The sequence below is a fragment of the Rhodococcus sp. 14-2483-1-1 genome (assembly GCF_002259335.1).
Taxonomy (GTDB): Bacteria; Actinomycetota; Actinomycetes; order Mycobacteriales; family Mycobacteriaceae; genus Rhodococcoides.
This window is the reverse complement of sequence record NZ_NPFX01000011.1, coordinates 114,817-172,487: the sequence shown is the minus strand read 5'-3', so window position 1 is coordinate 172,487 and position 57,671 is coordinate 114,817. Positions and strand designations below refer to the sequence as shown.

50 protein-coding genes (2 of these 50 only partly in view) are annotated in these 57,671 nt (G+C 64.1%); 23 read left to right on the top strand and 27 right to left on the bottom strand.

Annotated elements, in window-relative coordinates; all coding sequences use genetic code 11:
* The 4 genes from rsmG to CH294_RS09555 all read left to right on the top strand — a co-directional run.
* Positions 1 to 553 carry the 3' portion of a 16S rRNA (guanine(527)-N(7))-methyltransferase RsmG gene (gene rsmG / locus CH294_RS09570; protein WP_037152125.1) on the top strand. 125 nt of this gene lie to the left of the window's left edge, so the window shows 553 of its 678 coding nt (coding positions 126-678); its start codon lies off the left edge, out of view; it ends in the stop codon at positions 551 to 553.
* Between the two features lie 82 nt (positions 554 to 635).
* Positions 636 to 1,646: a ParA family protein gene (locus CH294_RS09565; RefSeq protein WP_032378750.1), complete on the top strand. Its 1,011-nt coding sequence runs from the start codon at positions 636 to 638 to the stop codon at positions 1,644 to 1,646.
* Between the two features lie 4 nt (positions 1,647 to 1,650).
* Positions 1,651 to 2,727: a ParB/RepB/Spo0J family partition protein gene (locus CH294_RS09560; protein ID WP_032378749.1), complete on the top strand. Its 1,077-nt coding sequence runs from the start codon at positions 1,651 to 1,653 to the stop codon at positions 2,725 to 2,727.
* A gap of 235 nt (positions 2,728 to 2,962) precedes the next feature.
* On the top strand, positions 2,963 to 3,643 hold the full coding sequence (locus CH294_RS09555; RefSeq protein ID WP_032401674.1) for a hypothetical protein: 681 nt from the start codon (positions 2,963 to 2,965) through the stop codon (positions 3,641 to 3,643).
* Positions 3,644 to 3,692: 49 nt separating this feature from the next.
* On the opposite strand, the gene CH294_RS09550 is transcribed toward CH294_RS09555, so the two are convergent.
* The 8 genes from CH294_RS09550 to CH294_RS09515 all read right to left on the bottom strand — a co-directional run bounded on the left by CH294_RS09550 (position 3,693) and on the right by CH294_RS09515 (position 15,196).
* The gene (locus tag CH294_RS09550) at positions 3,693 to 4,886 is read right to left on the bottom strand and encodes an N-acetylmuramoyl-L-alanine amidase (RefSeq protein WP_094737765.1); all 1,194 of its coding nucleotides are present in this window, start codon (positions 4,884 to 4,886) and stop codon (positions 3,693 to 3,695) included.
* Positions 4,887 to 5,022: 136 nt separating this feature from the next.
* Positions 5,023 to 5,355 carry a thioredoxin gene (gene trxA / locus CH294_RS09545; protein ID WP_037152116.1) on the bottom strand — a complete coding sequence of 111 codons (333 nt, stop codon included), beginning with the start codon at positions 5,353 to 5,355 and terminating at the stop codon, positions 5,023 to 5,025.
* Between the two features lie 43 nt (positions 5,356 to 5,398).
* Complete coding sequence (trxB, locus tag CH294_RS09540) at positions 5,399 to 6,388, bottom strand: thioredoxin-disulfide reductase (protein WP_032402042.1); 990 nt, start codon at positions 6,386 to 6,388, stop codon at positions 5,399 to 5,401.
* 126 nt (positions 6,389 to 6,514) lie between these two features.
* Positions 6,515 to 7,252, bottom strand: a complete 738-nt coding sequence (locus CH294_RS09535; RefSeq protein WP_037152591.1) for a hypothetical protein — start codon at positions 7,250 to 7,252, stop codon at positions 6,515 to 6,517.
* Positions 7,253 to 7,311: 59 nt separating this feature from the next.
* Positions 7,312 to 7,893 carry an RNA polymerase sigma factor SigM gene (gene sigM, locus CH294_RS09530; RefSeq protein ID WP_052058538.1) on the bottom strand — a complete coding sequence of 194 codons (582 nt, stop codon included), beginning with the start codon at positions 7,891 to 7,893 and terminating at the stop codon, positions 7,312 to 7,314.
* A gap of 99 nt (positions 7,894 to 7,992) precedes the next feature.
* Positions 7,993 to 12,207: a lipid II flippase MurJ gene (locus CH294_RS09525; RefSeq protein ID WP_170944660.1), complete on the bottom strand. Its 4,215-nt coding sequence runs from the start codon at positions 12,205 to 12,207 to the stop codon at positions 7,993 to 7,995.
* Positions 12,204 to 14,627, bottom strand: coding sequence for a DUF6049 family protein (locus tag CH294_RS09520; RefSeq protein WP_094737764.1), 2,424 nt, complete (start codon positions 14,625 to 14,627; stop codon positions 12,204 to 12,206). The genes CH294_RS09525 and CH294_RS09520 overlap by 4 nt, the downstream gene beginning before the upstream one ends.
* Entirely contained in the window at positions 14,624 to 15,196 is a 573-nt protein-coding gene (locus CH294_RS09515) for an NUDIX hydrolase (protein ID WP_032379451.1), read from the bottom strand. The genes CH294_RS09520 and CH294_RS09515 overlap by 4 nt, the downstream gene beginning before the upstream one ends.
* 101 nt (positions 15,197 to 15,297) lie before the next feature.
* On the opposite strand from CH294_RS09515, the gene CH294_RS09510 reads away from it, so the two are divergent.
* The 3 genes from CH294_RS09510 (at position 15,298) to CH294_RS09500 (ending at position 18,042) form a co-directional block, all read left to right on the top strand.
* On the top strand, positions 15,298 to 16,767 hold the full coding sequence (locus tag CH294_RS09510; RefSeq protein ID WP_094737763.1) for a CCA tRNA nucleotidyltransferase: 1,470 nt from the start codon (positions 15,298 to 15,300) through the stop codon (positions 16,765 to 16,767).
* Between the two features lie 79 nt (positions 16,768 to 16,846).
* The gene (locus tag CH294_RS09505; RefSeq protein WP_094737873.1) at positions 16,847 to 17,353 is read left to right on the top strand and encodes a sigma-70 family RNA polymerase sigma factor; all 507 of its coding nucleotides are present in this window, start codon (positions 16,847 to 16,849) and stop codon (positions 17,351 to 17,353) included.
* Complete coding sequence (locus tag CH294_RS09500) at positions 17,350 to 18,042, top strand: zf-HC2 domain-containing protein (RefSeq protein WP_249305192.1); 693 nt, start codon at positions 17,350 to 17,352, stop codon at positions 18,040 to 18,042. Before CH294_RS09505 ends, CH294_RS09500 begins: the two co-directional genes overlap by 4 nt.
* A gap of 23 nt (positions 18,043 to 18,065) precedes the next feature.
* Here the strand turns inward: CH294_RS09500 and CH294_RS09495 are convergent, their stop codons facing one another.
* A complete protein-coding gene (locus CH294_RS09495; RefSeq protein WP_094737762.1) occupies positions 18,066 to 18,467 on the bottom strand; it encodes a cupredoxin domain-containing protein in 402 nt (133 codons plus the stop codon).
* A 151-nt stretch (positions 18,468 to 18,618) separates the two neighbouring features.
* Here CH294_RS09495 and CH294_RS09490 point away from each other — a divergent pair, with 151 nt between their 5' ends.
* From CH294_RS09490 to CH294_RS09475, 4 genes are read left to right on the top strand one after another with little or no spacing between them, the layout of a single operon-like run.
* Complete coding sequence (locus tag CH294_RS09490) at positions 18,619 to 20,280, top strand: thiamine pyrophosphate-binding protein (RefSeq protein ID WP_249305191.1); 1,662 nt, start codon at positions 18,619 to 18,621, stop codon at positions 20,278 to 20,280.
* Positions 20,252 to 20,908, top strand: a complete 657-nt coding sequence (locus CH294_RS09485) for an SRPBCC family protein (RefSeq protein WP_094737760.1) — start codon at positions 20,252 to 20,254, stop codon at positions 20,906 to 20,908. The genes CH294_RS09490 and CH294_RS09485 overlap by 29 nt, the downstream gene beginning before the upstream one ends.
* A gap of 1 nt (position 20,909) precedes the next feature.
* A complete protein-coding gene (locus CH294_RS09480; RefSeq protein ID WP_094737759.1) occupies positions 20,910 to 21,923 on the top strand; it encodes a 3-oxoacyl-[acyl-carrier-protein] synthase III C-terminal domain-containing protein in 1,014 nt (337 codons plus the stop codon).
* The gene (locus CH294_RS09475) at positions 21,920 to 22,975 is read left to right on the top strand and encodes an aminotransferase class I/II-fold pyridoxal phosphate-dependent enzyme (RefSeq protein WP_094737758.1); all 1,056 of its coding nucleotides are present in this window, start codon (positions 21,920 to 21,922) and stop codon (positions 22,973 to 22,975) included. Before CH294_RS09480 ends, CH294_RS09475 begins: the two co-directional genes overlap by 4 nt.
* On the opposite strand, the gene CH294_RS09470 is transcribed toward CH294_RS09475, so the two are convergent.
* From CH294_RS09470 to CH294_RS09460, 3 genes are read right to left on the bottom strand one after another with little or no spacing between them, the layout of a single operon-like run.
* Entirely contained in the window at positions 22,948 to 24,456 is a 1,509-nt protein-coding gene (locus tag CH294_RS09470; protein ID WP_249305189.1) for a DUF4185 domain-containing protein, read from the bottom strand. The genes CH294_RS09475 and CH294_RS09470 overlap by 28 nt on opposite strands.
* A gap of 45 nt (positions 24,457 to 24,501) precedes the next feature.
* Entirely contained in the window at positions 24,502 to 25,788 is a 1,287-nt protein-coding gene (locus CH294_RS09465) for an MFS transporter (protein WP_094737756.1), read from the bottom strand.
* A gap of 10 nt (positions 25,789 to 25,798) precedes the next feature.
* Positions 25,799 to 26,737 carry an NAD-dependent epimerase/dehydratase family protein gene (locus CH294_RS09460; RefSeq protein ID WP_094737755.1) on the bottom strand — a complete coding sequence of 313 codons (939 nt, stop codon included), beginning with the start codon at positions 26,735 to 26,737 and terminating at the stop codon, positions 25,799 to 25,801.
* A 118-nt stretch (positions 26,738 to 26,855) separates the two neighbouring features.
* Between CH294_RS09460 and CH294_RS09455 the strand changes: the two genes are divergently transcribed.
* Positions 26,856 to 27,545: a TetR-like C-terminal domain-containing protein gene (locus tag CH294_RS09455; protein WP_037152590.1), complete on the top strand. Its 690-nt coding sequence runs from the start codon at positions 26,856 to 26,858 to the stop codon at positions 27,543 to 27,545.
* A gap of 86 nt (positions 27,546 to 27,631) precedes the next feature.
* Positions 27,632 to 28,249, top strand: coding sequence for a YqgE/AlgH family protein (locus CH294_RS09450; protein ID WP_170944659.1), 618 nt, complete (start codon positions 27,632 to 27,634; stop codon positions 28,247 to 28,249).
* Between the two features lie 104 nt (positions 28,250 to 28,353).
* Here CH294_RS09450 and CH294_RS09445 read toward each other — a convergent pair whose 3' ends face one another.
* Genes CH294_RS09445 through CH294_RS09430 form a run of 4 tightly spaced genes read right to left on the bottom strand, consistent with a single transcriptional unit; the run spans position 28,354 to position 32,150 of the window.
* Entirely contained in the window at positions 28,354 to 29,715 is a 1,362-nt protein-coding gene (locus tag CH294_RS09445) for a glutamate decarboxylase (RefSeq protein WP_094737871.1), read from the bottom strand.
* A gap of 34 nt (positions 29,716 to 29,749) precedes the next feature.
* The gene (locus CH294_RS09440) at positions 29,750 to 30,751 is read right to left on the bottom strand and encodes a bile acid:sodium symporter family protein (RefSeq protein WP_094737754.1); all 1,002 of its coding nucleotides are present in this window, start codon (positions 30,749 to 30,751) and stop codon (positions 29,750 to 29,752) included.
* Between the two features lie 9 nt (positions 30,752 to 30,760).
* A complete protein-coding gene (locus CH294_RS09435) occupies positions 30,761 to 31,741 on the bottom strand; it encodes a DUF1648 domain-containing protein (RefSeq protein WP_094737753.1) in 981 nt (326 codons plus the stop codon).
* A gap of 4 nt (positions 31,742 to 31,745) precedes the next feature.
* Positions 31,746 to 32,150: an SdpI family protein gene (locus CH294_RS09430; protein WP_032402045.1), complete on the bottom strand. Its 405-nt coding sequence runs from the start codon at positions 32,148 to 32,150 to the stop codon at positions 31,746 to 31,748.
* 68 nt (positions 32,151 to 32,218) lie between these two features.
* On the opposite strand from CH294_RS09430, the gene leuS reads away from it, so the two are divergent.
* Both leuS and CH294_RS09420 read left to right on the top strand, forming a co-directional pair.
* The gene (gene leuS, locus CH294_RS09425; RefSeq protein ID WP_094737752.1) at positions 32,219 to 35,041 is read left to right on the top strand and encodes a leucine--tRNA ligase; all 2,823 of its coding nucleotides are present in this window, start codon (positions 32,219 to 32,221) and stop codon (positions 35,039 to 35,041) included.
* 89 nt (positions 35,042 to 35,130) lie between these two features.
* Entirely contained in the window at positions 35,131 to 36,405 is a 1,275-nt protein-coding gene (locus CH294_RS09420) for a lipase family protein (protein WP_094737751.1), read from the top strand.
* 24 nt (positions 36,406 to 36,429) lie between these two features.
* On the opposite strand, the gene CH294_RS09415 is transcribed toward CH294_RS09420, so the two are convergent.
* Complete coding sequence (locus tag CH294_RS09415; RefSeq protein WP_032401688.1) at positions 36,430 to 36,855, bottom strand: pyridoxamine 5'-phosphate oxidase family protein; 426 nt, start codon at positions 36,853 to 36,855, stop codon at positions 36,430 to 36,432.
* 88 nt (positions 36,856 to 36,943) lie between these two features.
* Here CH294_RS09415 and CH294_RS09410 point away from each other — a divergent pair, with 88 nt between their 5' ends.
* Together CH294_RS09410 and CH294_RS09405 are read left to right on the top strand one after the other, a co-directional pair.
* Positions 36,944 to 37,669 carry a molybdopterin-dependent oxidoreductase gene (locus CH294_RS09410; protein WP_052058537.1) on the top strand — a complete coding sequence of 242 codons (726 nt, stop codon included), beginning with the start codon at positions 36,944 to 36,946 and terminating at the stop codon, positions 37,667 to 37,669.
* Positions 37,653 to 38,261: a cytochrome b/b6 domain-containing protein gene (locus tag CH294_RS09405; protein ID WP_094737750.1), complete on the top strand. Its 609-nt coding sequence runs from the start codon at positions 37,653 to 37,655 to the stop codon at positions 38,259 to 38,261. Before CH294_RS09410 ends, CH294_RS09405 begins: the two co-directional genes overlap by 17 nt.
* Before the next feature lie 6 nt (positions 38,262 to 38,267).
* Here CH294_RS09405 and CH294_RS09400 read toward each other — a convergent pair whose 3' ends face one another.
* The 3 genes from CH294_RS09400 to CH294_RS09390 all read right to left on the bottom strand — a co-directional run bounded on the left by CH294_RS09400 (position 38,268) and on the right by CH294_RS09390 (position 42,929).
* Positions 38,268 to 39,692, bottom strand: coding sequence for a hypothetical protein (locus CH294_RS09400; protein WP_094737749.1), 1,425 nt, complete (start codon positions 39,690 to 39,692; stop codon positions 38,268 to 38,270).
* A gap of 128 nt (positions 39,693 to 39,820) precedes the next feature.
* Positions 39,821 to 41,695: a hypothetical protein gene (locus CH294_RS09395; protein WP_141216477.1), complete on the bottom strand. Its 1,875-nt coding sequence runs from the start codon at positions 41,693 to 41,695 to the stop codon at positions 39,821 to 39,823.
* A gap of 46 nt (positions 41,696 to 41,741) precedes the next feature.
* Positions 41,742 to 42,929: a TetR family transcriptional regulator gene (locus CH294_RS09390; protein ID WP_094737747.1), complete on the bottom strand. Its 1,188-nt coding sequence runs from the start codon at positions 42,927 to 42,929 to the stop codon at positions 41,742 to 41,744.
* A gap of 284 nt (positions 42,930 to 43,213) precedes the next feature.
* Between CH294_RS09390 and CH294_RS09385 the strand changes: the two genes are divergently transcribed.
* Positions 43,214 to 43,588 carry a LuxR C-terminal-related transcriptional regulator gene (locus tag CH294_RS09385; RefSeq protein ID WP_141216476.1) on the top strand — a complete coding sequence of 125 codons (375 nt, stop codon included), beginning with the start codon at positions 43,214 to 43,216 and terminating at the stop codon, positions 43,586 to 43,588.
* Positions 43,589 to 43,910: 322 nt separating this feature from the next.
* Entirely contained in the window at positions 43,911 to 46,739 is a 2,829-nt protein-coding gene (locus CH294_RS09380) for a TrlF family AAA-like ATPase (protein ID WP_349290431.1), read from the top strand.
* 245 nt (positions 46,740 to 46,984) lie between these two features.
* Here CH294_RS09380 and CH294_RS09375 read toward each other — a convergent pair whose 3' ends face one another.
* Complete coding sequence (locus tag CH294_RS09375; protein WP_094737745.1) at positions 46,985 to 47,656, bottom strand: SDR family oxidoreductase; 672 nt, start codon at positions 47,654 to 47,656, stop codon at positions 46,985 to 46,987.
* A 13-nt stretch (positions 47,657 to 47,669) separates the two neighbouring features.
* Positions 47,670 to 48,185, bottom strand: coding sequence for a DinB family protein (locus CH294_RS09370; protein ID WP_032402798.1), 516 nt, complete (start codon positions 48,183 to 48,185; stop codon positions 47,670 to 47,672).
* Positions 48,186 to 48,291: 106 nt separating this feature from the next.
* Here CH294_RS09370 and CH294_RS09365 point away from each other — a divergent pair, with 106 nt between their 5' ends.
* Entirely contained in the window at positions 48,292 to 49,629 is a 1,338-nt protein-coding gene (locus CH294_RS09365; protein ID WP_032402738.1) for a glycogen debranching protein, read from the top strand.
* A gap of 9 nt (positions 49,630 to 49,638) precedes the next feature.
* Here the strand turns inward: CH294_RS09365 and CH294_RS09360 are convergent, their stop codons facing one another.
* A complete protein-coding gene (locus CH294_RS09360; protein WP_094737869.1) occupies positions 49,639 to 50,325 on the bottom strand; it encodes a thioesterase domain-containing protein in 687 nt (228 codons plus the stop codon).
* Between the two features lie 231 nt (positions 50,326 to 50,556).
* Between CH294_RS09360 and CH294_RS09355 the strand changes: the two genes are divergently transcribed.
* Complete coding sequence (locus CH294_RS09355; protein WP_052058586.1) at positions 50,557 to 51,231, top strand: glycoside hydrolase family 25 protein; 675 nt, start codon at positions 50,557 to 50,559, stop codon at positions 51,229 to 51,231.
* On the opposite strand, the gene CH294_RS09350 is transcribed toward CH294_RS09355, so the two are convergent.
* On the bottom strand, positions 51,186 to 52,361 hold the full coding sequence (locus tag CH294_RS09350) for an MFS transporter (RefSeq protein WP_094737744.1): 1,176 nt from the start codon (positions 52,359 to 52,361) through the stop codon (positions 51,186 to 51,188). The genes CH294_RS09355 and CH294_RS09350 overlap by 46 nt on opposite strands.
* A 138-nt stretch (positions 52,362 to 52,499) precedes the next feature.
* On the opposite strand from CH294_RS09350, the gene CH294_RS09345 reads away from it, so the two are divergent.
* A complete protein-coding gene (locus tag CH294_RS09345; RefSeq protein WP_094737743.1) occupies positions 52,500 to 53,378 on the top strand; it encodes a LysR family transcriptional regulator in 879 nt (292 codons plus the stop codon).
* Positions 53,379 to 53,508: 130 nt separating this feature from the next.
* Here the strand turns inward: CH294_RS09345 and CH294_RS09340 are convergent, their stop codons facing one another.
* Positions 53,509 to 54,267: an SDR family NAD(P)-dependent oxidoreductase gene (locus tag CH294_RS09340; RefSeq protein ID WP_094737742.1), complete on the bottom strand. Its 759-nt coding sequence runs from the start codon at positions 54,265 to 54,267 to the stop codon at positions 53,509 to 53,511.
* 87 nt (positions 54,268 to 54,354) lie between these two features.
* Here CH294_RS09340 and CH294_RS09335 point away from each other — a divergent pair, with 87 nt between their 5' ends.
* Positions 54,355 to 54,951, top strand: coding sequence for a TetR family transcriptional regulator (locus CH294_RS09335; protein WP_094737741.1), 597 nt, complete (start codon positions 54,355 to 54,357; stop codon positions 54,949 to 54,951).
* A 39-nt stretch (positions 54,952 to 54,990) separates the two neighbouring features.
* Here CH294_RS09335 and CH294_RS09330 read toward each other — a convergent pair whose 3' ends face one another.
* Positions 54,991 to 56,025: an alpha/beta hydrolase family protein gene (locus CH294_RS09330; RefSeq protein ID WP_094737740.1), complete on the bottom strand. Its 1,035-nt coding sequence runs from the start codon at positions 56,023 to 56,025 to the stop codon at positions 54,991 to 54,993.
* Positions 56,022 to 57,671 carry the end of a non-ribosomal peptide synthetase gene (locus CH294_RS09325; RefSeq protein ID WP_283164498.1) on the bottom strand. It continues 13,041 nt past the right edge of the window, so the window shows 1,650 of its 14,691 coding nt (coding positions 13,042-14,691); its start codon lies off the right edge, out of view; the stop codon is at positions 56,022 to 56,024. The genes CH294_RS09330 and CH294_RS09325 overlap by 4 nt, the downstream gene beginning before the upstream one ends.

The window sequence follows — 57,671 nt, the reverse complement described above, 5'->3', positions numbered from 1 at the left end:
GCGCGGGCTCATCGGACCTCGAGAGGTTCCACGACTCTGGGAACGTCACATCCTCAACTGCGCGGCGATCGGCGAACTCATAGACGAAGGCGAGACCGTCGTGGACATCGGCAGCGGCGCGGGACTCCCCGGAATCCCGTTGGCAATCGCGAGGCCGGACCTACGGGTCACTCTTGTGGAGCCGCTTCTTCGCCGCACCGTGTACCTCGCAGAGTTCATCGAGGAGCACGATCTGAACGTCCTGGTTGTACGCGGTCGCGCTGAACAGCCCGGCGTGAAGAAGGAGGCGGGCGGCGCCGATGTGGTGACGTCACGGGCAGTGGCCCCGTTGGAGAAGCTGGCCAAATGGTCGCTTCCTCTTGTTCACGATCACGGTCGGATGCTTGCTCTGAAGGGATCGAGCGCCGGTGAAGAGATCGAGCGAGACCGGGCTTCCCTCACACGGATGGGTGCTGGCAAGCTGGAGGTAGTGGAGTGCGGAGTTGGCCTACTGCCTACTCCAACCATCGTCGTCAGAGCGGTCCGTCAGCCTCGGAGACCGGGTCGTCACTGACCTTCGGTTGCGGACTCGTCAGTCCCGCGCTAGTCGTTATCGATCGTATTGAACACAGTCAGTTCCGCACTAAGGAGCACATATGTCGGGTGGGTCCGATTCCGCTGTTTCACGTGAAACAGCATCCAAGAAGAACGCGTCCAACTCGTCCGAGTCGGCACCGGCGGTGAAGAAGAGCTCGGACTTCGAGTACACCAACGCGATCTCGCCCGACGACACTCCGATCGGTGCCGCGGCACATCGAGCCAGTCAGGTTCTGCACCCGGGATCGGTGTCGCTCCCGAAGCCGGCGAAGCGGCGCATGCTGACGATCGCCAATCAGAAGGGCGGCGTTGGCAAGACCACCACCGCAGTGAACCTGGCTGCCGCGCTCGCCCTTCAGGGCCTGACGGTCCTGGTGGTCGATCTCGACCCCCAGGGCAACGCCAGCACCGCTCTGGGCGTCGAGCACCACTCCGGTGTGCCGTCGAGTTACGAGGTGCTCATCGGTGAAGTCAGCGCCAAGGATGCGGTGCAGCAGAGCCCGCACAGCGAGCGACTGTTCTGCATTCCGGCCACGATCGATCTTGCTGGAGCAGAGATCGAGTTGGTGTCGATGGTTGCCCGTGAAGGCCGACTGAAGACAGCCTTGTCGGTCGAAGAGCTCGGCGGAATCGATGCGGACTTCATCCTGATCGACTGCCCTCCGTCACTCGGCCTGCTGACGGTCAACGCGCTCGTTGCAGCGACCGAGGTACTCATTCCGATCCAATGCGAGTACTACGCACTCGAAGGAGTGGGACAACTCCTGCGCAATATCGAGCTGGTGCAGTCGCATCTGAACCCCGAACTCCACGTTTCCACGGTGATCCTGACGATGTACGACGGCCGTACGAAGTTGGCGGACCAGGTCGCGGAAGAGGTCCGCAAGCACTTCGGGGACGCCGTCCTGAGGGCCGTCATTCCTCGGAGCGTGAAGGTATCCGAGGCACCCGGTTACGGCATGACGGTGCTCGATTACGACCCCGGTTCACGAGGTGCGATGAGTTACCTGGACGCCGGACGAGAACTCGCCGCGCGGTCGGCCGGCATCGACGAAGCACGAAAGAAGTAAGTAGATGAGCCAAACGCGTAAAGGTGGCCTCGGCCGAGGCCTGGCCTCGCTCATTCCCACGGGTCCGGATGCCGGGCCGCGCCTCGGCAGCGCAGCCGCAGACGTGATCATCGGCGCGGATCGCAATGCCAAGGACAAGCCGGATACGTCCACGAAGCCGAAGCGCACGCCGTCGGCCGACGACGCAACGGAAACCGCTACGGCTCCCACCCCGACGCCGCCTGTGCTCAACGGGGACGACCTCTCCCCCGTTGGCGCCGTGTATCGCGAGATCGCACCGGATCGAATCGAAGCCAATCCGAAGCAGCCGAGACACGTCTTCGACGATGAATCTCTCGGCGAACTGGTGCACTCGATCCGCGAATTCGGGCTCATGCAGCCCATCGTGGTTCGACTGGTTTCGGGTACCGCCGCCGCCGGAGACGCAAAATATCAGCTCGTCATGGGCGAGCGTCGGTGGCGTGCGAGCCAGGAAGCCGGCCTCGAGACGATCCCCGCGATCGTGCGCGAGACGGCAGACGACGCAATGCTGCGCGACGCGTTGCTCGAAAACATCCATCGGGTACAGCTCAATCCGCTCGAAGAGGCGGCGGCGTATCAGCAACTGCTCGAAGAATTCGATGTGACCCACGAGGAATTGGCCGCAAAAATCGGGCGTTCACGTCCGGTCGTGACCAACATGATTCGACTGTTGAAGCTACCGATTCCGGTCCAACGTCGAGTGGCGGCTGGGGTTCTGTCGGCCGGGCACGCTCGTGCGCTGCTGTCGTTGGACGCAGGTTCCGATGCACAGGAGTCGTTGGCTGCGCGGATCGTTGCCGAAGGACTGTCCGTCCGCGCGACCGAGGAAGCCGTCACCCTGGCCAATCGGGAAGATGGAACGAGCCCGGAACCGGCACCTCGACGTAAGCCGATTCAGATGCCCGGGCTTCAGGACGTCGCCGACAGGCTCTCCGATTCCTTCGATACGCGGGTGACAGTCAGTTTGGGCAAGCGAAAAGGCAAGATTGTGGTCGAGTTCGGGTCGGTGGACGACCTCGAAAGGATCGTCGAGATGATGGAAGCGCAGAAGAAAAAGTAGCGGCGTTTTTTCAGGACCAGACGTACGCGGGCGAAACGTCACTGTGACGTAGCTCCATAATCTACGGTCTCGAAAGTCACGATTGATGTTGAAAAACATTGTCATGCAACATATTTCAGGGAAACGGTCCGCGCGAGAGGGTCGACGATCGGATCGCCTATTCTTGTCGAGGTACGGATCGGCTCCGAGACAGAATTTTCCCGTTGGAACGAATGCACGAAGGCTGAGGTAAGCGGTGTCGGCGATGGTGACCGGAGTGACTCTCGGTTCGTTCGAGCATCTGCCGTCGCATTCGCGGCGCTGTAGCTTCTGGGTGCTCGATCCGGCATCGGAGGATTCGTCGGTCGACCTCGAGTTCGAGAACGAAGTGTGGTTGTCGACCATCATGCTCGAGTGGGGATCATGTGGGCAGCTGTTGTCCGTCGACGGCAAGACGATCGGCTGCGCACTCTATTGCCCACCCCGGGCCGTTCCGCGGGCGAGTACGTTTCCGACATCACCCGTCAGTCACGACGCGGTTCTGCTGACGCAACTACGAATCGATTCTCCGGATGATGCCGATCTGCACTCGGCCACGCTGATTCAGGCGGTGGTGGGAGATCTCGTCAATCGAGGTGTTCGCGCCCTGGAGGCATTCGGCATTCGGCACAACGCCGACGACGCAGCGCCGGTGGTTCCGAATGCGACGGCACATCTGACATGTTCGGCGTCGACGTGCATGATCGAAGCCGACTTTCTCGAGAAGGTCGGCTTCGAAGTGATTGCACCTCACCACAGATTCCCCAGACTACGACTCGAGCTGGACCGGGATCACGGATGGAAGCAGGACGTCGAATCTGCGCTGGAACAGTTGCTCATTGCAGCGAGCATCTCCGTCGTCGACATCGAACAGAAGTCGACCGTCGGAGCCCGCTGATTCTCGGCCTGGAGATCAGGGCGACTGGGAGATCAGGGCGACTGGGAGATCAGGGACGATCGGCGGCGGCGAGTTCCTCGGCGAGCAATTCGGCGAACGTGAAGGTTCCGGTCGGCTGATCGTCCTGACCCAGTAGGTACAGCCGTTTCACGGCGATCAGAATTGCCTCGGCGATGATGTCGCGGAACCGCGGGTCGCTCAGCACCTCGACGTCGGATTCGTTGGTGAGGTATCCGACGTCGATCTGAATGGTCGGCATGTTGGTCAGGCGCAACAGATCCCACGTTCGGCCGTGGCTGCGGCAATCGAGAAGCGGTGTACGAGCGACAATTTCGCGCTGCACGTAGCTGGTGAGCACCTGACCGATCATGGACGTCGAACCGTGCGAATTGCCGAAGTGGAAACTGGCGACGCCGTTGGCCGCCGGGCTGGTGCTCGAGGCACACCGGAGGGAGATCATCAGATCGGCGCCCCAGGCATTGGCCGTCTCGGCGCGATCGGCCACAGAGGGATTGGTGCCACGGGCGCGGGAGAGGAACGTATCCATTCCGGTCGCAGCCATTCGGCCTTCGAGGCGACTGGCCAGGTCCCACAGAATTTCCGATTCGGAGACTCGACCCAGTGCTCCGTCGACGATGCGTCCCGTATCGGCACCGCCGAGGTCGGGATCGATGACGATGCGCTTGCCGGTCAGCTGCGGTCCCGACTTTCGGACGAGCTCTTCTTCGCTCATGGCATGCGGTGATCCACCGGTGACACGCGTTCCCAGGAGATCGAGCGAACGCAACGTTGCCGGTCCGCAGATGCCATCCGGGGAAAGTCCGATTTCACGCTGGAACGAGGACAAGCCCTCGTGGGTGCGAGGGCCGAAGAAGCCGTCGACGCGTTCGTTGTAGAAACCGAGGTCCTGCAGTCGCGTCTGCAGTGAGGCGACGTCGTCTCCGTACAGCGGAGCGGACAACTGGTAGATGAGGGTTCGTGCGCCGAGATGGTACGACGCTTCTTTCAACGCGCGATACGTGGCGGGGCCGACGACACCGTCGACCAGCAGACCACGGTGCTGCTGAAATGCGCGTACGGCCCCACCGAGGGCGCCGTCGAAGACGGAACCGGGAGCTGTCCAGTGACCGTCGTCCATGGGACCGGGCGGAACCACGGCCTCATGGAGGAAGCCGAGAGCCGACAGGGTGCCGCGGACCTCGGCGACGGCGGGTCCGGAATCGCCGTGACTGAGTTCCTGCATCCTCGAAACGCCTCCAGATCGTTCTGACTACACCGCATCCCGATGCGGCTGATGTGCCGACGCTGGGCATCGGCACATCAGATGATTGTCGCAGAAAGACTGCCTTCCGCTGCAATCCACACGATTCGGAGGTGAATCAGATAACGCCTTCGAGGTCTTTGAGCAGCGCGGCCTTGCCCTTGGCGCCGACGATTTGCTTGACCGGCTTGCCACCCTGGAACAGGATGAGCGTCGGAATCGACATGACCTTGAAGTCGCGGGCGGCCTGCGGGTTGGCGTCGATGTCGAGCTTGGCGATCGTCAGCTTGTCCTTGTGCTCAGCGGCGATCTCCTCGAGAACCGGAGCGACCATCTTGCACGGGCCGCACCAGGTTGCCCAGAAGTCGACGAGGACGGGCTTCTCGCTGGTCAGCACGTCGTCGGCGAACGACGCGTCGGTGATGGTGACTGTGCTCTTGTCGTCGGACATTTCTATCTCCTCGATGTAGGAAGCGGTGTGTGAACGGGGCCGGTCAGGCGTTGACTGCGTCGACCGGCTGGTCGGCGTGTTCGAGCGTGTTGCTGGTGATGTCGCCCTGCTCGGCCAGCCAGCGTTCGGCGTCGATCGAGGCGGTACATCCGGTACCGGCAGCGGTGATCGCCTGCTGGTAGACGTGATCGACGAGGTCTCCCGCGGCGAAGACGCCCTCCACCGAGGTGGCCGACGAAGGGGACGCGACCTTGACGTAGCCGGCGTCGTCGAGTTCGACCTGACCCTTGACCAGCTCGTTACGGGGATCGTGGCCGATGGCGACGAACATTCCGGTGACGTCGAGGGTCGACTTCTCTCCGGTCTCGGCGTGCTCGAGCGAGATGCCGGTGACGCTGGTGTCGCCGAGGACTTCGAGGACCTTGGTGTCGGTGAGGAAGCGGATCTTCTCGTTGTTCTTGGCACGCTCGAGCATGATGCGCGACGCCCGGAACTCGCTGCGCCGGTGCACGATCGTGACGCTACGAGCGAACCGGGTGAGGAAGGTTGCCTCCTCCATCGCCGAGTCGCCACCACCGATGACGGCAATGTCCTGGTCGCGGAAGAAGAAGCCGTCGCAGGTGGCGCAGGCGCTGACGCCGCGGCCGAGAAGCTTTTCCTCACCCGGAATCGATAGGTAGCGGGCTGCTGCGCCCATTGCGAGGATGATCGCGCGAGCCTGGTAGGTCTCGCCGCCCGCGGAGACGGTCTTGATCGGACCGGTCAGATCGAGCTCTTCGACGTCCTCGGTGCGGATGTCGGCACCGAATCGCTTCGCCTGCTCGCGCATCTGCTCCATCAGATCGGGGCCCATGATGCCCTCACGGAACCCGGGGAAGTTCTCGACCTCGGTGGTCGTCATGAGTGCTCCACCGAACTGGGTTCCCTCGAACAGGATCGGTTCCAGCTCTGCGCGGGCCGCGTAGACACCGGCGGTATAACCGGCCGGTCCCGAACCGACGATGATGAGATCGTGAACCTTGGGGGTACTCAATGCAGACCTTCCGATCTTGTGCGGCGTGTACTGGCCGCCGACAGCCGAGTGCACACTGCACGCGCCGGTCGACGTACATCTGGTCAACACCACCCTAGAGGCAGTTGTTCCCCGGAGAGAGATGTGTCAGCCGATATCGCGTCGAGTCAGGACGTCGGGGTTGGTACCGCCGCAATCGTTGCCCACCGCCAGGGCGATGAACTGGGCCGGCTGCGCGCCTGCCAGCACCAGCAGGGTTCCGTCTCGGCCGTCGATCCTGACCTGAGTGGATCCGAGGACGGACGTTGCGGGGTCGACGTCGTTGGCCGCAAGACACGCCTCGAGGTCCGCCGGATCCGACAGGGCACCTGCATCACGCTTGCCGAGAATGCTGAAGGCGAAACCGGAGTCGAGGTCGGCGGAATCGAGGATCAGTGACCCGTCGGGTGCCGACGACGGTTCTGCGGCAACGGATTCGGGTGCGTCCGGGGTGCGCCACACCGCTGCGAACACGACCGAACCTACAGTGAGAAGCGCTGCGGCAGCGGCAATTCCGAGAACGACATGACGCCTGCGGGACCGGAACGGAACGACAACCGGATCGCTCGATTGCGGACCGGATTGCTCGACGGAATGGATCGTGCGATCGATCCGTTCGACGACGTCGGGAGGAATCGACAACGTCCCGGTCGGATCCTCGCCCATCTCGTTGAGCCGAGCCGACACCGCGTCGAGACCGGCGAGGACCTGCATCGACTGCTCGTCGCGACGGACCAACGGCCACAGCCGACTGCTGACATCCTCGGGGAGTGCGTCGGCATGCAGTTCGGCCAACAGCTCCGGTGAGAACGGGGCATCGGGTAGCGCATCGGTGCTCGACGACACGTTCCTGCCTCCCTTCGCCGAATCTGCTTTCTCTCTCACACGATATAGACGCGAGGGGTCTAGATTCGGTTCCCTGCGTCTTTCAAGTAGGCGAGCTGCGTCGAGAGTTTGAGTCGACCACGTGCACATCGACTCTTGACGGTACCGGTGGGAACGCCGAGCAGAACGGCTGCGTCGGCCACCGAGTAGCCCTCCATGTCCACGATGACGACGGCTGCACGCTGATCGGGCGGCAGCGTCATCAGAGCCTGCCGAACCAGGATGGTGGTCTCCGTCTCGGAGATGCGGTCTCTGGGCGACGCGGGCTCGTGACTTTCGTTCTCGCTCAACGGAACCGAGGGCCGTACTTTGTTGCGGCGGATGCGGTCCAAGCAGGCGTTGACGACGATCTTGTGCAACCAGCTGCGGACGGCGGCGTCGGCGCGGAACGACCCGGCGGTGCGATGGGCGGAAAGCAGAGCCTCCTGCAGAGCATCGGAGGCGTCCTCGGGTGTGTAGCTCGTGCGACGCGCCGTCAGCCACAGATGCTCGTGGTGTCGGTAGATCAAAGTGGCGAATGCATTCGGCTCCCCGGCCGCATGAGCAGCCAGAAGTTCCGCATCCGTGCGCTCCCCTAGCGCCGAATCGATACGTTCGGTCATACGAAAACGGCTCCCCCCGTGTTAACGCATTGGGGGGAGCCTAGGCCATGAAGACCGTGAAGTACGAAACGAGCCCGGATTCCGTACCGAGCGTCGGGTCTAGGAGTCGAAACCGATCCCGGAGATCGACGTGGCGATACGGCCGCCCTGCTCTCCGAGTGTGGTGATCCAGACGAGCACGTTCCCGGTGGGCTCGGCGTCGTCGAGGGCGATGTCGGTTCGGCCGTTCTGCAGAGTGGCTTCACCGAGCAGAGTGGTGTCGCTCAGGCTGGGCGAGTCGTTCGGTGCCGACCTGATCTCGACGACGGTGCCCGGGGACGTCGATTCGATCCACGCATTGTTCAGCGCTGTCGCCGGAATCGTGACGAGCAGGCCCACGCCGTTCTTCAGAGCGGGGAACTGCTGGAAATACGAGTCGGTGGTCCACGCCGTGCTTGGGTCGTTGTCGATCACGTTGGAAGCAGTGCTGGGGTTGTCGGCCGAACCCTGCGGCGAGAAGACGCTGACACCGTTCAAGGCAACGGGCCCACCCGTCTCGGCAGGAGGTGCGGCAGTTTCGCCTGCGGGAGGTGCCGCCGCCGGAGTGGTGAGGCCGAATTCCTGGCTGTCGAGGGGCGCATCCGTGCTGTCACCGGCGATCGAGGTGAACAGCCAGTAGCCGGCGAACGCCAGAATGACGACCGTCAACGCACCGAGTATTGCGATGGCGATATTGGTGCGGGTCGATTTGGCCTTCTCGGCGGCGATTTCCTCGGGGTCGGCGAGCGAATGTCCGCTGGCTCCTGGTGCGCGCTGGCCCAGTCGCAGAGCCGGCATCAGATCGGTCTTGTCGTTGACGACGGCGGCCTGATCGAGGACGTGCTGCACGGTGGCAGCAGTACGGATGCCACTGTTCTGTTCCAGCGCCCGCACGGCGACAGCGGAGATCTCGAACGGAACGTCGGGACGAACCTGCCTCGGCTCGAGCGGCGCGCCCTTGTCGTCTCGGTCGGCCGGACGCATGCCGCCCACGCTGCGAGCCGGAGCCTCATCACCGGACACGACCGATCCGCCGGTGGTGTCGGACAGCGGCCACCTGGCCGTGATCAGGGCGTAGAGCATGGCACCGAGACCGCGGACGTCCGAACTCGGATCGGCGTCGGCGAGAGTGGCCGGGAAAGCGAGGACGGCATTGCCGCTGGAGCTGATGCGCACGCGATCGGGGTGATCGATCGACAGGGCACCGCCGCTGCGGTGTGCTGCCTCGGCGGCCGCAGCCAGAACCTTGATCGCGCGAGCAGCCCCGGTGGGTGCGGGCACGGTGTCGGCCATTTCGCGTAGCGACCGGCCGGGCGTCCACTCTGCGACGACGATGCCGCCGGAGCTGCCACGCACCACGTCGAGCACGCGCGCGAGCCCGGGCGAATTGATCCGACCCAGACGCAGTGTGCGCGAGAGAATCGCCTGCGGACCCTCGGTTCGATCGGTGGGTGACGCGGTGGACTGCTGGTCGGCGTCGACGAACGTCAGCGCCACCTCGCGGTCCAGCTTGACGTCGTGGGCCTGCCAGAACTTGAGTCCACGTGCGCCGCCGTGCGGAGCCAGAAGTCGATACCGTCCACCAGCGACGGAGGCACCGGGAATGAGCGTCGGGCCACGAAGAGTCCGCTCGGGCGCGGGGGCAGCCGCACCGGTCGTTTCGGACTTGTCAGCGGTGGTTTTCTCCGTCGCCTTGTCCGTGGTCGGAGCCGTCGCCGTTGCCTCGGAAACGGCCTCGGGCTTCGTATCCTTGTCGGTCGTCTTCTTGTCGGCGGGCTCTTCGACCGGCAGTTGTGCCTTCGAGATCGAGATGGTCTTGTCGGTCGGGCGCGACGCCAGAGCGGACTTGGAGATGGATACCGTTCGATCGGCCGGCTTTGGAGCTGGCTCGGTGGCGGCGCTCTTGTCGGTAGTGGCTTCTTCCGTGGTGGCGTCTTCGGCACTCGTCTTGTCGGTAGTCGCCTTGTTCTCCGATTCGACCGCGTCGGCCGTCTCTGCCGACTTCTCGCTGCCTTTCTCGGAATCCGCAGCAGGCTTCGCTGCCTCCGAGGACGCAGGAGTGGTGGCCTTGGCGGGAGCCGCCGTCTTGGGCTCGGCCTTCACGGGCTCGGTGCGGTCCTGGGTGTCGACTTCGACTCCGCCGCTCGTTCGGTCGGCTTCGTTTGCTGGAGACTGTGCCGGCCCCCCAGCAACATCGTCGTCGGTCACTGTCACTCCTTCAGGCGAATATGCCCCGTGTTGTTCTGCAAACGGTCGACCCGTGTGGGCGTATGCCCCCGGGTGCCGAGGACCAGGGTACGGGAGCCGATCCCGCGCAGTGTCCCATGTGGGCTCGGTTCGAATAACCGGAATCACGCCGGTTTCTGCAGCGGCCAGATCGGCGTCCCGGTCGGCAGGCGCGCCACGGAATCTACGAACGACGCGGCTCAGGGCCACCGTGACCGCCAGGACTTCGGGAATCTTGCCGAACCAGAGGATCGAGAACGTGATGCCGAGCATGACGATGGCGTCGATCGCGACGCGGACGAAGTTTCCGATCCAGCCGTTCGTCATTGCGTCGAGCCCGAGGATCCGGTCGATCGCAAGCATGGCAGCACCGCCGGCCAGCGAGGCGATGAGGACCAGCCAGATGGTTTTGCCGACGTTGGCCATCCGCAGGTTGCCCAGGCTCTTGTGCAACAGGTATCCGCCGATGATCGCGCCGACGGTGTAGCCGAGGCCGGTGGCCGTTCCGAGGAGCAGCACGACCTGGTCCGGATCGGACGCGACCATCGGGGCGAGGAGCGACAGGCCGATCTTCACGGCGGTGATGCCGAGGATGATCCATGTCGGTGTCCAGGCCTTCTCGCGGGCGTAGAAGACACGCAGGTGGATCAGGACGAGGGCGTACGGGATGAGGGAGAACGCCGACCAGCTGACGGCCTCACCGAGTCGGCTCGCAACGTCGGCGAATCGGCCGAACCCGTACAGCGCCTCGCCGACCCACGGCCCCGCGAAGGTCAGGAACACCACGATCGGCACCAGCGCGACCATCGTCAGCCGGGTGGCGACGGACAGATCGTCGACGACCGACGGAGTGTCACCGTTGGCCGCATTGCGGCTGAGCCTGGGCATGATGGCCGTCAGTACCGTGACGCCGAGGATGCCGTACGGCAGCTGCAGCACGATCCAGGCCTGCGAATAGATCGTGTTGCTCGCATCGTCGGTGCCCGACGCGATGTTGGTGGCAACGATCAGCCCGACCTGGCTGATGACGACGTAGAGCACAATGGCGGCGGCCATCGCGCCGAACTTCTTGAGGCGTTCGTCGAATCCCCACAGTGGGCGCAGGTCGATGCGTTCGCGTCGCAGCGCGGGAATCAGTGCCAGTACCTGCGTGATGACACCCGTGGTGACGCCGAGGCCGATGACGAGCACCTGCGTGGTGCTCATTTCGTTCGGATTCAACGTGGGGTCGTCCGGAATCAGGAAGTAGATGCCGAAGACTGCCAGTACGACCAGGTTGTTGAACACCGGTGCCCACGCGCCGGGCTTGAAATTCTGCCTGGTGTTCAGGACCGCGGTGAGCAGACCGGACAGACCGTAGAACAGCAACGCCGGAAGTACCAGGTACGTCAGCGAGATGGTCAGGTCCTCGTTGACCTTCGGATCTCCCGACAGCATCAGCCGCGCCAGCAGCGGCGCGGCCATGGTCGCGCCGAGCGCAACGGTCCCCAGCAACGCGACTGCGATGGTGAACAGACGTCGAACGAATGCCCGCCCGCCGTCGGCGTCTTCCTGCTCGGCCCGGACCAGCACCGGAACGACGATCGCTCCCAGTACTGCGCCGAGGACCAACTCGGAGATCATGTTCGGCAGAATCGTCGAGACGGTGAAGGCACTGGCCAGCCCGGCGCCGAGGGTGGCCGTCATGGCGACCTGCTTGGCGAAACCGGTGATGCGGCTGACCAGGGTTGCTACCGCAATGGATCCCGACGCGGCCAGCAACGACTTCTGCGGCCTCGGCTCGGGCTGCGGTGAAGGTTCTGTCCCGCCCGGCGGAATTTTCGACGGAGGAACCGTTCCCGACGGCGCCTGGGGGTAGTCCTCGTCGCGGAACCGCGGGATGAGTTGGGTGACGGCGTCGTCGGCAGCCGGTTGACCGTCGAGCGGGGGCGGTGCCGGGTACGAGCGCAGCTCGGGAGTCGACTGCCGCTCCCAGGGTGCCGACCGCGGTGGCGTCGTGCGCCGGAAAACCTGTGCTGCCGGCATACGCGACCGCGGCAGGTCCCCGTCGTACGGGACGTTTCCTGTCATGGTCTCTCGTACCCTTCGTCGGCCGGGTCGGGTTGGCCTCTGAATCGATGCCAGAGTCGTCGACCTGCAAGTAACAGTAGGAGAGCGCCGGCGCAGGCGGTAATTATGGCCAGCGCCTGGCCGTACGCGTTCGACCGTACGGACACCGTGGACACTTCGCCGAGCCTGCTGCCGTCGAGCGCGGTCACGGAGAAGTCCACCGACAGGTTGCGGGTGGCATCGACCTCGGCCGGGACGGTGATGGTTCGTGATCCACGGGCCGGGAGCTGGGTGACGCCGACGTCACTGATCGTCATTTCCGGGGGCGCGTCGACTCGCAGCAGCACGTTGACCGGCATCGGCAGGTCGTTGCGTGCGACGAGCAGCAACGGGCTCTGTTCGGAGGCGAGGGTGTAGACGCCGCCCGGCGCGAGCACGGTCACCGATCCGTAGATGGTGTCGATGCCGATTCGGGTAGCGGCGAGTCGGGTGAATGCCATGGTGCCGGTCTCATCGGCCACCGAACTGGCTCGACCCGCCGTGGAGAGTGCCCGGAGCATGTCCTCGCGCAGCGGGGCGGTGAACAGGCGCGGGGTGAGCGCCGACTGAGGATCCTCGACCAGCGACTGCATCAGCGTCTCGATCCGAGCGCTCTGCGTTCTCACCAAGTCGATGGTGCCGGTATCGAGTTCGGTGGCAGCATCGACGCTGCTCACCGGGGTGCCCGAGGTGGGTTCGGCAATCAGCTCTGCCAGCGGTCGGGGCGTCGCCAAACCGGAACGCAGCAGCGAGGACACCGTCGACAGAATGGCCGACGGCTCGTCTCCCCCTGCGGTCCAGTACTGCGGGGGTGCGACCGTGACGGTGCGCCCGGGCCGATCGGTGCCGACGAGAGCATGGAAGTTGACAGCACCGAGTGCGTCCTGCAGGCGCGCTGTACGGGAGTCCGTGTCGAGGTCGAATCGCTGCTCGGCGGGAGTGAGGGCAGGAGTGGACGGGGTGTCGCCCACTCCGGCCAGTGCCGCTGCGGTGGCCGCGTCGTAGTGGGCGGCGGCCAGCGTCGAGGGCGGCTGTGATTCCGACGGCTGGGTTCCGGTCGGAGGGACATTCGTCGAGATCAGCTGGGCCATCGGTGCCGATGTCGGCGGGCTGATGCTGTTGTCGGCGACCAGCACGGTTCCGGTACCCGCGGAGCGCAGGGCGTCGGCGGTGTCGGCGTCCACGCCTCCGGTGGTGCTCCAGGTGAAACCCCGCGTCGAGGTGATGCCGAGGATGCCGTCGACGACATCTGCAGGCGTGGAGATCGCGCTCTGGATCAGCGAGGCGTCGCCGATGTCGGCCACTGCCCCCAGGTCGGTCTGCGCGAACGGCATAGCCGTCACGCAGGTGCTCGACGCGATGGTTTCGAGACGGGACAGCCACTCGGTCGCGGCCGCGCTTCCGGTGCCGTCCCGAGCGGTGCTGGCGGGATCGGCCGGGTTGTCGACGACGAGATAGCCGCGGGTCATGTTCGAGACGGTGACGAGCAGGTCCGGATCGATGCCGATGCACAGGCTCGACGCGAGGTTGCCGCCGGGATCGAGGCCGGGTTTCGTTGCGAATTCCACGGCCTTGAGCAGGGTGTCGAGCCGACCGCCCGAGGCGAGTTCTCCGGCCAGCTCGTCGTCGATCAGTCGCACTCGCTCGTCGACCGAGCCGGGTATTCCCGCAGCGAGGCGCGGGATGTCGGCCAGTGGCCACAGCACGGTCATCGCGACGGGGTTTCGGGTGTTCGGCGGCAACGGTGCCGCGTCGGGGGCGGCGGGATCCATCTCGCCCGGGTTACGCGGCAGCCCGACGACAGGGAGCAGGAAGCGTGCGTCGTCGAGTCGTGCGGTTCCGCCGTACTCGGGCGTGCCGTTGACATTGAGCAGCAGTGGGTAGACGCCGGGTGCCTCGATCCCGAGCGAGGGCTCGGTAGTGCTGCGCAGTTGCATCGACAGGTCGAACTGGCGGCTCTCGTCCTTCTCCAACGACTCGGCCACCGTGACGAAATCGCCGACGCGGTCGAACCGTTCCTGGTCGAGGGTCAGCGAGGTGCGCAGGCCTGCCGTGGTGTCGATGGCGGACGAGGCCTGCATGCGGACACTGACGTCGTCGACGCGTCGATCGCCGGTGTTGGTCACCGTCGCCCGGACGGTCACGAACGGGTCGCTGCTGGTGGTGACGGTCGACGGGGCGACGGTGTCGATGCTGAGCGTCAGAAAGGGGTTGCCGGCCTGCGTCATCGGAGTGTCGGGGACGGCGCTGGTGGACTCGATATCGCCGACGGAGGCGTCGGGCTGAGCGGCGGCCATCGGAAGCTGCGCGGGGACAACCGCCGCCACCCCGACGGCCGGTGCCACCGCAAGGAGGAACGAGGTCAGTGCGGCGGCAGTGACCTTCCGAGCCCGCACGATCACTTCTCGCCGGGGGTCGGTGCGCTCGAGTTCCCGTTGTTCGTGCTGCTGTTCATGTCGTCGATGAGGCGGGTGGCGATCGCGGCGAGTTTGCGTTCGTCTGCGTAGGCGAGTCGCGACGGCAGTTCGCTCAGCGGTACCCAGGCGACCTCGGTGACTTCGAGGTCCTCGTCCGAGAGTTCGCCGCCGAGGAATCGGAGCAGGTAGTGGTGGACGGTCTTGTGGACGCGTCGGCCCTCGGTGACGAACCAGTAGTCGATGCTGCCCAGCGACGCCAGGACGGTCCCGCGGATGCCGGTTTCCTCGGCCACCTCGCGCATGGCCGTCTGTTCGGCGGTTTCGCCTTGCTCGATGTGACCCTTGGGCAGGGACCAGAGCAGACGTCCCCGCCGGTCGGTACGTCCGATCAGGGCGGCGCAGCGGGTGGCGGGAGGACCGTCGAGGCCGTCGACCACCAGGCCGCCTGCCGAGGTTTCGCGGACGGTCCGCAGCTTGGGTGCTTCGGTGTCGGCGCGTGCCTGACGCCGCCGCGGGTTGCGGCGACTCCTGTTCGATCGTTCGGCAGCAGACACCCGATCCATACTAGTTGCCCATGCGCACTCTTCTGCCGTGCCGCACCGCGGGGTAAAGGCCGGGACAATCGATCGCCACGGCGCAAGTAGGCTCTTCCACCGTGGCCGATCAGTCCCTGTCTTCCGTTTCCGCCGAGCAGACCGATGCCCGCCGGGAGAGGTTGCTGGCCGGAGCGGCGGTGACGCTGCGCGAGCTCGCTCCGGTGTTGACTCCGCTCGGTGCTCTGTTCGCGGCCGCCGGGCACGAGCTGTATCTCGTCGGCGGGACGGTTCGCGACGCGGTTCTCGGTCGACTCGGCACCGATCTGGATTTCACCACCGACGCCAGGCCCGAGGACGTGCAGGCGATGCTGTCGGGCTGGGCGGATCATCAGTGGGATACGGGCATCGCGTTCGGCACCATCAGTGCGGCCAAGGACGACCAACAGATCGAGATCACCACCTACCGCACCGATTCCTACGATCAGGTCTCTCGTAATCCCGAAGTGCAGTACGGCAACAGCCTCGAAGAGGATCTCGTTCGACGCGATTTCACGGTCAACGCCATGGCCGTGCGTCTGGGAGCAGACGGCGCACAGGAGTTCGTCGATCCGCTCGGCGGGATGGATGCGCTGCTCGAGGGCGTACTCGACACGCCGTCGGCACCGGAGGTTTCCTTCGGCGACGATCCCCTCCGCATGCTGCGCGCCGCGAGGTTCGTCTCCCAGCTCGGATTTTCACTGATGCCCCGGGTGCACCGGGCCATCGAGGACATGGCGGATCAGATCGACCGGATCACGGCCGAGCGCATCCAGGTGGAGCTGGACAAGCTGATGCTCGGCGCGCACCCGATCGACGGCATCGACGTGATGTGCGAGACGGGGTTGGCGCAGCGGATCATCCCCGAGGTTCCCAACATGAAGCTCGAGATCGACGAGCATCACCAACACAAGGACGTGTATTCGCACTCGCTGACGGTGCTGAAGCAGGCGATCGATCTCGAGGACGGCGATCCGGATCTCGTATTGCGTTGGGCTGCACTGCTTCACGACATCGGCAAGCCCGATACCAAGCGAAACGAGCCGGGTGGTGGAGTGAGTTTCCACCACCACGAGGTCGTGGGCGCCAAGCTGGTGCGAAAGCGTATGCGCGCCTTGAAGTATTCCAAGAAGATGATCGAGGAAGTCTCGCATCTGGTGTTCCTGCATCTGCGATTCCACGGCTACGGCAAGGGTCAGTGGACCGACTCCGCCGTCCGGCGCTACGCCACCGATGCCGGCGAGCTACTTCCCAAGTTGCACAAGCTCGTTCGAGCCGATTCGACCACCAGGAACAAACGCCGCGCGGCCGCGCTGCAGGCGACGTACGACGATCTCGAAGAGCGCATCGCCCGCATCGCCGAGCAGGAGGATCTGGCCCGGGTACGCCCCGATCTCGACGGCAACGCGATCATGGAGTTGCTCGGCATCCCGGCCGGTCCCGACGTGGGCAAGGCATGGAAGTTCCTGAAGGAACTCCGACTCGATCGCGGACCACTCTCCCGCGAGGACGCCGAAGCGGCGCTGCTCGAGTGGTGGCCCACTCGGGCATAGCATCGCGACGCCGAGCTGCGAAACGAAGCGATTCGAACCATCGGGCGGGTTGTACCGTGTGTACCTATCGGAGGTACTCATGCCGCAAGCCCCGACCGATCTGATGCGCCTGCTCTATGCCGAGCACGCCACGTCCGTGTGGCGGTACGCGTTCCGTCTCACGGGTGACCGGAACCGGGCAGACGACGTGACGCAAGAGGTACTGCTTCGTGCGTGGAATCATCGCAAAGTCCTCGACCAAACCGAATCGTCCGCGCGTGCTTGGTTGTTCACGGTAGCTCGCAATCTTGTGTTCGACGAGGGACGAAGCGCCAGATCGCGTCGCGAAGTCGGCATGAGCGAACCACCCGATCGAGGGCAGGAAGACGGATCGGACAGTGCGCTCGACGCATGGCTGATGGCCGATGCGCTCGGTCGTCTCGCGCCCGACCACCGTGCAGTCATCGTGCACAGCTACTACCGGGGAATGTCGACTCGTCAGATCGCGGCCGAACTCGATATCCCGGAAGGCACTGTGAAATCTCGAATGCACTACGGCATGCGCGCACTGCGACTGGCGCTGCAGGAAATGGGGGTGACCCGGTGAATCACGACGAATACGCAATGTGGGACGGCGCTTACGTTCTCGGGGCACTCTCTTCGTCCGAGCGGCGCGAGTTCGAGGATCACCTCAGCGAATGTGCACGGTGCAACACCGCGGTCGCCGAAATCACGGTCCTGCCCGGTCTGCTCGCCGCGGTACCGCGCAGCATTGCTCTTGCCGAGCCCGCATCGCCGCCGTTGCCCACGACTGGGCGAGAAGAGCGTCTGTTCTCCGCTATTCGCGCGCATCGTCGACGTATTCGGTTCCGTGACACTGCTGTCGCCGCCGCTGCTGCCGTGCTGATCGCCGTTCCCGTGGGTGTGTTCGTCCAGCAGTACCCGATCGGCAGCTCCGATCCGGTCGCGAGTGTGCAGCTCGTCGATGTACAGCCGACGGTGATCGATGCCAGCGCCGACGTCACCCCACACTCGTGGGGTACGTCCGTGTCGCTCGAGTGCACGTACACCGTCGACAGCCCCGGGACCGGCGAGCGCTACGGCACCGACACCGAGGAATACGCGCTCACCGTCACCGACACGTCGGGTCGGGTGAGCCGGATTGCGACGTGGATCGGCGCACCCGGGGACACCGTGACGCCGACGGGAACCACCAGCGTCGGCCTGGACGAGATCGCGAGCATCGACGTGCGGGCCACCGACAGCGGCGAGGTCCTGCTGACCGCCCCGGTGTAGAACCGGGGCGGCGCTGCCCTGGCTCAACCGACAGTCAGGACCGCCATCATGTTCGGATGGTATTCGCAATGAAATGCGTACGTCCCCGGCGCCGTCGGTGCCGTGAGTGTTGCAGTCTCGCCGCCGCCCACGTCGACGTCGAACGTGTCGCCGGTATCGGCGGTGACCGAATGTTCGGTGCTGTCACCGTTCCGGATGGTGATCTGCTGTCCCGGTGAGACTCTCGTGGGAACCTGGAAGGCGAAACCCGAGATGACGATGTCCGCAGAACCGACACTCACTTCCGACGTGGAGACCGGCATCGACATCGACATCGACATCGAGGGTGCAGGCGCAGCGGACTCGGGCGACGCACCGCTGCCGCATCCTGCGAGCAGAAGCCCTGCACCGGCAAGGGTGATTACTGCTGCGTTCTTGGCGAACATGTCGACCTCCGAAGAATGGTGAAAGCAAGCGAAACTAGCTACCTGTACACACGATTTCGCACGCACCTCGGTTCGATTTCGTATCGATGAACCATTTCTCGTCCCGTCTCGTGTGTATGTCGACGAGCTATTGGGGGCGCGAGAAATGTCGGTGCACAGCAGAACTACACGAGCAGCGGATCACCTGGTCGAGGCGCTCGCCGATCTGGGCGTGGAACACATTTTCGGGGTGAGTGGGGCCAACATCGAGGATGTCTTCGATGCGATTCAGCATTCTTCTCGGATGAATTCGATTGTGGCCAAACATGAATTCGGAGCCGCCACGATGGCAGACGGCTATGCCCGAACATCGAAACGGATCGGAGTCGTGGCCGCGACGTCGGGGGGTGGAGCCGTCAATCTCGTGGCGGGCCTTGCGGAGTCGTATGCGTCGAACATTCCGGTTCTGGCACTGGTCGGTCAACCGCCGACGGCGCAGGAGGGGCAGGGTGCGTTCCAGGATTCGAGTGGTCGAGCCGGCTCTCTCGACGCCAGGGCACTGTTCGCAGAAGTCAGCGCCTATTGCGCGAGGGTGCGCAGCGCCGCCGAACTCGAGGCCCGTCTGACGGAGGCGCTGACCGCCATGCGCGCCGGCAAGCCTGCAGTACTTCTGCTACCGAAAGATGTTCTGCAACAGCAGTGTCCCCCGTTCCTTCTGCAGTATCTTCCCGCCGCACCGACGGTTCCGAAGCTGACGTCGATCGCCCGACGCATCGACGCGGCCCGTGGAGGGATAACCGCGATCGTGGGCGATGGTGTTGCCCGTTCCGATGCGCGAGCAGCACTGAACGGCCTGCTCACCGTGCTCGGGGCGAAGATTGCGGTCACCCCCGACGCGAAGGACACCGTCGATCCACAATGGCCCGGGTACCGGGGCGTTTCAGGAGTCATGGGCGGTCCCGATATCGAAGCAGCACTGCGAGATTCGGCGCTGTGCCTGCTCATAGGAACCCGCCTGCCACTGATGGCCCGAGCCGGCCTCGACGACGCGTTGGCGGTCATGGATGTCTGCAGTATCGGAGCGGCTCCGCCCTATGTCGCTGCGACGCACGTGAGCACCGATGATCTCGGCACCGCACTCCACGAACTCACGCTGTCCATCACGCCGCACGTTCCGCCGTCGAGTACGCCGGTAGTCCGAGCACTGAGGGTGCCGTCGATGAACGGCAAGGGACTTCGGTATCGAGATGCGGTGGATCTCGTGGCAGCGGCGGTGGGATCCGATGCCGATGTGTTCGCCGACGCCGGAAATACCGGTGCTGCCGTCGTGCACCACCTCGATGTCGGCGTCGACTCCAGATTCGTCGTAGCCCTGGGCATGGGCGGCATGGGGTACAGCTTCGGCGGTGCCATCGGATCTTCTCTGGCCCGTCGACGGCGAACATTCGTGATCGCCGGTGACGGGGCGTTCTACATGCACGGTATGGAAATACACACCGCGCTCGAGTACAACGCTCCCGTCACCTTCGTGGTGTTCAACAACAACGCGCACGCCATGTGTGTCACCCGTGGACAGGTACTTCCCGGCGCGGTGAACGACGGAAACCGTTTCACACCCGCGTCGATCGCCTCGGGTCTCGGCACCATGTTTCCGACGTTGCGCACCTACTGCGCCACGGATTCCACGCAGCTCGTATCCGCTTTCGCGTCGTGCATCGGACTCGACGGGCCCTGCGTCGTCGAAGTTCTCTGTGACGCAGACGAACTCCCCCCATTTGCTCCGTTCCTCGACAATCAGGAGAATCATGAGCTCACGCCTGCCAGCACTCACTGATCTACCCGGCGACATCGACGGATTGACACGAATCGAAACCTCCGATCGGGCGACGACCACTCCGATCATCCTCGACATGCTGCGCTCGGTGTATCCCCACGATCAAGTGTTCGGAAAGTACTGCACCGTAGAGGAATACATCGACGCACCACCCGCCGAGGTCTATCGATACCTGTCCGACACCCGCAGCCTGGAGGAATGGACGTACAGCCTCCGCGGGTTCACCCCGGTCGACGAGCCGGGCCTGTGGCTGGCCTACGACCGGCTCGGCGACGCTACCGAGATCTACACCCGCACCGTAGCCAACCCCGAATCCATGACCGTGGACTACCACTGCGCGTGGGACCAGGGGAAGCATCTCTGGATGGTGTATCTGATGCGGGTTGTCGATGCTCGGATCGTCCTGAACAAGCCTGGCTCGGTGGTGTTGTGGACCAACTGTCATCACCCCTTCTACGACGAGAATCCGTATCCGGAAACCGCCCCTCCGCAACGCACACCGTGGGTCGGCGACTTCTGGGACATGTTCGCGGCGGGCCACATGCTCGAGATGCAGAACCTCAAGGCCATCTGTGAGTACCGCAGCGCCCATGGTCTGCCGCTGACGCCGGCGTGGATGGGTGAGTGACATGGATACCGTCAGTCTGATCGACATTGCCGGATACCTGCCCGAGAACCGCGTTCCGGCAGAATTTTTCGCCCAATTCGCAGGCACCGATCGGTTGGCCGAGAACATCATGTTCCGATCTCCGCGGTTCCGGCACCATGTGGCTCCGGACGAATCGGCCGTGGACATGGCCGAACGAGCGGTGGCGCCGATCAGTGCGCGGCAGGGTTCGGATGCCGTCGCTTCGGTGGACATTCTCATCACACACACGCAGTTACCCGATCTGCCGATCCTCGGCACGGGGGGAGAACTGGCGAGACGCATCGGGCTCTCTCCCGAGTGGGTCATCGATCTGCACAACGGTGGATGCGCGTCGTTCGTCTACATGATCAAACTTGCTCGGCAGATCATGCAGACGTCCTCGGCGACATCGGCACTGATCGTGAACGTCCAGAACAGTGCGGGCCAGATATTCGTGCAGCCCGACGTCGTGTCGCTGTCTCAGGCCAGCGTGCCAGGGGACGGTGCTGCGGCCGCGCTGCTCACGAAATCGACAGCGGGGCCGGTTCTCGGAATCACCTGCCGTACGTATCCCGAGTACGCAGGTGACATGACGACAGCCGTCGATCCACCACGCAAGTACTGGGAGCCGGGCACCGGTCAGATTCACGTGGGCTTCACCGAATCCAAGATCACCAAGGTTCTCGCCCGCGGCAACCGTCTGGTTCCCGAGGTGGCCCTGTCCGTATGTTCGCAGATCGGCGTGCGGACCGAGGCGATCGACGCGTTCGTCACCAATCAACCGAATCGACTGTTTCTCCGCAATTGGCGTGACGCCTTGGAGCTTCCCGAGGATCGGCATCCCGACTCGTTCGACGAGTGCGGAAACCTCTTCGGAGCGGGCATTCCGGTCACGCTCGACATCGAGAATCGAGCTGGACGCATCCCGAACGGATCGCTCGTCATGATGGCCGGATTTGCGCACGCGGGAGACTTCGCGGGGGCGGCTGCTGTGCGCTGGGGTGCGGCGTCGTGACCACTCTTGCCGACCCCGAGCTTCATAGATTCGCGTTGGGTCTGAGCGAGAACCCCTTTGCGCCTTTGCCTTCGGTCATAGCCGCGTTGGATCGGTCAGCGCGCTGCGCGAACCGCTATCCCGAGTTTCTGCCCAATGCGCTCGCCGAGATCATCGCCGAACACGAGGAGATCGATTCGGGTCAGGTGGTCGTCGGGGCCGGGGCCACCGGCGTGGCATTGCAACTACTGCGTGCACTGACCGAACCGGGAAGAACCATCGTCTTCGCGACACCGACGTTCGACGGTTACCCCATCCTCGCCCGAATGTGCGGACTCGGCCTCGAGGCAATTCCCCTGCAGGACGACGGTCAGCAGGACCTCGATCGCATGCTGAGGGCTGTGGACGATCGGACGAGCGCGGTGATCGTGTGCCGCCCCCACAATCCGACCGGGACTGTGCTGCCGACGAACACCCTGCTCGAGTTCGTCGAGCAGATTCCGAAGCACGTACCGGTGATTCTCGACGAGGCCTACATCGAGTTCGTCTCGGCTGATCTCCGTATGGTCAGCAGGATCCTGATAGCCGATCATCCCAATGTCGTTGTGCTCCGAACCTTCTCGAAGGCGTACGGGTTGGCGGGACTTCGCATCGGATACGCAGTAGCGAGCGCGGAGATTGCCAGACGAATTCGGCTGTTGCAGCTGCCTTTCGGCATGGTCGCCGCCGCGGAGTCCGCAGTCTCGGCATCCTATGCTGCAGCCTCGGAACTGCAGTGCCGCGTCGAGTCCATCGTCGCCGAACGGGAAGGGCTCCGGGCCGCACTGCGGCAACGCGGAATTTTCAGCCCCGCCAGTCATGCGAACTTCCTGTACCTGCCGGGCGCGAACATCGGGGACATGCTCAGCGCCTTCGGTATCGCGTCACGTCGGTACCCGAACGGTGATGCGCGAATCACCGTCGGCGACCCGGTGGCCGGACGTGCAGTTCTCGATGCCGTCGATGCGGGCCTGCGCGGGTGGGATTCCGGCGGTCCCGAACGGAGTCAGGGAAGTTCGGCCTTGACGAGGTAGACGTTGTAGCTGTCCCACTCCGACATGGTGAAGTACAGCTCGTTCGGCGTCGACCAGGGGTGGATGAAGCCGCCGTACGCTTTCGGGTACTCGGCAGTGTCGATCAACGTGCTGGGCGGCGTCCACTCCCCCTGCGGTGAATTCGCTTCTCGCAGGACGATATCGCCGCGAATCGGGTCGAGGTAGGTCATCTGCCAGAGGTCACGGGCCTCGTCGTGATGGACCGACAATTCCCCGGCCATACCGTCGGCGATGGGGGTGGCCTCGTTCGAGTCGACCGGAGCCCAGGTGCCGTTCACCCAGTATTGGTATGCGGTCTTGTTCAGCACGTCCGCTTTCGGGACGCGAGCGAGACCCACCTGCCCGACGCGTCCGTTGACGGTGCCGAACATGTAGACGTACTCCCCCGCCGGGACCATCGTCGACACCTGGAACTTGGAGAAGCCGAAGAGGTTGTCCCACTTGGCATGCTCGTCCTTGACCCAGGTCGACCCGTTGTCGTCCGAGTAGGCGATGCCGCCGTAGTTGGTCCACCACATACCGGGAATCGTGCTCCAGCGCCTGATGGACATGTACGACATGTACTGCCGGTCGTCGATCGCGAAGCCGGAGGTGGGGATGACGGTGGTCTCCCAGTTCTTGATCTTGCGCGAGGGCAGCAATTCGGCTGCGTGACAACGCGAATCCTGCACCATCGAATCGAGGGTCATACCGTCGGAGAGGTCGGTGTCGGTGCTGTGTCCCAGGACGTTCGACCGCGAGTCGTCGCCGCCGACGACGCCGAATTCCCACCCCTTGCCGAAGGAATCACCGAATGCGACGGCGACCTCGCCGGGTTTGCTCTCCCACATGATGCCGAGGTCGGTGCCGTCGACCTGCCAGCGCTTGTCGGTGCGGTTCTCCGATCCCGGCCCGGTCAGCTGCGAGACCACGTCGACATTGCCGACGGCGGGTGCCGCCGGCGGTGGCGTACTCGGACCGGGCTCTGCTGCGGTGACGGCCGGGGCAGGGGGCGGCGTTGCCGGGGCGCCACCGGGGCCGGGGATCGGAATGGGGATGGTTTCGGGCTGTGGGTCGATTTCGATTCGAGGGAAGGGCAGGCGGCCTGCAGATCCAGTCCCCGACGTGGGTGATTCCGCGGGGTCGGTCAGATCGGGGCACGGGTCCGTGCACGGATCGCTGAGCGGATCGGCCTGGACGCGGGTGTTGTTCGGGGCCGGGTCGGGTATCGGGACCAGTTCGAGGGACGGATACGGCACGGGTATCACCAGGCGGTCCGGTAGCGGGGGGAGCTGCGGCGGATTTCCCGGGCCGATGGGTTCGGGTGGATAGTCCTTGGGATCGAATCCTGTTTCGCCGCAGGAATTCACCGGGGGTGGGGGCGCGGCGAAAGCCGGCGGCGCAGCAAGGACGGCTGTTCCCGCGGCAACCGCGAAGATACAGCCGAGCGATGTTGTCCGGCCGTACATGTGGTTCCCCATTCCTCCGACGAAACCTCCCGGTCCGATACGGAAAGGTACACCACGTCAGCGGCGTGCGCGCCTGCTGACGAGGGCCACTGCGACCAATCCGAGGGCGTAGAGGCCCGCTCCGGCGAACACCAGCGCATGCGCAGTGGGATCCTGGCTCAGATCGGTGGTGGTGGGCCCGACGGCGAATGCCGCCGCGGCCAGAGCGCCGACGAACGCGATGTTGAAGACAGTGTCCTGCAGGGCGAACACCCGCCCGCGATGGGCATCGTCGATCTCGATCTGCATGGCGGCGTCACCGCTGAGTTTGACGGTCTGCCCGGCGATCCCGAGAAAGAAGGCCCCGATCAGCAGGCTGTTCTGCGTCAGGCCGGAGACGGCTCCGAGCTGGGCCGCGATGGCAAGGACGAGGGCCGTGGCGATCGTAGGGGTCCGTCCGAACCGTGGAACGACGAACGGGGTGATGACGGCCGCGAGGAACATGCCGACGGCCGTGGCACCGACGGCTATCCCGAAGCCCGCGAGCCCGCCGGGCAAAGTGCTCGCGGTGGCCTCGCGCAGAACCAACACCATGATCAGCGTGTTGATGCCGAACACCACGCGGTGTGCGCCGATACCGATCATCGCGGCCGTCACCCCGGGCGCTCGCCACACGGCGAGAGCACCCGACTTCAGCCCGGCAGCAACATCTTCCACAGGATTGTCGGTTCGGATCCCTGTGCCCGGTCCCAGTGACCGTGGTCGGAAGCGGGCCGCCGCGATCGCCCCGACGATCGAGCCGGTGGCGGCGACACCCACGGCGACACCCGAGCCGAGATCGCCGGCACCGACAATGCTGATCACGGCGACGGCGAGACCGGCACCGGCGGCCGCGAAACCGGACCCGACGGTGGCCAATACCGAGTTCATCGGGACCAACCACGACTGCCGAACCACGTGGGGCAGAGAGGCAGAGGCCCCGGCCAGGACGAATCTGCTCAGCCCGACGGTGGCCAGCGCCAACAGCAACAACGGCGTCGCGTCGACTCCGGCGCACAGCAGGATGGCAGTAGCCATGATCAGAACGATGCGAACGATGTTCGCCCACAACAGGACCGATCGTCGGTCCCAGCGATCCAGAAGGGCTCCGGCGAATGGCCCGACCAACGAATACGGTACGAGTAGCACCGCAAATCCGGCCGCGATCTCGGCCGGATTCGTCGCGCGCTCGGGATTGAACAGGATCGCCCCGCTCAGTGCCGCCTGAAACAATCCGTCGCCGAACTGACCGGCGAACCGAATGGTGGTGAGCTTGCCGACTCCCGGGGACCGACGTAGGCGGGTACGGAAGGAGTCGTCGTTCACCGAGGGGACTCTAGTTGCCGCTGGCCACCGCAGGAACCGCAGCCTTCCACCACGCCATCGTTGCGGCGGTGCCGTCGGCGAGTGAGGTGGGTTCGAGTCCCAGAATCGCCTCGCTGCGGCTCGAGTCGAGGACGTAGGGGTACCGGAACTGGTAGAGGGTGTCGCCGAGTTCCTTCATCGGCCCTGGCACGACGCTCAGTGTCCGCATCACCCAGGCCGGAATGGTGCCTACCTTGGGAGTGGGCACGTGGGCTGCGGCGGAGAACATCTCGATCATCGACCGCTGCGATACTGCGGGAGCGGTAGGTGCGTGCAGGACGATGTTCCAGGTCGTCGGTGACGCAGCGGCGGTGATCATCGACGCGGCGAGATCCGGTACGTAGGTGAACGAGTGGGGTAAGTCCGCGGAGGCGATGACGCGGATCGTCTTGCCGGCCAGGATGGGCGCGATCACCCTCTCACCCATGTGGGACGTCATGACGCGAGGCCCGTAGAAGTCCGAGGCAGCGACGCTGACGGTAGGAGTCGAGTGCTTCTCGCGAGCCGCCAGAAGCTGTGTACGCACACCCAGCTTGCGGTAGGTGGCGTTGCGGGGAGTGTCCTCGCGGATCGGACCGTCGACTCGGCCGTAGGCGTACAGACTCTCGGGGAACGCGACGATCGTGCCCGCGGCCGCGTCGAGCACTCGCTTTTCCATCGCTTCGAGCTTGTCCCGCCAGACCGTGTTCTCGTAGGCGGCGTGGGTGCAGTGGTAGATGGCGGTGGCCCCGCTCAGATGGGGTCGAAGATCGTCGGATTCGATGTCGACGGCGCGGCGCTCGATCATCGGATGATCGGGTCCGCTACCGGACCGGGTCAGAACCCGCACCGAATGGCCCTGTGCGGCAAGTTGTTCGGCAACGGTCCAGCCGACGGGCCCGGCTCCGGTGACGACGTGTAGTTCGGCCATGATGTGCTCCCTTTCCTGAAAACGAGAGCGGTGCTCTCTGTTGAAACGAGTGTGCACCCCTGGTGTCGAAAAAGCAAGAGCAGTGCTCTCACACAAGAGCAGCAGTTACAGTGAGCTCATGGCGAGCACCCCCCGCACCCGAGCCCGCGCGCAGACCCTGGCCGACATCACCCGTATCGGGCGCGATCATCTGGCCGCCGGTGGCGCGGCCGCGTTGTCCTTGCGCGCCGTCGCGAGGGACCTCGGCGTCGTGTCCTCCGCGGTGTACCGGTACGTCTCGAGCCGGGACGAATTGCTGACCCTGCTCGTCGTCGACGCGTACACCGAACTCGGGGACACCGTCGACGCTGCGGTGGCCGCCGCCGACGGACCGAGAGAGAAGTTCCTGGCACTCGGCCGGACGGTGCGGCAGTGGGGATTGCGAGAGCCGGCACGGTATGCGTTGCTGTTCGGCAGCCCGGTACCCGGCTACCACGCTCCCGCGGAGCAGACCACCGGGCCGGGCACCCGCGTGATCACCGCCCTGGTCCAGGTCCTCGACTCCGCCTGGGCGGATGCCCGGCCCGCCGCCCCGACCGACGTGTCGGCACCGGCATCGCTGCACGGCAGCTTCGAGGAGATCCGCCGGGAGATGGGAACAGACTTGCCCGACGAGCTGATGGCTCGGGGAGTGATGGTGTGGGCGTCGCTGTTCGGCGCGATCAGCTTCGATGTGTTCGATCAGTACGGTGCCACGACATTCGCCAGCAGGGACGACTTGTTCGAATATCAGCTGGGATTGTTGACGAAGATCGCGGGGCTCGAGTAGGAGCAGGGCGGGAGTGGAGCCTGCGGAACGACCCATCGGGACTGGCCGCATCGCTTGCGCCACATCCGGCGGTGCGCGGTGCCACAATGGCTACCGTGGCAACGCATGCGGAGGAACCCGAGGACCAGACGGCGTCGGCGTTGCGCGATGTCCGGCCCGGCAGTCTGTTGGTGTCGTCGATCGAGCTCGTCGAGCCCACGTTTCGACGCACTGTCATTTACATCATCGAACACAACGATGCCGGCAGCCTGGGTGTCGTCATCAATCGTCCCAGTGAGACCGCCGTGCAGAACGTGCTGCCCGACTGGTCCGAGCTGGCAGCCAAGCCGCAGGCGCTGTACGTCGGTGGTCCGGTCAAACGCGATTCGGCACTGTGCCTGGCGACGCTGCGGACCGGCGTCTCGATCGATGGCGTTCCCGGATTACGCCGCGTCGACGGCCGAGTGGTGATGGTCGATCTCGATTCCGATCCCGCCGATATCGCCCCACTGATCGAGGGTGTGCGGGTGTTCGCCGGATACTCGGGCTGGACGTTCGGTCAACTCGAAGGCGAGCTGGACCGCGAGGACTGGATGGTGTTGTCTGCCTTGCCATCCGATGTGATCGGCCCGCCGCGCATCGATCTGTGGGCACACGTGTTGCGTCGTCAGCCGATGCCGTTGGCGTTGCTCGCGTCCCATCCGATCGACGTCGACCGGAACTGAGCGGCTGCGCCGCACGTGCGCGGCAGTGCCTTCGGGTCGTTCCGCAGGCTCCACTCCCGCCTCGTAGCAGGGGTCGACTTTCCGCTCACATGCGACGGAGCCGCTCAATGAGCGAACGCCTGCGCGGTCGAGTGTCCGCCCGACTTCAAGCCATCGATCACTTCATCGATGGCAATACACAGCATGCGACCGAGATCCGCGCTGAAACCCTCTCGAACAACGACTCTGAGTACCGCAACGTCGGTGGCGTTGTCGGGCATCGTGTATGCCGGTACCTGCCAACCGCGGGCGCGCAGCTCGTGGGACACGTCGAACACGGTGAAGTCGCAGTGATCCTTCAGCATGAACGAGAGCACGGGGATGGCCGATCCATCGGTGATCACCTCGATGTCCGGGTGCTTCTCGAGGTGTCGGCTGACGCGAACAGCGGTGTCGCGCAACGCCTTCATGATGTCGGTGTAGCCGGAGCGGCCCAGACGCAGGAAGTTGTAGTACTGACCGATCACCTGGTTGCCCGGCCTGGAGAAGTTCAGTGTGAAGGTGGGCATGTCGCCGCCGAGGTAGTTCACGCGGAACACCAGGTCCTCCGGGAGGTCTTCCTTGGTTCGCCAGACGGCGAATCCGATTCCCGGATAGGTCAATCCGTACTTGTGCCCACTGGCATTGATGGACTTGACCCGAGGCAACCTGAAGTCCCATTCGAGCTCCGGATACAGAAACGGAACCACGAAGCCGCCGCTGGCGGCGTCCACATGGACCGGTACGTCCGGCCCACCGCCGTCGGCGATCTCGTCGAGTGCAGCGCAGATTTCCTGTACCGGTTCGAGTTCTCCGGTGAACGTGGTGCCGAGGATCGCGACGACGCCGATGGTGTTCTCGTTCACCGCGTCTCGAACCTGCTCCGGGGTGATGACGTAGCGACCGCGCTCGACCGGAAGGTACTTCGGCTCCACGTCGAAGTAGCGGCAGAATTTCTCCCACACCACCTGAACATTGCTTCCCAACACCAGGTTCGGAGTGCCGGTGCCGGCTCCCTTGGCTCGCCAGCGCCACTTGAGCGCCAAGCCGGCCAACATGACGGCCTCACTGGATCCGATGGTGGAGACCCCGGTGGCCGACGACGGGTCCTCCCGGTCGAGTCCGGGGGCATGGAACAGATCGGCGACGATGTTGACGCAGCGTTCCTCGATGGCTGCGGTGGACGGATACTCGTCCTTGTCGATCATGTTCTTGTCGAACGTCTCCGCCATGAGCTTCTCGGCCTGGGGATCCATCCAGGTGGTGACGAACGTCGCCAGATTGAGGCGCGAGCTGCCGTCGAGCATCAGTTCGTCGTGGATGTAGCGGTAGGCCGCGTCGGGGTCGAGTTGCTCCTCGGGAAGCCGCAGTGCGGGAACAGGATTGGTGGCCAGTCGGCCGGTGTAGGCCGCCGAGACGACACCGTCGGTGTGAAGTTTCCTGGTCATCGTCTTCTCCCCATCGCCTCGAGTGACACCCAATCTAGTCCGCCGCGGAGGCCGCCGGGCTCGGTTCCGATTCCGGTCGCCGAGCGAAGCGCTGAGCGATCACGGTGCACACCATCAGCTGGATCTGGTGGAAGAGCAACAACGGCAACACGATCAGTCCGACGGGTTGTCCGACGAACAGCACCGCGGCCATCGGCAGGCCGCTTGCCAGGCTCTTCTTGGACCCGCAGAACAGCAGCACCAGTCGATCCTCGAGGGGAAAGCCGAACCATTTGCCCGTGTACCAGGTGATCGTCAGCACGACGGCGAGCAGCACAGCGCACACCGCGACCACGACGGCGATGCGCCACACCGCCACCGAGGACCACACGTGCTGGTTCATCGACTCGCTGAATGCGGCGAAGACGACCAACAGGATGGAGCCTCGGTCGACGAGCTTCGTCGGAGCGCTGTGCCGCGTCAACCATCCCGTCACCCATGGCCGGATCAACTGACCGACGGCGAACGGCAGCAACAGCTGGACCACGATGTCGAGGATGGAGCCCGGATCGATGCTCACCGATCCGGTGGTGGTCATCAACGCGATCACCAGCAGCGGGGTGACGAACACTCCGATGATGTTGGAGAACGACGCACTCACCACGGCACCGGCGACGTTGCCGCGGGCGATGGAGGTGAAGGCGATCGAGGACTGCACCGTCGAGGGAACGAGACAGAGAAACAGCACACCCGTGTAGAGGTCGTCGCTGATCAATCCGGGTTCGAGTATCCGCAGAGCCAGGCCGAGCGCGGGGAACAGCAGATAGGTCGACGCCAGGATCACCGAGTGCAGCCGCCAGTGCTTGATGCCGTCCCATGCATCTCGCGGCGACAACCTCGCACCGTAGATGAGAAACAGCAGCGCAATGGCGATCCGCGTGACCCAGCCCAGCACGTCCTCGGCCGTGCCCGTCGCCGGGAAGATGCTCGCCAGTACCGCCACTGCGAAGATGCTCAGCAGGAAGGGATCCAGCACGGTATCCCGCAACAACTTCACTCGGCTAACTTAATCCACCGTTGCGCTGCGAGTGCGGGCGGTCAAGGTGTTCAGGGTGCCTGCGATCGTGTCGGCCTGGGCGGAACCGATGGTGAGCCGGTCACCGTTGGCGAAGGTGACGAAGGCTGCGGGGCCCGCTTCGGTAGCGACGGCGTAATTCCCGCGCCCCTTGGCCCGCAGACCCCAACCGCCGAAGTCCTTACCCGGATCGACGGTCCGCACCGATGCACCGGTGATCTCGTCGATGTCGTAGTCGAATGCCGCCATGCCCAGGCTGGACACATAGAGCCCGTCGCTGTCGATGTGCACGGTGAAGCGCAGCAGCGACAGAATCAGAATCGTCAGCGGCACGAAGAGAAAGATCGGCCACGGCGAGCTGGTCAGGTAACACGTCAACGCGGCTCCGGCCAGAGAGACCACTACGACGGTGATCCCGGCGACGCGACTGGCACCGATGCGGACCACCAGAGGTAGCTCGGGATTGCAGCGTGGGAGATCGGCATGCGGCGCAGAGGTGGCGACGACGCGTTCGCGGTGGTCACGCAGCCTGGACGCACCGAACAGCCCAGCGGCGAATCCGATGACGGTGCCCATCGCGATGGCCCAGCCCGGGATGGTGACGCTCTGGCCGGACGAGAGGTCCAACTCCCGCGTCAGGGTCGCAATCTGGAGAACGCCGATCATCCCGACGACGGTGAGTCCGATGACGAGCATCGTTCGGCGCATGATCAGCAGCACCCGAGCCAGCGACGCGACGGCGCTGCACCCGCCTCCCACCAGCACGATCACGATCGCGAGCGTCCAGGCATTGGAGAGTGGATCGGCGAGGTCGTCCGGTTCGGTGCCGCTGAAGTGTGTGGCGACCTGGTCCGGTAGTCGGCCCTGCCACAGGTAGGCCAGGACGAGAACCAGGGCAGCAACGACGAGCGGTCCGAGAACACCGAAGACCACTCCAGCGGGGTCGAACGTGCGTGCAGCTCTCGCTTTCATCTGCTCAGCTCGGCTGGCAGGCGTCCTTGAGGCTGCACGAGATGCACGACTGTCCGCATCCGTCCGCCTCGGCGGGTGCAGGTACGGCCGCTGCGGCGCGGGCCCCGATGGATCCGCCGGCCGCAGCGATGAACAGTGCGGCCACGAGGGCAACGACGACTGCGACGACGGCCGATACTCCGCTCAACGCAACCGCGGCCACTGCGCCGAGGGCCAGCACCAGTGCCGATGCCGCGGTGGTCGGCCCGGCGACGCGATTGGCGAGAACGAACGTCTCGTCGTCGCGCATGGCCTCGGTGGTGCGAACACCGGCGAAACGGTTACGCGGGAGCCGACCCAGCAGCGACAGCGCAGCGACAGCGCCGACGACGAGGGCGAGCACGAACAACACAACCGAGACGATGACCACCTCGCCAGGATACGGCGCAGCGAGGTCCTGGTACCAGGCGGGCCGCGTCACACTTTAGGCTGGTCGACGTGACCGATTCCGTTGACGCATCCACCGAGTCCGTTCCCGAACACCGCTATACCGCGGAGCTCGCCGGGCAGATCGAGGAGCAGTGGCAGGACCTGTGGGAGACCCAGGGCACCTTCGACGCGCCCAACCCGGTCGGCACGCTCGCCGGAGACGTCCCGAAAGACAAGCTGTTCGTCCAGGACATGTTCCCGTATCCGTCGGGCAGCGGCCTGCACGTCGGCCATCCCCTCGGTTACATCGCCACCGACGTCTTCGCGCGCTACCACCGCATGCAGGGACGCAACGTGCTGCACGCGCTGGGGTACGACGCGTTCGGATTGCCCGCCGAGCAGTACGCGGTGCAGACCGGCACGCACCCGCGCAGCACCACCGAGGACAACATCGTCAACATGCGACGCCAGTTGCGCCGTCTGGGCCTCGGGCACGATCGTCGACGGTCCCTGGCGACGACGGACGTCGACTTCTACCACTGGACACAGTGGATCTTTCTGCAGATCTTCAATTCGTGGTTCGACACGGACCTCGGTAAAGCGCGGCCCATCTCGGAACTGGAGGCGGCCTTCGCCTCGGGTGAGCGGACTTTGGACGACGGCCGCTCTTGGGAGTCGCTGACCGTCGGCGAGCGCCGTGAGGTGATCGACGGCTTCCGTCTGGTGTACGAGTCCAACTCGATGGTCAACTGGTGCCCCGGTCTGGGTACGGTGCTTGCCAACGAAGAGGTCACCGCCGACGGACGCAGCGATCGCGGCAACTTCCCGGTGTTCCGAAAGAACCTGCGGCAGTGGATGATGCGAATCACCGCGTACTCCGACCGCCTGGTCGACGACCTCGAGTACCTGGATTGGCCCGAGAAGGTCAAGACCATGCAGCGCAACTGGATCGGACGCTCCCGCGGTGCGCAGGTCTCGTTCTCCGGCATCGAGGTGTTCACCACTCGCCCCGACACCCTGTTCGGCGCGACCTACGTGGTACTCGCCCCCGAGCACGATCTGGTCGACGGGCTGATCGCTCCCGAGTGGCCGGCGGACGTCTCCGACAAGTGGACCGGCGGTGCCGCGACTCCCGCGGAAGCCGTTGCGGCATACCGGGCGTCGATCGCCGCCAAGTCCGATCTGGAGCGGCAGGAGAACAAGGAGAAGACCGGCGTCTTCATCGGTGCCTACGCGACGAACCCGGTGAACGGTGAGCAGGTGCCGGTGTTCATCGCCGATTACGTGCTGACGGGCTACGGCACCGGTGCGATCATGGCCGTACCCGGCCACGACGCGCGTGACTGGGAATTTGCGACGGCATTCGGTCTGCCTGTGCGAGAGGTCATTTCGGGCGGCGACGTCACCGAGGCGGCGTACGTCGGCGACGGTGCGCTCGTGAACTCCGACTTCCTCGACGGCCTGCCGGTCGACGAGGCCAAGGCCGCCGTCATCGCACGCCTGGAAGCGGACGGCACCGGCCGCGGCACCATTCAGTACAAGCTGCGCGACTGGCTGTTCGCGCGCCAGCGCTACTGGGGCGAGCCGTTCCCGATTGTCTGGGACGCCGAGGGCAACCCGCACGGCTTGCCGGATTCCGCTCTGCCGGTGGAACTTCCGGAGATCGAGAACTACGCCCCGGTGTCGTTCGACCCGAACGACGCCAGCTCCGAGCCGTCCCCACCACTGGCCAAGGCCGACGAGTGGGTCAACGTCGAGCTCGATCTGGGCGACGGACTGCAGACCTACACCCGCGACACCAACGTCATGCCGCAGTGGGCCGGCAGCTCCTGGTACCAGCTGCGCTACGTCGACCCCACCAACTCCGAGGCCTTCGCGGACCCGGAGAACGAAAAGTACTGGGTCGGGCCGCGTCCGGAGATCCACGGACCCAACGATCCGGGCGGGGTCGATCTCTACGTGGGTGGCGTCGAGCATGCGGTGTTGCACCTGCTGTACTCGCGCTTCTGGCACAAGGTGTTGTTCGATCTGGGTCACGTCAGCTCGAGCGAGCCGTACCGTCGCCTGTACAACCAGGGCTACATCCAGGCCTATGCCTACACGGACGCGCGTGGGGTCTACGTACCCGCGGCCGAGGTGATCGAACGCGACGGCGGTTACTTCTACCAGGACCAGCCCGTCAACCGTGAGTACGGGAAAATGGGTAAGTCACTGAAGAACTCGGTCTCCCCCGACGAGATCTTCGCCGAGTACGGTGCCGACACCCTGCGGTTCTACGAGATGTCGATGGGCCCGCTGGACACCTCTCGGCCGTGGGCGACGAAGGACGTCGTCGGCGCGCAGCGGTTCTTGCAGCGCGTCTGGCGACTGGTGCTCGACGAGGTGACCGGCGAGGTCCGCGTCACCGATGCCAAGCCCACCGAGGACACGCTGCGAGTGCTCAACCGAGTGATCGATGGCGTGCACGCGGATTACGCTGCGCTGCGCGACAATACGGCCGGTGCCAAGTTGATCGAGCTGACCAACCACATCACCAAGGCCTACCCCGACGGTGCCCCGCGCGGGGTCGTCGAACCGCTGATCCTGATGCTGGCTCCTTTGGCTCCGCACCTGTCCGAGGAGCTGTGGGGCAAGCTGGGTCACGAGAAGTCGTTGGCGCACGGGCCATTCCCGCGCGTCGAGAAGAAGTGGCTCGTCGCCGATACCGTCGACTACCCCATCCAGGTCAACGGCAAGGTACGCAGCCGCATCACCGTCTCTGCCGATGCAACGAAGGACGACGTCGAAAAGACGGCTCTGGCGGACGAGAAAATCGCGGCCCTGCTCGACGGCAAGGCCCCGACCAAGATCATCGTGATCCCGGGTCGAATGGTGAACATCGTCCTGAAGTAACCCCCCCGCCTCCGCCGAACTCGAAGTTATGGAAGGAAGTCTGGCGATTTCCGTCCATAACCTCGAGTTCGCGGGGGTTTAATTGTTCCATGTCACTGGCTGGTAGAGGGTTCGCGTTGAGGCTGATGGCCTCCGTCGTACTGCTTCTCGGGTCCGCGTCACTCATGAGTGTGCCTGTTGCACAAGCAGATCCGGGACCCGGCTCACCGGTTCCTGCCGATGATCCGTTCTACGATTGGGACGGCGGCCTGGACGTCTCCCCGGGAACGGTGCTGCGGTCGAGGCCCATGACGTTCCGTACCCCCACCCAGCCGACGCCGATCACGGGTAGCCAGGTTCTCTACAGAACTACCGACCAACAGGGCGACGGTGTCGTCACGGTCGCCACTGTGCTGCGGCCCTTGGTCCCCGGGCCGACGCGGATCGTCTCGTACCACATGGCTTACGACGCCCTCGGCTCCCAGTGCGACCCGTCGTTCACCCTCAGCGGCGGTGCGACGAGCCCCATCGCCAGCGCGGAACAGGCCGTCATTGCCGGCTACCTGGCGGCCGGATACACCGTCGTCGTACCGGATTACGAGGGTGAGGAGCTCGAGTGGACGATCGGGCGGCAGTCGGGCTACGCCGCTCTCGACGGCATTCGTGCGGCTCAGTCCCTCCTGCAGCTTCCGTCGAGCACGCCCGTCGGCATGGTCGGGTACTCCGGCGGATCCGTGCCGACGCAGTGGGGTGCCGAAATTGCCCCCGAGTACGCGCCCGAGCTGAATCTCGTCGGTGTGGCGGCCGGCGGACTGCCGGTCGACCTGGCTCACAACCTTCCGTACGTCAGCGGTAACAAGCAGTGGGCGGGTGTCATCCCGGCACTGATCGTCGCTTACGAGCGTGCCTACGGCTTGGACCTGAACAGCTTCGTCTCCGACTACGGCCTCGAGGTGATCGATCAGGTCGATCAGGAGTGCATCGCCCAGTTCGCCGACGACTACCCGACACTCACCGACGCCTCGATGGTGAAGGCCCCGTACGACTCCCTGCTGGACGTGCCCGAGGTGGTGGCGGCGATCGACGACAACATCATGGGTAGCCAGGGCACTCCTCGGACGCCGATGTTCCTGGCTGTCGGCCATGCCGATCCGATCGGCGACACCATCATGATCACCGGCGACGTGCAGGGACTGGCGTACGCATACTGCGGCCGGGGCGTCGATGTGCAGTACGCACAGTACGACGGCTTGACCCACAGCGAAGCCTTCCCGGTGTTCGAGGCGCAAAGTCTGCAGTTCCTGACAGAGCGGTTTGCCGGTGGGCCGACGCGCAGCAACTGTGTGACCATCCCGCCCGGCAACGCCCTGACACCGACTTCCTGATACAGGCGGTACCGGCGCGTTCTCTCAGATCGCGCCCAGATCGGCCGACAGCCAATGCTCCGGTTGCAGGTAGAACACCACGTTTTCTTCGTGTTCGCTGTTCGCCATCTGTAGGTAGCCGTCGACCTTCTCCGGGGGTAGGTAGCGCGTTGCCATGGCGCGCAGAAGCTCCGGCGTGCTGGGTTCTTCGCGTACCACCGGCCCATCGACGGATACGTATTCGATCGTCGGATTCGACTGCTCGACCATGAGAGTGAATCGACCTGCAGCCCTGATCAATTGGGCCTTCTTGGACGTCCTGCCGGTGAGGACCCACGCGTCACCGCCCGGGATGTAGTCGTACCAGATGGGGACGGTGAGCGGCCCCCGATCCGGACCCGCGGCGACGGACAAGGCGGCGATCCGAGATTCGGCCAGAAATTCTTCGCGTTCTGCCTTCGACAGTGCCATGTCTTCACGGTAGGACTTCCGGCGTCGAACATCCAGACTTCGAGCATCGCCAGGTGACGGATCGTCGTCGAGCGTGGACAGTGGAGGGATGCCGATCGACGAGCGAGAGATCCCGGGCAGTCCCGTGGGTCGCCGAGTCGTGCTCGGCCTGGTGGCGGCCGGTGTTGCGGGCATCGCCGGCGGCGGGGCGATCCAGAAGGGTCTCGCTTCCGTACTCGGTCCGATCGGTAACCACGACCCGACGGGGTTGATCGGGCTGATTCCCGTCGGGAACAATTTCCGGTTCTATTCGGTGACGCAGGGCGCGCCGCGCAAGGACGAGAACTCCTACGCCCTGACGGTGGGCGGTTCCGTCGACACACCGCGCACGTTCACTCTGCAGGACCTCCGTTCGATGCCGCAGACGTCGTTGGTCCGTGACTTTCAGTGCGTCACGGGATGGCGAGTACCCGAAGTTGCCTGGAGCGGAGTGCGATTGGCCGACATTCTCGATGCCGTCGGACCAACCGCGTCGGCGAACTCGCTTCGCTTCACCTCGTTCGACGGGACCTACACGGAGAGTCTGACGCTCGAGCAGGCGCGTTCGGACGACGTCCTGGTTGCGCTGACGATGTTGGACGGTCCGGTGACCCACGACCACGGTGGGCCCGTTCGACTGTTCGTGGCCTCGATGTACGGCTACAAGAGCATCAAGTGGCTCGGGGGCATCGAGCTCACCGACAACGTGGTGCCGGGTTATTGGGAGAATCGCGGATACGACATCGACGCATACGTCGGCGAATCGAACGGGCGTCGCGATGACCCAACGGGCTGAGCGCGCTCGCTTCGGACGGGTCGAACGATACGTGCACTGGGCCGTCGGGATTCTGGTGATCGTCTGCATCGTCACCGCTGCGATCCTGTACATCGGGTCGCTCGCAGTGCTGGTGGGGCACCGCCCGATCGTGGAGTTCGTGCACGTGTGGTCTGGCTTCCTCCTTCCGGTTCCGTTGATCGCCGGTGCGATATCGAGGGGCTACCGGCGGGACATGGCGCGCCTCAACAGATTTATCGACGACGACTGGAAGTGGTTGCGTTCCAAAGCCCGTCGCCTCGGCGCGGTGGGGGTCGGTAAGTTCAACGCCGGCCAGAAGCTGAACGGCGCTCTCAGCGGTGGATCGATTCTTGTGCTGCTGCTGACCGGTGCGGTGATGTACTTCCAGAACTGGAGCCCGCTGAACTGGCGGATCGGCGCGACCTTCGTACACGATTGGTTCGCACTGGGATTCGGTCTTCTGGTGGTCGGTCACATCACCTACGCATGGCGAGACGCCGAGGCGATGCGCGGGATGACCGAAGGAGTCGTCACGCGAGAGTGGGCCCAGCGCGAGCATCCGGAATGGGTGGACGAGCACCGAGATGGCTGACGGTTGCTAGTCGATCGACTTCTGCTTTCCTCCGGTGACGAAGCCGGCGGAGCGGAACGACCTGAGGCGTACGACGGGTTCTGCGTCGTGACCTTTCTGGTCGTGCACGATGCGGTATTCCGCGCTCAATTGCCGCAGGCTGGCGATGGACAGCTGTCGGAGTTGTTCGGCAGTATCGGGATCGGATTCCAGTGTGGGCCGAAGCTCGGCGTCGAGCGTCAATGTCTGGCGCTGGTCGCTGTCGGTCTCGCAGCGAGCGATGAACCGTCCCGTCAATCGTGTTGCCAGAGAGATGTGTTCGACGGCCGGTCGGAAGTAGTCGGGATAGATGTTGACGGCACTGTAGATGGCGGCGACGTCGGTTCGGCCGAACACCAGCAGGTAGTAGGCCTTCGGGTCGATATCCTCTGCAAGAGCGGGATATCCGGAGTCGACGAGTCGGTCGCGGACGGCGCTGCCGACGAGGACTTCTCCTCGGTCGTTCACTCGATAGCGCACCAGTGGTAGTACGCCACCGACTGTGAAGAGTAAGTACCCGTCGGGGTCGACTTCGATGTAGGTGAACTCGGGTCGATACTGCACGAATGCGGGTTGTTGCACGACATCTCCATCGGCGTACTCGGTGCCGAATATCTTGCCGTTCAAGGCCGAATCCTCAGCTGCCGCCGAACGTATGGCAGTTGTGGCTGCCGTTTCATAGCCGACGAATCCGACGTCGGTTGCCCCGTACACCACGCGTACCCGGTCTCCGCCGGGGTCGCCGAGCATGCCGTGGACGAGGGATCGCCATGCTTCGCTGACGGGTTCACCGCCGACGATGATCACGACGTCGTGCCGTCGAAGCAGTTCGCCGTGAGTGTCGAGTAGGTCTCGGGCAATCGGGGGATACGCGAAGATCACGATCTGCTGATATCCGTCTGCGGCCTCGGACACCACCTCGGCAATGACGTCGGGATCCATACCGGGGGTCGCTATCGAGAGCCGATGGCCACGCTTTCGGAGTTCGAGCAACATGGCGTACATGAAGGCACCTCCGATGTACGGACCGAGTGGGAACGTCACGAGTGCGAGGGTCGTTCTGTGTTCGGTGTCGGCGCATTCCCGCAGCACGTGCCCGAACATCGCTGCTCCGTGATCGGTACTTCGCTGTCCGCGTGACCAGAAGGTCGGGGTTCCCGACGACCCTGCGCTGCTCGCGATGGTCTCGACGTCTTCGGGTCTGCCGGCCTGCAGATCGGAAAGGATGTTGGTTCTTCGGTAGGTGTCCTTCGATGTGGTCGGCAATCGAGCGAGGTCGGTCATCGTTGCGATCGCGTCGATCTCGATTCCGTGCTCGGTGAGCAGACGGCGATACGCGGGTACCGAGAGTGCGATGGACTGGACGAGCCGGAGAGCCGTGTGTGTCGGGTCGTGCAGATCTGCCGGGTTCATGGCCTGACCTTTCGATCATGTCCACCGCCTGCCGGGCGGTGGACGGGAATCACGTTGGGGAACGGTGTAATTCGATCGTGTGGCGTGCTTGTTCGACTTCTCGAGAAACTCGGAACTGGCGACGAACATCACTGACCTGCGGATCCGCCATGCCCATCCCTGGCATGGCGGGCATCGTCCGCCGCCTGAGCCGCGGCCACATAGGCGTCGTGCAAACGTGTGAGGTCGAAGCGCTCACCGATGGTGTCCCCGTGGGCATCGATGTCGGCGCAGAGCTTTCTTCCAGGTGCACTCCAACTCGAACCGGCTTTCAGCCGATAGAACGCAGATCGGGAAATGCCGAACAAGATACGGCCGAGATGATCGTCGTCCTTGCTGCCGGCGGCGCGTCGAATCGCACGGTAGGCCTCGTCCGTGGCACGTTCGAGATCACGCCGCCGTGTCTCTACGCGGTGCAGAGCGCGAACGAGGCGCTCTTGGTACGTGGTGAGTTCGTCAGGCTCCCGCGAATCCGGTGGGTGAACCGAGCTGTCGTGAGGCGACAGTATTTCGTGAAAAGTACCTGTTCCTGTTCCCCTGGGAACGATGTCGAGCCGGTTGCCGAAATCTCGTGCACGCTCGGCGAATTGCCGTGAATCCAGCAAGGGCAGCGTCGTCAGGTATCGACGCAGCTGGACATCGGCGACCGCAGCGAACATGTCAGTAGTGAGCTCGAGTATTGCCGGGTGATGCGCCCACGCGGTCATGGCAATCGAGATGGGATACGGGAGCCCGGTGCGGATGAGGGTCTGACAGCTCGCGCGGACAGCGGGTCTGGCCAGTAGATCTGCTCCCAGGATGATCAAGGTTTGTTCGACCACGGCACCGACGAACAGATCGTCGGGGGTCTGTGCAACGCGAGCGATCAATCGCGGCAGTTCATCCTCGGCCCCCCTGTTGGCAAGCCCCTTGGCGGCGGCGAACTCGAAGAACGTTTGATGGAGAAACCGGGCACGATTGTCGGTTGTGACCAGTACGCCGCGCCGGGTCAGTGCCCGTACATGTCTGCGCAGGACCACGTCGTCGTACGTATGGTCCGCCGATGCCGCGACCTGCGCCGCGCGTCGAACGACGACGTCGACGGGTGGTTCGGGTGTTCCCAACGCGAGCATGGCAATCGCCAGAAACCCGGCACTGGCCGACAGGTCATCAGAGTCCTCAGCCGGTACCTCCGGTCCGGAGCGGTGATCGCTGACGATGCGGCGAGACCAGAACAGGTTGTAGAGGCCGGTGACGTCGAGTTCGAGCTGAGGAAAATGTGGTGCCGACAGCGAGAAGAGCAGTCTGAGCAGCAAGGGGCTGGTGCACACGTCGTCGACGAGAGCGCCGCGGGCCAGGGCGGACTGGATCGCCGTCACCGGATTCGGTGGCATCACCGAGTCGTCGGCGATGAATTCGACGGTCAATGCCTCGATTGCGGTCGGAAGTTCGGAGTTCGAGGAGAACGGCCCGAGGGTGATCTTGTGCCCCAGGTTCGTGGGAAGGCTTTGTCCTTCGAGCGGCCTGGTCGTCAGAACTACGGGGACTGCCGTCCGAGCGAGCACTGTGACCAGGTCGATGATGTCGTGGCGAGCAGAGCGGCTGTGCAGCATCAGGTCCGCGGTGTCGAGCAGCAGTATTGCGCCGGGTCGACCGGTTACGGCGGCGATGATCTCGGCGGTCGAGGCTGTACGAATGCCGTCGTCGCCGGGATGGAGCCAGGTGGCAGAGACCAGTAACGGATGGAGCCCCTGCTCCTGTAGTGCTCGGTGGAGCGACCACAGCAGTGTCGATTTTCCGTGCCCGGCTCCTCCGACGACAATCTGTGGCTCGGATCCTCGGACCGTGCGTCGCAGCAACGCGGCCTCGATATCGCGACTCACATACCAGGTGCCGTCGTCTCCGGATCCCACTTCGATGTCGTCGAGCAGGTGCTGCGACAGTCGTGCCAATCGATCCCAGTGCATGGGATCGATTTCGGTCACACTCACCTCGCCACGCCGCAAGCATGGGCGCGGTGGTGCGGCACCCTTATGGGGTCCTAGTTGCGATGCCGGGCATGAGCAGTCGGAGAACGCCGTCGACAACGTCGACCGCCGTTTCGGTCGGCCGAGTCAAGCATCGAAACAGGACGTTGTTGGTCAGCATGATTGCAGCCTCGATCGCCGGTGCTTCATCGCTGAACACGCGCGCTTCGCGTCCCCGTTCGAGGATCGGGACCACGGCAGATGGAAGGTAGAGGTTTTCCAGAACTGTGGTCACGGTGTTGGGTTGCTGAAACTGCTCGAAGCTCAAGGCGAGCAGCATCCCGGAACTCATGGCACGGTTGTCGATCACGAATTCCCCAACTTCGATCAGGGTGCGGCGCAATGCGATTGCAGGTTCGATGCCGAGGCGGTCGTCGGCTCGACGCAGTCGCAGGACGCGATCGAATTTCGGTTTCAGCGCGGCGACGATGATGTCGACTTTGCTCGGGAACAGCCGTCGAAGGTCGTCGGCTCGGAGGCGTGCGGCCGCCGCGATATCGGCGAGGGTGACGAGAAAGTATCCGTTGTCGACGAACAGAGCTTCTGTTGCGGCGATCACGTCGGCCTCGAGGTCTGGCCTCAGCGCGTCGGAGTCGTCGAAAGGATATGCCGGTTCGGGGTCGGGTGTCTGTCGATCGGAATGCAGTGGATCGATCGCCCACCGCAGGATCGAGGTGGTCGCTGCAGCGATGTCGTCCCCGGAGAAGGACCCTGGAGTTAGCATCTCCCGGAGCGCGAGTCCGTCCAGCAGAGCTCCGAGGACGGTAGAGAGGGAGGTCAGTGACATAGGTTGGCGGACGGACCCGCCCTGAGCTTGAATCGCCTGACCCACCTTGGTGCGCAGGTCGGCATCCAGTCGCTCGAATTCTGGGGTGACGGCCTTGCGGGCCCCGTCGTGGTCGGCAGCCAGCAACGTGGCGATCAGGCGCCGCCGCATCAGGCCGGAGGTCAGGTCCTCGAACAGGGCGGATACCGGTGCGGCCGCGTCTCGCAGCCCGGCAGGTGGATCGGTGGGTGCAGTGCCGCTGTAATTCACGGTGAGGTTGTCGAGCAGATCCGCCACAAACGCCTCTTTGCCGCCGGAACCTCCGCTACGAGAGTTGCCGGGGTAAGTGTTGTGGAATGTTTGATGCGACAGCCCAGCACCGTCGACTACCGCCGAGATGGACAGCGACCGGGCGAGATCGGTCATGTCCACTTCGCTCAGAAGTCGGTATCCGGCGTGGAGAAATTGCTCACGCGGGACAGGCCTAGGGTTCAACGTCAACCGCCTTCACTGGACTTCACAACACCTGAATAGATCACGAACTATAGCAATTCAGTGGTCGAGCCCGCGCGGTTTAGTTCAGACTACATCCCTGTGTAGACCACACACTCAAATCGACGTTCTTCTCGAATTGGTTTGTGTTGCAGAGGGTTCAACGCCCGTGGTCCGATGTACATCGGCCTCAAGGCCGGTATCTCGAGGAGGATCAGATGGTGTTGATCGATCATCGACCCCAAGTGCAGACCCGAGTCGCAGTGCCCAGGACTGTGCGCAACCCCCTCGGCCCGAGGCCGCCCGTCACGCGCACTGCTCTTGCGCCGGGGCGCATCCATGGCCAACGACCAGCGCCGGTCTACGCGTCACCCGGGCTGACAGAGCGCGAGGTCGTAGTCCTGAAGGTCTGGTTGGACTGCGACTCCAAAGTCGAAGTCGGTGCTCGCCTCCACATCGCGCTGGGAACCGTCAACACCCACCTGACCCGAATTCGGGACAAATACTCCCGCGTCGGTCGGGCTGCGCCGACGAAGGCGACACTCGTCGCCCGGGCTCTGCAAGACGGCATAGTGAAACTCGACGACCTCTGAGCGTCGAGGTTGGCGGGGTGGCCGTAAGCGGATTCGAGACGTGGACGGTGCGCTTACGACAGTTACCGCACCGTCAAGTCGATGTTGATAGCTGCAGCCCCAGCGCGGTGTGCGCCCCAAACCATCCGACGAGTGCTCATACCCAGATTCAGCATTAATTGGGGCGAGTCGCAGGAACTGCGAACTAGAACTTGAGGACAAAGTTCGTCAACGCAGCGGTGGGTTGATGAATTTGTGGCATGTCCGCCTGGCGGGCGCGTCGAGACAACTTGGACGACGCGCCGCCAAATACCGAGCTTTGGAAGAATGAAGGACGACCGTGATCAGCGAAGCAAGTGGACGAAGTATCGAATTAGCCGACAACGGTGGTCACTTCTACCGCGCGGACTTTCAGGTGCACACACCACGCGACACTCAGTGGGACGGTGACCGTCCGTCTGATCGCGACACTTGGGCGGATGAGTTTGTGAGAGCAGCTCGTGCAAAAGGCCTCCATGCGGTTGCGATCTCCGATCACCACGACTTTGCATACTTCCCGCATATCAAGCGAGCTGCCGAACGCGAGACATACCCGGATGGCACCAACTTGCCTGATGTCGAACGCTTGGTTGTGTTCCCCGCATTGGAGCTATCACTCCACGTGCCTTGCCAAGCGATCATGATCCTCGACGCGAGCTTTCCAATTGATCGACTCGACGACGTACTGAAGGCCTTGCATTTCGACCCAGTGGACCCGGCCCTCGAAGCGTTGCCACAGACAGAGAACCTGATTGACTCGGACGACCTGAATCAACTGCACGGCAAGCTCGATAACCACATGTGGCTCAAAGGCCGTTACATCATCCTGCCGAATGTCACGCCGGGCGGCTACCGAACCCTCATGCGTCAGCAATTCCAGGGGAAGTACAAGGACATGGTTCCTGTTGGCGGGTACCTCGATGGCAGCGTCGATCTACTCAACAAAGATCTGGGAACCAAGAAGATTCTCAACGGTGAGGTCGCAGCATGGGGGTCAAAGAGGCTCGGGTTGTTTCAGACTTCCGACGCACGCAAAGCAGATTTCTCAACTCTTGGTCAGTCTGCGACCTGGATCAAATGGGCCGAGCCCACTGCTGAAGCGATCCGTCAGGCATGCTTGGCGCAGGAGTCTCGAATCTCTCACGTCTCGCCAGCGACACCGAATGTGTGGATTTCCCGCGTCGTCGTGTCGAGCAGCAAGTTCATGGGGCGGGTGGATGTCGCGCTCAACCCGCAGTACACGGCGCTCATCGGTGGGCGCGGTACTGGGAAATCGACAGTGCTCGATTACCTTCGCTGGGCCTTGTGCGACCAACCTGCTCAAGCATCCGCCGATGATGAGGTGGCGGATCCCCGAGTGCGTCAGCGCAAACTCATTGAATCGACGCTGAAGCCCTATGACGCTCATGTCGAGGTCCATTGTGTGATCAACGGGATCACGCATGTGGTGCGCCGGCATGGCGGTGATGGCACGATTCAGCTCAAAGTTGGCGAGGGTCAGTTTGAAAAGGTGGCCGAAGCCGCCATTCAGAGCTTGCTCCCAATCCAGGCTTACAGCCAGAAGCAGCTGAGTAGCGTCTCGATCAGGGTTGACGAGTTGTTGCGCTTCGTCACTTCGCCGATCCAACGCCAGCTCGAACAAGTTGACCGACAACAAGAAGAGATCGCCGGCCGACTGCGCGAGAACTACGGAACCCTTCAACGCCATCGAAACCTGTCGGGCCAAATCGAACGCGGCGAACTGCGCGTCCGGTCTCTAGCGGAACAAGCCCAGTCATTGCGTGATGGCCTCGCGGATGTCTCGGAGGAAGACCGGAAGGTACTCGACGGCAAAACTGGACACGATGACCTGAAGTCTGCTCAGACTAGCTGGCTCCGACACGTTGAGACGACCCGAACAAGCCTTACCAACTTGGCACAATCGCTCAATTCGTCGCTGGCTGACATGAGGTTGCCCGCATCAGCACCTGCAGACGTCGCGACCGAGGCAAACGCCTTGCTCACGACCGCACGTGCCGCCCTTACTCAACTGCACTCGGCAATTGAGGGATTCGAGCTCGAACTCAATGAACTCAGCAACGGCGGGGGTGCCTTGGCAACAGTCTCCCAATCCCTCTCAACCAAGTTCTCAGATTTCGAGGAATCGTATCGCGCCGTAAAGGAGCGGTCTTCTGCGCATGAGGCCAAACTGGCAGAGCTTGCCAACTTGGAGGATCAGCAACGTGCAGCGCGCGAACTCGCGCAGCGTCAACGCACAGACCGAGACGCGCTCGGGAAGCCGAACGAAAGGCACATTGAGTATCGTGCGGAACTGGCAGCAGTGCGGAAGAACCGCACCGGTGCCCTGAAAGTCGAATGCGACGCACTCGCGGCGTCCTCCGACGGAATGATCCGGGCCACCCTGTCAGCCAACCGCGGATTCGACGCTGTACAGACCAAATTCAAGGCACTGATCGCTGGATCGAATGTGCGCGCAAACAAAGTCGACGCCTTCTTCGACGAGCTCGCGAACGAGTCCGACCCCGCAGCGACCTGGGAGGCGGTACTCGACGAACTTGAATCGCTGACCCTCCTCGAAACAGACGCAGAAATCAGTTCGGAAGCGACACCTTCGCTGACCAGGCTGGGCCTCACGGTTGCCGACCAAAAAAGGTTCGCACCTAAGCTCACCCCAGACGGTTGGCTTGACCTGTCGCTGGCGGAACTGGCCGACTTTCCCGAATTTGAGTACCGCGCCAAAGAAGGCGAGTACATCCCGTTCGACTCCGCTTCGGCCGGGCAACAAGCTTCTGCCCTCCTTGGGACACTCCTTTCTCAGGGAGGGACACCGCTCATCATCGACCAGCCCGAGGATGATCTTGACAGCGACACCGTGCAGCAGATCGTCTCCAAGATCTGGCTGTCAAAAAACCGGCGACAGCTGATCTTTTCGAGCCACAACGCGAATTTGGTAGTTAACGGAGATGCAGACCTAGTGCTTGTGTGTGCCTACCTGACTGCTGGCGATCAATCAGCAGGCCACATTAAGGAACAGGGTGCGATCGACGTCGCCGGAGTGCGTGATGAGATCACGTCTGTGATGGAAGGAGGCGAACGAGCGTTTCGCCTACGAAAGGAGAAGTACGGATTCTAGCTAAAGAACTAGCTTTTCATTCGTCAAGCAGCGCGACGTTGTTCGAGCGGTGACAGGAGACCCGGCCCGGCGCCGGCAGTTCCCCAGAGCAAAACTGTGCTGAACTGGCAATTCGTCGTAGACGGTGCGGAAAATGCAATTTACATTGCCGATACCCTCGCAAGTTCGTCGACCCAGGGAACGGCCAGAATCACGCCAAACCCCTTGTCGTGAGCGGAAACTCGACCCCCACTACGAAGTTTCGCTCACCTGGTGCGAAGCACCACTTCCGTCGGGTGAGCATCCAACGGCGTGTCGATAGCATTGCGCACCGCGAGGGCAACGGTGCTGGGCTGCAAGAACTTCGAGCCGTCGTACTTCCCACCCTCGTGCGCGACGATTTCCTGCTGCATTTCGGTATCGATGCGGCCGGGATGCACCGAGGTCACTCGCAACGAAGGTTCCTCCTGACGTAATGCGTCACCGAAGGCGCGAAGCGCGAACTTGCTCGCCGCGTAGGCACCCCAACCCGGGTTGGCGCGAATTCCGGCTCCCGAATTGATCAGGACCACATGGCCTTCAGCTGCGCGCAGGGCAGGGAGCAGAAGCCGAGTGAGCTCGACGACGGCGATGACGTTCACCTCGTACTGGCGACGCCAGTCTTCCGCCGTCGACTCCTCGACCGTCCCGAGTGCTGCCACTCCGGCGTTGTGCACCAACACGTCCAGAGAATCGATGCTCGACGCGGCCGCCGCTACCGCGTCGGGATCGGTCAACTCCACCGGCCATGGGGTGGACCCGGCCAATTCCGACGCGATGGGCTTCAGCGACTCGGCCGATCGTCCCCCCAACAACACGTGGTGATCCGGAGCGAGCAGTCGAGCGATATGGGCCCCTAGGCCACGGCTTGCTCCGGTCACCAGTGCAGTACGAGTCATGCAATCAGGTTAGCTAGAAGCTCATCCCCGCCTCGGAGGCCCAGGTCTGGGTGGTGTTCGCACCGTCGAGTTCTTCGCGAATGATGTCCGCGTGGCCGGCGTGCTGCGAGATTTCGCGCAGGATGTGCAGCACGGTGAATCGTGCAGTCTGCCAGATTCGTTCAGGTGCCCAAGGTGCTGTCGGGACCGGGACGGACAGGTTCAGATCCAACGTTGCGAGGGCATCGGTGGTGGACCGCGCCACCTCTTCCCATTCGGAGATCAGTCCTGCGACAGTCTCTTCGTCGCCCATCACGTACTCGCCGCCGGCGCTGGCCATGTCGAATTCGGCGGTCTCGTCCAGGTCTGCGATCACCTTCATCCAGTGCCGTTCGTTGCTGACAACGTGGTGCAGCAGCCCGCCCAGGGTGAGCTCGCTGGCGGTCGTTCGGGTGCGTGCCTGCTCGTCGGTGATTCCGCGGACGGTGATGAGAAAGTTGGCGCGCTGTTCGGCGAGCATTTTCACGATGTCGGTGCTTTCGGTGGTCATCTTTTCCTCCTGGTGGCTGGTGAAATTCACACTAGGCCCGATAGCGGTCAGGTTCGGTCCGCAATCCAAACGAGCGGAATTGCGCGTATGGACGCAAACTGTCTGCATGGGCGATCGAGGTTTCACTTCCACGCAGTTGGCGGCACGGGCGGCGTACCTGCTTCGAGGAAACGACCTGGGCACCATGACCAGCGCGGCCCCGAGGCTGTATCCGCACATGTGGAGCTGGGACGCGGCATTCGTCTCCGTCGGGCTGGCACCTCTGAGTGTCGAGCGTGCCGTGGTGGAAATGGACACGCTGCTCTCGGCGCAGTGGAAGAACGGGATGATCCCGCACATCGTCTTCGCCAACGGGGTCGACGGCTACTTTCCCGGTCCGGCGCGGTGGGCCACCGGTACCCTCGCCCCACAGGCTCCGATGAACCCGCAGACCTCCGGCATCACCCAACCCCCGGTGCACGCGATTGCCGTGCAGCGCATCCTCGATCACTCCAAGCGCCACGGGCGGACCACGCGCGCCGTCGCCGAGGAGTTTCTCGATCGACGCTGGGGCGATCTGGTGCGGTGGCATCGTTGGCTCGCGCAGGCTCGCGACGTCGACGACAACGGACGCATCGCGTTGTTCCACGGCTGGGAGTCGGGTATGGACAACTCGCCGCGCTGGGATTCGGCCTACGCCAATGTTGTTCCCGGAGAGATGGATCCGTACTTCAGGGAGGACAAGGCGGTCATCACCGACGCCTCTCAGCGGCCCAGCAACCTCGAGTACGACCGCTACATCTGGTTGGTGGAAGAGATGAAGCAGGTCGGGTACGACGACGACGCGTTGAAGACCAAAATGAGCTTTGCTGTCGAGGACGTGTTCGTCAGTGCCATCTTCGCGGTGGCATGCGACGTGCTCGCCACCATCGGGGAGGACCATTCGCGTCCGCGCTCCGACGTTCGCGAGTTGCGCTCGTGGGCCGAGAAGTTCCGCAAGGGCGTCGTTGCGACGACGGATGCGCGCTCCGGTGGGGCTCGTGACTTCGATCTGCGCACCGGCCAGTGGATCGGCACCGAGACCATCGCGATGTTCGCGCCCTTGTTGTGCGGTGGTCTGCCCCGCGAGCAGGAGCGCAACCTGCTTCGAATATTCGAGGGCACACGATTCTGCGGCCATCCGGATCTGCGGTACGCCGTCCCGCCCTCGACGTCGCCGGTGTCGAAGGACTTCCGCGCCCGTGAGTATTGGCGTGGACCGGTGTGGCCGGTGATGACGTGGTTGTTCTCGTGGGCGTTCGCGCGTCGCGGTTGGTCCGAGCGGTCACTGACCTTGCGGGACGAAGGACTGCGGCAGGCCAGCGACGGCAGTTTCGCCGAGTACTACGAGCCGTTCACCGGCAAGCCGCTCGGCAGCATGCAGCAATCGTGGACGGCCGCGGCCGTGCTGGACTGGCTGGGATAGAGCGAGCGATCAGCCGAGGTAGTTGTCCACCAGCGGGCCGACGACGTCGAACGAGGTGGCGTCGGGGACGAGGTACTTGGCGACGGTGCCGCACACGAAGGGATGCCATGCGGAACCGGAGTCGGTTCCCACGGACGAGACGGCGAGGATGTCGCCGAAGTAGATGCCGGGCAGGTGCCGCTGCACGAGTTCGTCGTTGTGCGAGGCGACGGCCAGCAACTCCTCGACGTGACTGCGATCGATCTCGTCGCCCATGGAGGCGAGAAGGTCCGCTCCCTCGGCGCGGGCCCGGACCGGGTCACTGTCGAGCAGCGTCAGCGCGCCCACGGTGACGCCGCGACTCTGTAGTTCGACGGCGATGGCGTGGGCGAGAACTCCGCCGAACGACAGCCCCAGGAGGTGGACTGCACCGGCGGGCTGGACACGAACGATGTCGTCGGCGTAGGAGGCGGCCAAAGCCGCGAGGGACTCGGAGCGTTCACCGGACGCCGGTACCTGCACGCCGTAGATGGGCCGGGCGTCGTCGACGTGAGTGGCCAGACCTGCGTAGCAATCGACCAGACCTACCAGCGGGTGGACGCAGAACACGGGATCGAGATGGCCGGTGGTTCGGATCGGCGCAATGGTGGGTACCGCATAGTTCGACGGGTCGAGTTCCGTGAGGGCCAGATGGGGAAGATCGTTCACGACAGTCATGGGTGCGCCTCCGAGCCAAGAGATGTAGTTCGTGTTTCCATAGGGTTTGTTCGTGCCGACTCTGGGTATGTCGCCGTCGGCAGCGTGAGTGTTACCCACGTCTCATTACCGACGACTCAACCACGTCTGTGAACAGAGCGCATTAGTGACTGTTCACCATTGAGTGCCCAGGTCCGGGCCCCTAGCCTCAGCCCGGTGGTCTTCTCTCGCACAGTTCGTGCCCTCTTCGGAATCCTGTCGGTCGGCGTCATCACGTGTGCCGTGCCTGCGGTCGCCTCTGCCGTTCCGCAGGGACCGGACGTCTCGTCGTGGCAACACATCGACGGCACTGCCATCGATTGGCACACCGTCAAAGCCGCAGGCCACGGGTTCGCGATGGTCAAGGCGACCGAGGGTCTCGACTACGTCAACCCGTACTTCGTCGAGGACTCGATCGTCATGCGTACGGCCTCCGTGGCGCGCGGGGCGTACCACTACGCCGATGTGACTCTCTCCCCGGAACTGCAGGGCGCGTACTACTCCGCACTGGTGCTGGGCATCAACGGCCCGGGCGATCTGCCGCCGGTACTCGACCTCGAAGACGCCAAAGGTAAGTCTCCTGCCGAGCTGATCGACTGGACGCACCGCTACCTGAACACCGTTCAGACGCTGACCGGACGTCAGCCGATCATCTACACGTATCCCAATTTCTGGCGGACGGCGATGGCCGACACCCACGAGTTCAACAACTACCCGCTGTGGATCGCCGACTACAACGACGAGCTGGGGCCCTTACCCGGCGGCTGGACCGAATGGCTGTTCTGGCAGTTCACCGACCGCGGCACGATCCCCGGAATCGACGGGCGCACCGACGTCAACCACTACGCGGGCACACCGGAATCGTTGAGGGCACTGGCTCGCTGGTGATGTCGTTCGACCTGCACGTCCCACAGCCACACCAGTAGGGCGAGGACGGCGAATCCGGCTCCGGCGACGCAGACGCCCGTCCACTCGAAGTGTTCCCAGGCCAGTGTGCCGACGGCAGAGCCGGCTGATGCGCCCACGAAGTACGTCGTCATGTACACGGAGTTGATGCGGGCGCGAGCGGCCGGATCGAGGGCGTAGACGACATTTTGATTGCTCACGTGCACGCCCTGCAACGCCAGGTCGACGAGCACGAACGCGATCACGAACACCACCCAGTACTGCCCGCCGAGGGCGAACAGTGGCCATACCGCGATCAGCAGGACGGCGCAGGTACCGCTGGCCCACTGGACCAGTCCGCGGTCTGCGAGTCTGCCTGCGACCGAGGCCATCAGAGCGCCTGCTACGCCGGTCAGTCCGATCAGACCGATCTGTGCGGCACTGAATCCGAACCGGTCGCCGGAAAGCAACAGCGTCATGCTGGCGAACACGGTGCTCACCGACGCGAAGGCCAGGCCGCCGAGCAGAGCGCGCGTGCGCAGCCGCTCATGGGTGCGCACCAGCCGACCCATGGAGAACAGCGCCGAGCCATAGGTGACGTCCGCCGTGGCGGTGCGACGCGGCAGTACCCGCCACAGTCCGGCAGCGGAGATGAGCATCAGCACCGCGGCGAGCCGGTAGACGCCCTGCCAGCCAGTGACCGAGGACAGCAGTCCCGAGATGCTGCGAGCCAGCAGGATTCCCGTCAGCAGTCCGCCCATCACGATTCCGACGATGCGGCCGGACTGTTCCGGGTGTGCCATCGACGCGGCAAACGGCACGATGACCTGCGCGGCGACCGAGAACAATCCGGCGATTGCGGTGCCGACCAGTAGCCACGACAGTCCCGGTGCAAAGCCGGTGACAGCCTGACCCGTTGCGGCGAGAACCATGAGGCCGACGCTGAGTTTCCGACGGTCCACCACATCGCCGAGAGGAACGAGCAGCAGCAGCCCCAGCGCGTACGAGATCTGTGCGACTGTCACCGAGACCGCGGCGGCCGATTCCGAGACACCGAACTCGGTGGCGATGAGGTCGAGCAGTGGCTGGTTGAGGTAGTTGCCGCCGGCCGATAGTCCGGTGGCGACGGCCATCAGCGCAACGACGGGCGTGCTCACCCCGGTGCGCGAGGTAGTTGCTGTGTTCACACAACAAGAATTCACGCATCCGATCGTGCTGTCCAATAGAACGTTCCGCACGATCGATCTGTTCGAGAGATAGCATTCCCGTCTGTGGAATTACGACACATCCGCTACGCCGTCGCCGTGGCAGAAGAACAACATTTCGGCCGGGCGGCCGCCCGGCTACGGGTCGCTCAATCGGCCCTGAGCGCCCAGATCCGAGACCTCGAAAGAGAGCTCGGCGTCGAATTGTTCGCACGAACCAGCCGCAGCGTCAGTGTCACCCCAGCCGGTCAGATCTTCCTCGAGCGCAGCTACAGCGTGCTCGGTGCAGTGTCTCGGCTGGTCGCCGACGTTGCTCCGGACCCGACCACCGCGATCCGACGACTGCGCGTCGGGATGATCGTGCCCCTCGCCCGCGTCGACGTCGTCGCGGTTGTCGGCCGGGTGTCCGGCCGCTACCCGAACACGACGGTGACACTGCTACCCCGTGCGAGTGCGGAGATTCTCGACGCCATCGCCGGCGGGGATCTCGATCTCGGCATCATCGGCCTGGCCCCAGGACGACCGAATCCGGGATTGACCGCAACCGCTCTGTGGACCGAGCCGCTGTCTCTCTTTGTTGCGCCCGACCATCCTTGGGCCGGGCGCGAGACGGTGCGATTGGCCGAACTGGCCGAAGTGACGATGATCGACCGGCCCGCAGGGAGCGAGGCCAGGTTGCAGTCCGATCACGCCTTCACTCGATCCTCGGTGACGCGCGGCCACATACTCGAGGCCGATTCGGCCGAACTGATCGGCCAACTGGCCGAGGCGGGTTTGGGTGTCACGCTGCTGCCCACGTCCTTGGCATCGGTGTTCCCCACGCTGCACGTGATCGAGGTCATCGACGCGCCCACGCGAACGGTGTCGGTGGTCACCAACCCCGACAACGCCAATGCCGTGATCGCGGCATTTGTCGAGGATCTGATGAGCTCGGTGCAGCGGTAGAAGCCTTACCTGTCACTGCTGACGTGTCGATGCTGGCAACCAGGTGCCCGACGGTCATCACAGGCGACTGCACACGGCGGTTCCGCTCACTCCATCATGGCTCGGGTAGCAAGGCTGCTGGGCCTTTTCCCTACCAGGGCACGCGGGTACCGTCCCAGGACCACAGGGCTCCTGTAGGGCCGTCGTCGGCCAGGAGGGCGAGACGGACCACGCCCGTGGCCGCCTCGGCCGGGTTCCCGCCCGTCGACATGCCCGCGATGAGGTTGGTGCGGCGTAGACCCGGCGCAAGGGCGTTGACCTTGACCTTCTCGCCGAGGGCTTGAGCGGTCATCAGCGTGACGGCGTTGACGGCTGTCTTCGAGCTTCGGTAGGCCAAGCCGCCGCCCTTCACTCGTTCCCAGTCGAACTGCGGGTTCGGGCTGCTGTTCCAGGTGAGTGATCCGGTGCCGCTGGACACGTTGACGATGCGCGGGTGCGGGGACCTGTGCAACGCGGGGAGGAATCCCTGGGTGACGGAGATGAGGCCGAAGACGTTGGTCTCGTACGCGATACGCAACTGCTCGAGCGTGGTGCCGACGACGCCGTCGGTCCCTGGGTTCACTCCGGCGTTGTTCACGAGTATGTCGAGTTGGCCGACCTGTTGTACGGCTGCGGCGACCGAGGATGGGTCCGTGACATCGAGCTGCACGACGCGTGCGACCGAGCCCAGTTCCGCGGCTGCGCGATGCCCCTTATCGAGATCCCGCGCTCCGATCCATAGGTCTACGCCCATGGCGAGCAGCTGCCGCGCGGTCTCGAGACCGATGCCACTATTTCCTCCCGTCACCAGGGCCACCGAGCCTGGCTCGGGCGAGGGGATTTCTGCGGGAAGACGTCCGATCTCTGTCATATCAATTCTCCAACTCCAACGATATAGTTGGAATACTAGACCCCGAGCGTGCGGAATCTCCAACTCAGAAGTTGGTAATCTTGGCGAATGGTCTGGGACACGGACGGGACACGGCGTCGACTTCGTGATGCTGCGCTGGTGGAATTCGCAGCTCACGGGTTCGAGGGCACGACCGTCGCGTCCATCGCAAGTCGATCGGGCGTCAACAAGGAAAGGCTCTACAGCTACTTCGGCGACAAAAAAGCTCTCTGGGACCTCGTACTGGCCACCGAGTTGGAGCGCCTAGCGACCGGCGTCGAACTCACGGGCGTCGACTTGGACGACATCGGCGAATTCGCCGGCGCGACCTACGACTATCACGCGTCCCATCCTGAACTGGGTCGCCTGCTGCAATGGGAAGGTCTCCAGCCGGGCCCGCCTGCTCACGCGGAGGTACGAACTACGCATTACCGCGAGAAAGTGGCGCGTTTCGCCGACGCCCAGCGACACGGGCTCATCGATTCGGAGATCGATCCTGCGTACTTGGTCTTCGCGTTGATCGCGCTAGCAGCCTGGTGGCAGACTGTGCCGCAGCTCGCCGAAATGATCACAGGTGCCGGACCCCATGAGGAGCAGGCACGGGCAGCACGTCGCCACTTTGTCGTCGAGGCAGCGAGACGAATCGCATCACAACCCGGGTCGTGATGGGAATGCGCGCCGGTTCTCGCTCACGTGCAGTGAGCGCTAGCTCAGCGACCGCTCCAGTGTCGGCCACGATGCCCTCAGTGCGTCCTGCCAGTACTGCCACGAATGAGTCCCGGCCGCAGGGAAATTCGTCGTGACCGGGATGCCGAGTTCACCGAGGCGGTTCACCAGATTGTGCGCACAGGCGTTGGCTCCTGCCTCGATGAGACCACCGAGCACCACCTGGTCGGCCAGCGGCGGCGAACCGGCCGGCCGGACGTTGCCCGGCATCTCGTAGGGCCCGGGCAGCCCGCTGGCATTGGAGACGAACAGATCGAGTCCACGGAGTTTCTCGGCGTTGGCGAGCGGGTCGTGTTCCACCCATCGCGGATCACCGTCGGGTCCCCACATGTTGTCGGTGTTGCCACCACCGCGTAGCTGTACCAACGCACGAATGAAGCTGCGAGTCAACGGATCACTGGTCTGCGCGCATCCGCTGTACGACGCCACGCCTCGGTACAGTCCGGGAGCCTGGATCGCGAGATCGAGCACCGATCCCGCCGACATCGACAGCCCACCGATGGAGTTGACGCCGTTGGCCCCCAACGCCTCGTCGAGAACCGGCGGTAGCTCGTGGGTGAGAAACGTCTGCCACTTGTTGCGACCGAGCTTCGGGTCGTCGCGCTCCCAGTCGGTGTAGTAGCTCAGGTACCCACCGACGGGCATCGCGACGTTGACGTTCTTGTCCGCGAAGAAGTTCACGATGTCGGTCTTGGCCAACCAGTTGGCACCGTCGACACCTGCACCGGCACCGTTGAGCATGTACAGCGTCGGCCGCGGCACCGACGAGTCGGCGGGCCGGATCACCTGAATCTTGATGTCGGCGTTCATCGACGGCGAGTGGACGAGCACATCCCAACGGACGTCGTCGATCTTGTCGATTCCTCGAACGGTTCCCACCGGCCCTCGGTCCTGCTCGGCTGCGGGTGTCACCGGATCTGCCGTTGCTACCGCGGGCAGGCCGAACAGCAATCCGACGGACAGTGTCATCACCGCGAGGCGGCGGACGGTGGCCGTCGGGAATGGAGCTTTCATAGATTCGTCAATTCTTTCTTCTCGGTGGAGCGAAGTTCGTGGGCGATCCGCGGACCGATGGCAGCGAGAGTGGCAGGTGCGCACATCTGCCAGTGCGTGGCCTGTGCGGAGACGACCGTGGTGGAGCCCGCGACATGCGGATACCACTGTCCGACGCCGTCACCGTCGTCCAGTCCGGCCGCGACGTACAGGACATCACCCGGATAGACGCTCGGCCGATGTCGTTGCAACAGTTCGTGATTGTGCTTCGCCGCGCCGATGAGTCGCTCGATGTCGGCGCGGCCGAGGATGCCACCGGTGTCGACGGAGTCGAGCAGTTCGCCTGCGGTGTCGAGCGAGACGACCTGACCGTCGGGCACCGCGAAATCGAGCCCGAGCCCCGACATCAGGTCCGCCACCGGAATCGCGTCGGCCCACTCACCCCGATCTCCGTGGTGGGCATCGAGCAGCGTCAGCGAGGCCACGGTTCGGCCGGATGCGACCAGCTGCGCCGCCATCTCGTGCGCGATGACGCCGCCCAGCGACCACCCGAGTAGGTGCACCGGGCCATCGGGTGCAACGCGGATGACCGCGTCTATGTAGCGAGAAGCCAACTGCGCCAGCGTGGTCGGCAGTTCCTTCGGTGCCGGAGTTTGCAGACCGTACAGCGGATTGTCGATATAGCTCCCCAAGCCGGAGTAGCACCAGGACAATCCGAGGATCGGATGGATACCGAACATCGGAGCGCCCTCACCGGACTCCCGAAGCGGCAGCAGTACGGCCAGCTCCTCGGCCTCGACCGAATCGGACGAGATCCGCTCGGCGAGTGCCGTCACCGACGCATCCATCAGAAGTGACTGCATGCCGATGTCGTAGGAGCGCGCTCGAAGCTCGCCGATGACGCGCATCGCGGACAGTGAGCTGCCCCCGAGGTCGAAGAAGTTGTCGTCCAGTCCTATTCGTTGTGTCTCCAACACGGACTCGAAGGCCTCGACCACCGCTATCTCGGCTGCCGTTCGCGCGGGTCGGTAGCCGGTGGTGCCGAACACCGGTGCCGGGAGCGCGGCGACATCGAGCTTCCCGGTTCCGGTGCGAGGAACCTGGTCGATGACCGTCACGGCAGACGGCACCATGTGCGCGGGCAGCAATCGTCGCGCATGCTCGCGCACGGCCTCGGGTGCCGCGGTGCCGGTGACGTACGAGACCAAGGTCTGCTCCCCCGCGGGGCCCGGCACTGCGAGCGTCACCGCGACATCGACGTCGGTGTGCGTGGTCAGCGCCGCGTCGATCTCTCCCGGTTCGATGCGGAAGCCGCGAACCTTCACCTGCTGATCGGCGCGGCCACTGTAGAGCAGCCGACCGTCGACGGTGCGCCGCACCAGGTCGCCTGTACGGTACATCCGCGTTCCCGGTTCGAGTGGGTCGGCGACGAATCGTGTTGCTGTCAAGCCGAATCGGCGATGGTAGCCGCGCGCCACAGCGGGCCCGGCGACGTACAGCTCTCCGCGCACTCCGACCGGCACGGGACGCAAACGCTCGTCGAGCACCATCGCGCGTAGCCCGTGCAGCGGTCGGCCCAGCGTGATCGGCTCGTCGGGGCGAACCTCACCGAGCGTCGAGATGTCGGTGGCCTCGGTGGGCCCGTACCCGTTGAGCATCAGCCGCCC

What these genes read in the sequence shown, in the direction of transcription:
- trxA (WP_037152116.1), bottom strand. Translation starts at nt 5,355, where the DNA reads ATGTCCGACGACAAGAGCACAGTCACCATCACCGACGCGTCGTTCGCC.
- CH294_RS09485 (WP_094737760.1), top strand. Translation starts at nt 20,252, where the DNA reads ATGAGCTCACGCCTGCCAGCACTCACTGATCTACCCGGCGACATCGAC.
- CH294_RS09495 (WP_094737762.1), bottom strand. Translation starts at nt 18,467, where the DNA reads ATGTTCGCCAAGAACGCAGCAGTAATCACCCTTGCCGGTGCAGGGCTT.
- CH294_RS09335 (WP_094737741.1), top strand. Translation starts at nt 54,355, where the DNA reads ATGGTCTGGGACACGGACGGGACACGGCGTCGACTTCGTGATGCTGCG.
- CH294_RS09330 (WP_094737740.1), bottom strand. Translation starts at nt 56,025, where the DNA reads ATGAAAGCTCCATTCCCGACGGCCACCGTCCGCCGCCTCGCGGTGATG.
- CH294_RS09445 (WP_094737871.1), bottom strand. Translation starts at nt 29,715, where the DNA reads ATGACCAGGAAACTTCACACCGACGGTGTCGTCTCGGCGGCCTACACC.
- CH294_RS09390 (WP_094737747.1), bottom strand. Translation starts at nt 42,929, where the DNA reads ATGACCGATCTCGCCCGGTCGCTGTCCATCTCGGCGGTAGTCGACGGT.
- CH294_RS09370 (WP_032402798.1), bottom strand. Translation starts at nt 48,185, where the DNA reads ATGACCACCGAAAGCACCGACATCGTGAAAATGCTCGCCGAACAGCGC.
- CH294_RS09460 (WP_094737755.1), bottom strand. Translation starts at nt 26,737, where the DNA reads ATGGCCGAACTACACGTCGTCACCGGAGCCGGGCCCGTCGGCTGGACC.
- CH294_RS09350 (WP_094737744.1), bottom strand. Translation starts at nt 52,361, where the DNA reads ATGGCCGTCGCCACCGGACTATCGGCCGGCGGCAACTACCTCAACCAG.
- CH294_RS09450 (WP_170944659.1), top strand. Translation starts at nt 27,632, where the DNA reads ATGGCTACCGTGGCAACGCATGCGGAGGAACCCGAGGACCAGACGGCG.
- CH294_RS09565 (WP_032378750.1), top strand. Translation starts at nt 636, where the DNA reads ATGTCGGGTGGGTCCGATTCCGCTGTTTCACGTGAAACAGCATCCAAG.
- CH294_RS09410 (WP_052058537.1), top strand. Translation starts at nt 36,944, where the DNA reads ATGCCGATCGACGAGCGAGAGATCCCGGGCAGTCCCGTGGGTCGCCGA.
- CH294_RS09340 (WP_094737742.1), bottom strand. Translation starts at nt 54,267, where the DNA reads ATGACAGAGATCGGACGTCTTCCCGCAGAAATCCCCTCGCCCGAGCCA.
- CH294_RS09405 (WP_094737750.1), top strand. Translation starts at nt 37,653, where the DNA reads ATGACCCAACGGGCTGAGCGCGCTCGCTTCGGACGGGTCGAACGATAC.
- CH294_RS09525 (WP_170944660.1), bottom strand. Translation starts at nt 12,207, where the DNA reads ATGACAGGAAACGTCCCGTACGACGGGGACCTGCCGCGGTCGCGTATG.
- CH294_RS09385 (WP_141216476.1), top strand. Translation starts at nt 43,214, where the DNA reads ATGGTGTTGATCGATCATCGACCCCAAGTGCAGACCCGAGTCGCAGTG.
- CH294_RS09480 (WP_094737759.1), top strand. Translation starts at nt 20,910, where the DNA reads ATGGATACCGTCAGTCTGATCGACATTGCCGGATACCTGCCCGAGAAC.
- CH294_RS09550 (WP_094737765.1), bottom strand. Translation starts at nt 4,886, where the DNA reads ATGCAGGAACTCAGTCACGGCGATTCCGGACCCGCCGTCGCCGAGGTC.
- CH294_RS09360 (WP_094737869.1), bottom strand. Translation starts at nt 50,325, where the DNA reads ATGACTGTCGTGAACGATCTTCCCCATCTGGCCCTCACGGAACTCGAC.
- CH294_RS09420 (WP_094737751.1), top strand. Translation starts at nt 35,131, where the DNA reads ATGTCACTGGCTGGTAGAGGGTTCGCGTTGAGGCTGATGGCCTCCGTC.
- CH294_RS09560 (WP_032378749.1), top strand. Translation starts at nt 1,651, where the DNA reads ATGAGCCAAACGCGTAAAGGTGGCCTCGGCCGAGGCCTGGCCTCGCTC.
- CH294_RS09415 (WP_032401688.1), bottom strand. Translation starts at nt 36,855, where the DNA reads ATGGCACTGTCGAAGGCAGAACGCGAAGAATTTCTGGCCGAATCTCGG.
- CH294_RS09455 (WP_037152590.1), top strand. Translation starts at nt 26,856, where the DNA reads ATGGCGAGCACCCCCCGCACCCGAGCCCGCGCGCAGACCCTGGCCGAC.
- CH294_RS09400 (WP_094737749.1), bottom strand. Translation starts at nt 39,692, where the DNA reads ATGAACCCGGCAGATCTGCACGACCCGACACACACGGCTCTCCGGCTC.
- CH294_RS09470 (WP_249305189.1), bottom strand. Translation starts at nt 24,456, where the DNA reads ATGGGGAACCACATGTACGGCCGGACAACATCGCTCGGCTGTATCTTC.
- CH294_RS09505 (WP_094737873.1), top strand. Translation starts at nt 16,847, where the DNA reads ATGCCGCAAGCCCCGACCGATCTGATGCGCCTGCTCTATGCCGAGCAC.
- CH294_RS09365 (WP_032402738.1), top strand. Translation starts at nt 48,292, where the DNA reads ATGGGCGATCGAGGTTTCACTTCCACGCAGTTGGCGGCACGGGCGGCG.
- CH294_RS09375 (WP_094737745.1), bottom strand. Translation starts at nt 47,656, where the DNA reads ATGACTCGTACTGCACTGGTGACCGGAGCAAGCCGTGGCCTAGGGGCC.
- sigM (WP_052058538.1), bottom strand. Translation starts at nt 7,893, where the DNA reads ATGACCGAACGTATCGATTCGGCGCTAGGGGAGCGCACGGATGCGGAA.
- CH294_RS09435 (WP_094737753.1), bottom strand. Translation starts at nt 31,741, where the DNA reads ATGAAAGCGAGAGCTGCACGCACGTTCGACCCCGCTGGAGTGGTCTTC.